Annotated in this window: 48 protein-coding genes (2 of these 48 only partly in view); 20 read left to right on the top strand and 28 right to left on the bottom strand. The window is 71.6% G+C overall.

Annotated elements, in window-relative coordinates:
• A protein-coding gene (locus tag ACZ7OY_RS16020; RefSeq protein ID WP_471911937.1) for a SpoIIE family protein phosphatase crosses the window boundary here: on the bottom strand, positions 1–1,057 show its 5' portion. Its footprint begins 899 nt before the window's first position; 1,057 of the gene's 1,956 nt are visible here — the first part of the coding sequence; its start codon is at positions 1,055–1,057; its stop codon lies beyond the left edge, outside the window.
• Between the two features lie 480 nt (positions 1,058–1,537).
• Positions 1,538–2,518, bottom strand: coding sequence for a GlxA family transcriptional regulator (locus ACZ7OY_RS16015; RefSeq protein ID WP_471911936.1), 981 nt, complete (start codon positions 2,516–2,518; stop codon positions 1,538–1,540).
• A 128-nt stretch (positions 2,519–2,646) separates the two neighbouring features.
• Between ACZ7OY_RS16015 and ACZ7OY_RS16010 the strand changes: the two genes are divergently transcribed.
• Entirely contained in the window at positions 2,647–3,612 is a 966-nt protein-coding gene (locus ACZ7OY_RS16010) for an NADP-dependent oxidoreductase (protein ID WP_471912097.1), read from the top strand.
• Between the two features lie 154 nt (positions 3,613–3,766).
• On the opposite strand, the gene ACZ7OY_RS16005 is transcribed toward ACZ7OY_RS16010, so the two are convergent.
• The 6 genes from ACZ7OY_RS16005 to ACZ7OY_RS15980 all read right to left on the bottom strand — a co-directional run bounded on the left by ACZ7OY_RS16005 (position 3,767) and on the right by ACZ7OY_RS15980 (position 11,580).
• The gene (locus ACZ7OY_RS16005) at positions 3,767–4,762 is read right to left on the bottom strand and encodes an acyl-CoA desaturase (protein WP_471911935.1); all 996 of its coding nucleotides are present in this window, start codon (positions 4,760–4,762) and stop codon (positions 3,767–3,769) included.
• 380 nt (positions 4,763–5,142) lie between these two features.
• Positions 5,143–5,727, bottom strand: a complete 585-nt coding sequence (locus ACZ7OY_RS16000) for a TerD family protein (RefSeq protein WP_471911934.1) — start codon at positions 5,725–5,727, stop codon at positions 5,143–5,145.
• A 291-nt stretch (positions 5,728–6,018) separates the two neighbouring features.
• A complete protein-coding gene (locus ACZ7OY_RS15995) occupies positions 6,019–7,491 on the bottom strand; it encodes a vanadium-dependent haloperoxidase (RefSeq protein WP_471911933.1) in 1,473 nt (490 codons plus the stop codon).
• A 110-nt stretch (positions 7,492–7,601) separates the two neighbouring features.
• A complete protein-coding gene (locus ACZ7OY_RS15990; RefSeq protein ID WP_471911932.1) occupies positions 7,602–8,870 on the bottom strand; it encodes an acyltransferase family protein in 1,269 nt (422 codons plus the stop codon).
• The gene (locus ACZ7OY_RS15985; protein WP_471911931.1) at positions 8,867–11,038 is read right to left on the bottom strand and encodes a bifunctional polysaccharide deacetylase/glycosyltransferase family 2 protein; all 2,172 of its coding nucleotides are present in this window, start codon (positions 11,036–11,038) and stop codon (positions 8,867–8,869) included. Before ACZ7OY_RS15985 ends, ACZ7OY_RS15990 begins: the two co-directional genes overlap by 4 nt.
• Before the next feature lie 26 nt (positions 11,039–11,064).
• Positions 11,065–11,580: a hypothetical protein gene (locus tag ACZ7OY_RS15980; protein ID WP_471911930.1), complete on the bottom strand. Its 516-nt coding sequence runs from the start codon at positions 11,578–11,580 to the stop codon at positions 11,065–11,067.
• A gap of 222 nt (positions 11,581–11,802) precedes the next feature.
• Between ACZ7OY_RS15980 and ACZ7OY_RS15975 the strand changes: the two genes are divergently transcribed.
• The 4 genes from ACZ7OY_RS15975 (at position 11,803) to ACZ7OY_RS15960 (ending at position 16,261) form a co-directional block, all read left to right on the top strand.
• Entirely contained in the window at positions 11,803–12,810 is a 1,008-nt protein-coding gene (locus ACZ7OY_RS15975; protein WP_471911929.1) for a glycoside hydrolase family 26 protein, read from the top strand.
• A gap of 114 nt (positions 12,811–12,924) precedes the next feature.
• Positions 12,925–14,631 (top strand): outer membrane protein assembly factor BamB family protein, encoded by a 1,707-nt coding sequence (locus tag ACZ7OY_RS15970; protein ID WP_471911928.1) that lies wholly within the window; start codon positions 12,925–12,927, stop codon positions 14,629–14,631.
• Between the two features lie 176 nt (positions 14,632–14,807).
• Complete coding sequence (locus tag ACZ7OY_RS15965) at positions 14,808–15,059, top strand: hypothetical protein (RefSeq protein ID WP_471911927.1); 252 nt, start codon at positions 14,808–14,810, stop codon at positions 15,057–15,059.
• A gap of 11 nt (positions 15,060–15,070) precedes the next feature.
• Positions 15,071–16,261: a flotillin family protein gene (locus tag ACZ7OY_RS15960; protein WP_385530249.1), complete on the top strand. Its 1,191-nt coding sequence runs from the start codon at positions 15,071–15,073 to the stop codon at positions 16,259–16,261.
• Positions 16,262–16,397: 136 nt separating this feature from the next.
• Here ACZ7OY_RS15960 and ACZ7OY_RS15955 read toward each other — a convergent pair whose 3' ends face one another.
• Together ACZ7OY_RS15955 and ACZ7OY_RS15950 are read right to left on the bottom strand one after the other, a co-directional pair.
• A complete protein-coding gene (locus tag ACZ7OY_RS15955) occupies positions 16,398–17,804 on the bottom strand; it encodes a phosphatase PAP2 family protein (protein ID WP_471911926.1) in 1,407 nt (468 codons plus the stop codon).
• A gap of 298 nt (positions 17,805–18,102) precedes the next feature.
• Complete coding sequence (locus tag ACZ7OY_RS15950; RefSeq protein ID WP_471911925.1) at positions 18,103–18,831, bottom strand: rhomboid family intramembrane serine protease; 729 nt, start codon at positions 18,829–18,831, stop codon at positions 18,103–18,105.
• A 196-nt stretch (positions 18,832–19,027) separates the two neighbouring features.
• Here ACZ7OY_RS15950 and ACZ7OY_RS15945 point away from each other — a divergent pair, with 196 nt between their 5' ends.
• Complete coding sequence (locus ACZ7OY_RS15945; RefSeq protein WP_152893252.1) at positions 19,028–19,345, top strand: GYD domain-containing protein; 318 nt, start codon at positions 19,028–19,030, stop codon at positions 19,343–19,345.
• A 42-nt stretch (positions 19,346–19,387) separates the two neighbouring features.
• On the opposite strand, the gene ACZ7OY_RS15940 is transcribed toward ACZ7OY_RS15945, so the two are convergent.
• Together ACZ7OY_RS15940 and ACZ7OY_RS15935 are read right to left on the bottom strand one after the other, a co-directional pair.
• Positions 19,388–19,837: a DUF7144 family membrane protein gene (locus ACZ7OY_RS15940; RefSeq protein ID WP_471911924.1), complete on the bottom strand. Its 450-nt coding sequence runs from the start codon at positions 19,835–19,837 to the stop codon at positions 19,388–19,390.
• A gap of 168 nt (positions 19,838–20,005) precedes the next feature.
• On the bottom strand, positions 20,006–20,194 hold the full coding sequence (locus ACZ7OY_RS15935) for a CAP domain-containing protein (protein ID WP_471911923.1): 189 nt from the start codon (positions 20,192–20,194) through the stop codon (positions 20,006–20,008).
• Between the two features lie 144 nt (positions 20,195–20,338).
• Between ACZ7OY_RS15935 and ACZ7OY_RS15930 the strand changes: the two genes are divergently transcribed.
• The 3 genes from ACZ7OY_RS15930 (at position 20,339) to ACZ7OY_RS15920 (ending at position 22,651) form a co-directional block, all read left to right on the top strand.
• The gene (locus ACZ7OY_RS15930; protein ID WP_471911922.1) at positions 20,339–20,605 is read left to right on the top strand and encodes a hypothetical protein; all 267 of its coding nucleotides are present in this window, start codon (positions 20,339–20,341) and stop codon (positions 20,603–20,605) included.
• 203 nt (positions 20,606–20,808) lie between these two features.
• A complete protein-coding gene (locus tag ACZ7OY_RS15925; RefSeq protein WP_471911921.1) occupies positions 20,809–21,450 on the top strand; it encodes a DUF4232 domain-containing protein in 642 nt (213 codons plus the stop codon).
• Positions 21,451–21,721: 271 nt separating this feature from the next.
• Positions 21,722–22,651, top strand: coding sequence for an N-acetylmuramoyl-L-alanine amidase (locus tag ACZ7OY_RS15920; RefSeq protein WP_471911920.1), 930 nt, complete (start codon positions 21,722–21,724; stop codon positions 22,649–22,651).
• 10 nt (positions 22,652–22,661) lie between these two features.
• Here ACZ7OY_RS15920 and ACZ7OY_RS15915 read toward each other — a convergent pair whose 3' ends face one another.
• Together ACZ7OY_RS15915 and ACZ7OY_RS15910 are read right to left on the bottom strand one after the other, a co-directional pair.
• On the bottom strand, positions 22,662–23,360 hold the full coding sequence (locus ACZ7OY_RS15915; RefSeq protein ID WP_471911919.1) for a hypothetical protein: 699 nt from the start codon (positions 23,358–23,360) through the stop codon (positions 22,662–22,664).
• Positions 23,361–23,394: 34 nt separating this feature from the next.
• On the bottom strand, positions 23,395–24,651 hold the full coding sequence (locus ACZ7OY_RS15910; protein WP_471911918.1) for an MFS transporter: 1,257 nt from the start codon (positions 24,649–24,651) through the stop codon (positions 23,395–23,397).
• Between the two features lie 110 nt (positions 24,652–24,761).
• On the opposite strand from ACZ7OY_RS15910, the gene ACZ7OY_RS15905 reads away from it, so the two are divergent.
• Positions 24,762–25,727, top strand: a complete 966-nt coding sequence (locus ACZ7OY_RS15905; protein WP_471911917.1) for an ArsR family transcriptional regulator — start codon at positions 24,762–24,764, stop codon at positions 25,725–25,727.
• Positions 25,728–25,798: 71 nt separating this feature from the next.
• Complete coding sequence (locus ACZ7OY_RS15900) at positions 25,799–26,332, top strand: glutathione peroxidase (RefSeq protein ID WP_471911916.1); 534 nt, start codon at positions 25,799–25,801, stop codon at positions 26,330–26,332.
• Positions 26,333–26,448: 116 nt separating this feature from the next.
• On the opposite strand, the gene ACZ7OY_RS15895 is transcribed toward ACZ7OY_RS15900, so the two are convergent.
• From ACZ7OY_RS15895 to ACZ7OY_RS15885, 3 genes are all read right to left on the bottom strand, one after another.
• The gene (locus ACZ7OY_RS15895) at positions 26,449–26,658 is read right to left on the bottom strand and encodes a DUF397 domain-containing protein (protein ID WP_469386719.1); all 210 of its coding nucleotides are present in this window, start codon (positions 26,656–26,658) and stop codon (positions 26,449–26,451) included.
• A 219-nt stretch (positions 26,659–26,877) separates the two neighbouring features.
• Positions 26,878–27,735, bottom strand: a complete 858-nt coding sequence (locus ACZ7OY_RS15890; RefSeq protein ID WP_162470114.1) for a Scr1 family TA system antitoxin-like transcriptional regulator — start codon at positions 27,733–27,735, stop codon at positions 26,878–26,880.
• A 231-nt stretch (positions 27,736–27,966) separates the two neighbouring features.
• On the bottom strand, positions 27,967–28,725 hold the full coding sequence (locus ACZ7OY_RS15885; protein ID WP_471911915.1) for a GOLPH3/VPS74 family protein: 759 nt from the start codon (positions 28,723–28,725) through the stop codon (positions 27,967–27,969).
• 238 nt (positions 28,726–28,963) lie between these two features.
• Here ACZ7OY_RS15885 and ACZ7OY_RS15880 point away from each other — a divergent pair, with 238 nt between their 5' ends.
• Both ACZ7OY_RS15880 and ACZ7OY_RS15875 read left to right on the top strand, forming a co-directional pair.
• Positions 28,964–31,714 (top strand): D-alanyl-D-alanine carboxypeptidase, encoded by a 2,751-nt coding sequence (locus tag ACZ7OY_RS15880; RefSeq protein ID WP_471911914.1) that lies wholly within the window; start codon positions 28,964–28,966, stop codon positions 31,712–31,714.
• A gap of 191 nt (positions 31,715–31,905) precedes the next feature.
• Positions 31,906–33,777, top strand: coding sequence for an MFS transporter (locus ACZ7OY_RS15875; protein ID WP_471911913.1), 1,872 nt, complete (start codon positions 31,906–31,908; stop codon positions 33,775–33,777).
• Positions 33,778–33,845: 68 nt separating this feature from the next.
• Here the strand turns inward: ACZ7OY_RS15875 and ACZ7OY_RS15870 are convergent, their stop codons facing one another.
• Positions 33,846–34,691, bottom strand: a complete 846-nt coding sequence (locus ACZ7OY_RS15870) for a hypothetical protein (protein WP_471911912.1) — start codon at positions 34,689–34,691, stop codon at positions 33,846–33,848.
• Between the two features lie 150 nt (positions 34,692–34,841).
• Between ACZ7OY_RS15870 and ACZ7OY_RS15865 the strand changes: the two genes are divergently transcribed.
• Both ACZ7OY_RS15865 and ACZ7OY_RS15860 read left to right on the top strand, forming a co-directional pair.
• Positions 34,842–35,642: an SDR family oxidoreductase gene (locus ACZ7OY_RS15865; RefSeq protein ID WP_351604262.1), complete on the top strand. Its 801-nt coding sequence runs from the start codon at positions 34,842–34,844 to the stop codon at positions 35,640–35,642.
• A gap of 216 nt (positions 35,643–35,858) precedes the next feature.
• A complete protein-coding gene (locus ACZ7OY_RS15860; protein ID WP_471911911.1) occupies positions 35,859–37,439 on the top strand; it encodes a sodium:solute symporter family protein in 1,581 nt (526 codons plus the stop codon).
• A 90-nt stretch (positions 37,440–37,529) separates the two neighbouring features.
• Here ACZ7OY_RS15860 and ACZ7OY_RS15855 read toward each other — a convergent pair whose 3' ends face one another.
• The 3 genes from ACZ7OY_RS15855 to ACZ7OY_RS15845 form a co-directional block, all read right to left on the bottom strand.
• Positions 37,530–38,648 (bottom strand): ADP-ribosylglycohydrolase family protein, encoded by a 1,119-nt coding sequence (locus tag ACZ7OY_RS15855; RefSeq protein WP_471911910.1) that lies wholly within the window; start codon positions 38,646–38,648, stop codon positions 37,530–37,532.
• Between the two features lie 156 nt (positions 38,649–38,804).
• Positions 38,805–39,392 carry a hypothetical protein gene (locus ACZ7OY_RS15850; protein ID WP_471911909.1) on the bottom strand — a complete coding sequence of 196 codons (588 nt, stop codon included), beginning with the start codon at positions 39,390–39,392 and terminating at the stop codon, positions 38,805–38,807.
• Positions 39,393–39,537: 145 nt separating this feature from the next.
• On the bottom strand, positions 39,538–42,132 hold the full coding sequence (locus ACZ7OY_RS15845) for a bifunctional FO biosynthesis protein CofGH (protein ID WP_471911908.1): 2,595 nt from the start codon (positions 42,130–42,132) through the stop codon (positions 39,538–39,540).
• A 288-nt stretch (positions 42,133–42,420) separates the two neighbouring features.
• Here ACZ7OY_RS15845 and ACZ7OY_RS15840 point away from each other — a divergent pair, with 288 nt between their 5' ends.
• Positions 42,421–43,926: a CehA/McbA family metallohydrolase gene (locus tag ACZ7OY_RS15840; protein ID WP_471911907.1), complete on the top strand. Its 1,506-nt coding sequence runs from the start codon at positions 42,421–42,423 to the stop codon at positions 43,924–43,926.
• On the opposite strand, the gene ACZ7OY_RS15835 is transcribed toward ACZ7OY_RS15840, so the two are convergent.
• Complete coding sequence (locus tag ACZ7OY_RS15835) at positions 43,923–44,768, bottom strand: endonuclease/exonuclease/phosphatase family protein (protein ID WP_471912096.1); 846 nt, start codon at positions 44,766–44,768, stop codon at positions 43,923–43,925. The two genes, ACZ7OY_RS15840 and ACZ7OY_RS15835, sit on opposite strands and share 4 nt — an antisense overlap.
• A gap of 92 nt (positions 44,769–44,860) precedes the next feature.
• On the opposite strand from ACZ7OY_RS15835, the gene ACZ7OY_RS15830 reads away from it, so the two are divergent.
• Positions 44,861–45,265, top strand: a complete 405-nt coding sequence (locus ACZ7OY_RS15830) for a nitroreductase/quinone reductase family protein (protein ID WP_351610849.1) — start codon at positions 44,861–44,863, stop codon at positions 45,263–45,265.
• Positions 45,266–45,278: 13 nt separating this feature from the next.
• Here the strand turns inward: ACZ7OY_RS15830 and ACZ7OY_RS15825 are convergent, their stop codons facing one another.
• From ACZ7OY_RS15825 to ACZ7OY_RS15800, 6 genes are all read right to left on the bottom strand, one after another.
• The gene (locus ACZ7OY_RS15825; protein WP_471911906.1) at positions 45,279–46,751 is read right to left on the bottom strand and encodes an aldehyde dehydrogenase family protein; all 1,473 of its coding nucleotides are present in this window, start codon (positions 46,749–46,751) and stop codon (positions 45,279–45,281) included.
• Complete coding sequence (locus ACZ7OY_RS15820) at positions 46,748–48,478, bottom strand: N-acyl-D-amino-acid deacylase family protein (protein ID WP_471911905.1); 1,731 nt, start codon at positions 48,476–48,478, stop codon at positions 46,748–46,750. The genes ACZ7OY_RS15825 and ACZ7OY_RS15820 overlap by 4 nt, the downstream gene beginning before the upstream one ends.
• Before the next feature lie 94 nt (positions 48,479–48,572).
• Positions 48,573–49,691, bottom strand: coding sequence for an LLM class flavin-dependent oxidoreductase (locus ACZ7OY_RS15815; protein ID WP_471911904.1), 1,119 nt, complete (start codon positions 49,689–49,691; stop codon positions 48,573–48,575).
• Positions 49,692–49,789: 98 nt separating this feature from the next.
• On the bottom strand, positions 49,790–50,560 hold the full coding sequence (locus tag ACZ7OY_RS15810; RefSeq protein ID WP_471911903.1) for an SDR family NAD(P)-dependent oxidoreductase: 771 nt from the start codon (positions 50,558–50,560) through the stop codon (positions 49,790–49,792).
• 12 nt (positions 50,561–50,572) lie between these two features.
• The gene (locus tag ACZ7OY_RS15805) at positions 50,573–51,517 is read right to left on the bottom strand and encodes a TIGR03619 family F420-dependent LLM class oxidoreductase (RefSeq protein ID WP_471911902.1); all 945 of its coding nucleotides are present in this window, start codon (positions 51,515–51,517) and stop codon (positions 50,573–50,575) included.
• Positions 51,514–52,758: an amidohydrolase family protein gene (locus ACZ7OY_RS15800; RefSeq protein ID WP_471911901.1), complete on the bottom strand. Its 1,245-nt coding sequence runs from the start codon at positions 52,756–52,758 to the stop codon at positions 51,514–51,516. Before ACZ7OY_RS15800 ends, ACZ7OY_RS15805 begins: the two co-directional genes overlap by 4 nt.
• 209 nt (positions 52,759–52,967) lie before the next feature.
• Between ACZ7OY_RS15800 and afsR the strand changes: the two genes are divergently transcribed.
• The 3 genes from afsR to ACZ7OY_RS15785 all read left to right on the top strand — a co-directional run.
• Positions 52,968–55,919, top strand: coding sequence for an SARP-family global regulator AfsR (gene afsR, locus ACZ7OY_RS15795; RefSeq protein WP_471911900.1), 2,952 nt, complete (start codon positions 52,968–52,970; stop codon positions 55,917–55,919).
• 210 nt (positions 55,920–56,129) lie between these two features.
• A complete protein-coding gene (gene afsS / locus ACZ7OY_RS15790; RefSeq protein WP_471911899.1) occupies positions 56,130–56,324 on the top strand; it encodes a regulatory protein AfsS in 195 nt (64 codons plus the stop codon).
• 301 nt (positions 56,325–56,625) lie between these two features.
• On the top strand, positions 56,626–56,804 hold the 5' portion of the coding sequence (locus ACZ7OY_RS15785) for a DUF6247 family protein (RefSeq protein ID WP_471911898.1). 181 nt of this gene lie beyond the right edge of the window; only the first 179 of its 360 coding nucleotides appear in the window; it begins with the start codon at positions 56,626–56,628; its stop codon lies off the right edge, out of view.

Here is a 56,804-nt window from a genome sequence, read left to right as displayed (position 1 = left end):
CGAGCTTCGGAAGTACGGCCCCGTCCGGCCAGCGGCGGATGTATTCCTCTCGGTCGAGGACGAAATGTGGCTTGCCGGTGCGGATCGCCTCGGACAGCGGGCTCGGATCGCCCAGCGGGAGGCCGTGCAGGGCCTCGACCTCCCACGTGGCTATCCCGGCGTCGGTGGACACGCACAGGTGGCCGTTGTCGACGAGCGCGAGCAGGGCGCCGGTGGCGGAGAAGGTTGCGGCGAGCCGGGTCAGGGCGACCTGCTGCAGTTCCTGTTCCGTGGCTGCGGTGATCAAGGCGGCGGAGAAGTCCGCGATCTCCTTGGCGCGCTGTCGCTCGGCAGTCAGTTCAGCCTGCGCCTCCTTCGCCTGCTTGGTGTCGTCGCGAACCACCCCCAGGATCCGCTCGGGGCCGCCGTACCCCAACTGGATCCGACGGGTCTGAACGGCCAGCTGATGCCAGCCGTCGTGCGGGGTGAGGTACCGCAACCTCACCCAGGAGGACTCGGCGGAGGTCGCGCGCAGGAGCTGCCGCAAGGCCTCCTCGTCGTCAGGGTGCACCGCCGAGATCAGGCTGGAAAGCGGCGTGGTCGGATCCGGCAGGAGCACGGCCAGAACGGGTGCGCCACCGAGCCACTCCAGCTGGCGTCCCTCGGGGGAATACATCCACAGGCCTAGCTCGGCGGCCGTGGTGGCCAGCCGGAACGGGATCAGCAGGCTGGCCAGGTCGTTCCGCGCATCCAGCGCGTGCACCAGGACCAGCTGTTCGTCATCGGTGGGATCCTTCACCGGCCGCGCCTCGATCAAGCAGGCAACGGGCGCTCTGCACGGCCCGGGGAACTCCAGCACCCGCATGGCGGTCGCCCCCGTCCTGGCGGCGACCACGAGACTCTCGGCCTGCATCCTCTGGCTCGCAGGCGACAGAGCACCGAAGTCGCGTCCCAGGCACTGCTCCGACGGCCTGCCCAGCGCCGTGGCCATCGCAGGGTTGAGGCTGCGGATGGCGCCGTCCAGCGTCAGAAGAGCCGCCGGGTCGGCCCTGCGAAGGAGTGCGTCCACAGCGTCCATCTGTGACTCCCTGGCAAATATCAAAAACAGCCTATTCAGTAATATTCGCGCGTTTCGCCACGATGTCTCGGCGAAGGCCGTGTCCGACTGGCTACGTCGAGCAACGACGGGCGAAGACCCGCTGAAAGCGGTGGACGGCGGCCCGTGAGGAGGCGTCGACAGAACTCGGTCGCGGTACAGCAACGGCTACAGGATTACGTGCCGTGCCGGAACCGTGCCAGATTCCGCGGGGACGACGGGGAACAGTGGGCAACGCTCCAGCCCTGCGACCAAGCACAGGTGGGGCTCCGCCGCAGGTCGGTCCGGCAACCGCGCCCAGATCGCCCGAGCTTCCCAGGCTGATGCCTTCACGGCGCGATGGGGTCTGCGATCGAGAGAGGGAAACCTTGTCCTTCCTGTGCCGCGGAGGCCGGCGGACTCGGCGACGCCGGTGAAGGAGCGTCGGACGTTGCGCGGAGCGGGCGGCGCCCGGCCGGGTGGTCACTGTCCTGTCGTGGGCTCCGGTGCGTTGTGGGCGCGACGGTAGGCCAGTGGTGACAGGCCCAGGTGCGTGTGGAAGTGCTTGCGCAATGCGACGGGGTCGCCGAAGCCGCAGACGGTGGCGATCCGCGCGACGGTGAGGTCGGTGGACTCCAGCAGCAGGCGCGCGTGGGCCAGCCGCCGCTGTGCCAGCCACTTCAGCGGGCTGCTGCCCACCTCGCCGCGGAACCGCCGGGTGAAGGTGCGCACGCTCATGTGCGCGTGCCGGGCCATGTCCTCCAGGGTGATCGGCTCGGCGAGCCGGTCCAGCGCCCACTGCCGGGTCGCCGAGGTGGAACGGTCGGTGTCCTGCGGAACCGGGTGCTCGATGAACTGCGCCTGCCCGCCCTCGCGCCACGGCGCCACCACGCAGCGGCGTGCGGCGGCCGAGGCCACCGCCGCCCCGTGGTCCAGACGGACCAGATGCAGGCACAGGTCGATGCCGGCTGCTCCGCCCGCGGACGTCAGGATGCGTCCGTTGTCGACGAACAGGACGTCCGGATCGACGTCGACGTCGGGGAACAGCCGCGCCAGCGCGTCACACAGCGCCCAGTGCGTCGTGGCCCGCCGGCCGTCCAGCAGACCGGCCGCCGCGAGCAGGAACGCCGACGTGCACAGGCTGACGATGCGGGTCCCCGGCCCGATCCGGTCCAGCGCCGCGGCGAGTTCCCCGGAGAGCGTGCCGGTCGCGAGCAGACGCTCGCTGGGCTCCTGCGTGGCCAGAACGACGGTGTCCGCGCTCTCCAGCGCCGACTCGTCGTGGTCGACGACGATCCGGTAGTCCTCGTGCGTGCGTACCGGCCTGCCGCCGAGGGAGCAGGTGACGACGGAGTACAGACGGGTCCCGTCCGGTTCGCAGGCCTCGTTGAACACCCGCGCCGGGATGCCCAGGTCCAGCGGCAGGACTCCATCGAGGGCGAGAACGGCGACACGATGCGGCATGGCTGGAATGGTACGACAGGTGACCCTCCGGCCACTCACTCGTCTCCGCGAGCACACGCCACTGTTTCTTCTGCCGGGATCGCGGTCCCGGCAGAAGGAACAGCGATACGGACATGAGCGAGGACAAGATGAGTGAACACACCATGCGGGCGGTCACCGTCACGGAGTTCGGCGGGCCGCAGGTGCTGACCGCCGAGGAGGTCGCGCGCCCCGAGCCGCTGCCGACCGAGGTGCTGGTACGCGTGCACGCCGCCGGCGTCAACCCGGTGGACTGGAAGACCCGCGAAGGCCAGGGCATGGCGGGACTGCAGACGTTCCCGCTGATCCTGGGCTGGGACGTCTCCGGTGTCGTCGAGGAGGTCGGCTTCGGCGTCACCACGCTCGCGCCCGGCGACGAGGTGTACGGCATGCCGTGGTTCCCGCGCGCCGCCGGCGGCTACGCCGAGTACGTGACCGCCCCGGCCCGCCAGTGGGCCCGCAAGCCGGCCACCCTGGACCACGTGCACGCGGCCGCCGTGCCGCTGGCCGCGCTGACCGCCTGGCAGACCGTGGTCGACACCGCCCATGTGCAGGCCGGCCAGCGCGTCCTGATCACGGCCGCCGCCGGCGGGGTGGGCCACTTCGCGGTCCAGTTCGCGCGGCACCTGGGCGCCCACGTGATCGCCACCGCCAGCGCCGCACGCCACCCCTGGCTCAAGCAGCTCGGCGCCGACGAGACCATCGACTACACCACCACCCGCTTCGAGGACGCCGTCAAGGACGTCGACGTCGTCATCGACCTGGTGGGCGACGCCCACGACCGGACCGGCACCCGCTCGCTCGCGGTCCTGCGCCCGGGCGGCCTGCTGGTCGCCGTCCCGGCCGGTGTCTCCCCGGAACTGGCCGCGGCCGCCGAGGCGGCGGGCGTGCGGGTCACCCCGTACCTGGTCGAGCCGGACGGCGCGGGGCTGACCACGATCGCAGGCCTGATCGACGCCGGCGAGGTCGCCGTCGAGGTGGCGGAGACCTTCCCGCTGGAGCAGGCCGGCGCGGCCCACGCCCGCGTCGAGGCCGGCCGCACCCGCGGCAAGGTCGTCCTCACCGTCGCCGGCTGACCACCCCGGCCTCACCCTGCGGTGACCGGTGCGATCCTGCTGTTCGGCGCTGTCCCTGCCGGCTCGGGAGCATCGAGAGGGCCTGCGAGCGCTGAGCCACCGTCCCTGTGGAGATCGACCTCGGCCAGGGCTGATCTGCGCGGTGCGAGGGTCGTCAGCCCGAGGAGCCGTGCGGGGTGCGCGGGTCGGGCAGCAGGCGGGCGCCGAGACGGTCCTGGCTCGGCCAGCGCACGTCGTGGGCCCAGCGGAGCTTCTCGAAGACCCAGATGAGGCGGGCCGCCGGGTCGAGCTGGCCCGGCAGCACGCCGTGGCGCGCGGCCGTGGGGTCGGCGTGATGCGAGTTGTGCCAGCTCTCGCCGAAGGACAACAGCGCCAGTGGCCAGAAGTTGGTGGCCTTGTCCCGGCTGGCGAAGGGGCGCCTGCCCGCGACATGGCAGATCGAGTTCACCGACCAGGTGACATGGTGCAGCAGCGCCATCCGGATCACGCCGGCCCAGAAGAACCCGGTCAGCGCGCCCGTCCAGGTGCCGGTGGCGAACCCGCCGACCAACGCCGGGGTCAGGAGCGAGACGGCGGTCAGCGGCCCGAACAGTCGGCCGATGAGCCGCAGATCGGGATCGGCGGCGATGTCGGGTGCGAATCTGGCCCGGTTGCTCAGTTCACGCTTCAGCATCCACCCGATGTGCGCGTGGAGAAGTCCCTTGAGCAGCGCGCGTGTGTCGGTGCCGTAGCGCCACGGCGAGTGCGGGTCACCCTCGCGGTCGGCGAAGGCGTGGTGACGCCGGTGGTTCGCCACCCACTGGACCGGCGAGCCCTCGACTCCCAGCGAACCCGCGACGGCCAGGGCGATCCGCAGGCCTCGCCGTGCCTTGAACGAGCGGTGCGTGAAGAGACGGTGGTAGCCGACCGTCAGGCCGGCCAGGGAGACGAGGTAGGACACCACGGCCATGCCGAGGTCCAGCATGGACAGGCCCCGTCCCCACGCGAACGGCAGCACGGCGATCAGGGAGACCGGCGGGGCGACGACGAAGATCCACATCGTCACCCCCGCCGCGGCCGTCTGGGGAACATCGAGCAGCGGCTTGGCCCCGGCGTCGGCCTGCTGTTCGGCGGTGGTGCGGTCGGTACGGTCGACGTCACTCGGGTCCATCGGTTCCTCACCATCGCTCAGCCTTCTCGGAGCCGGTGCCGGACCGGCCCGGATCACGCGCCCGCGTGCTTCCCACCATCGCACCGGGGGGCATCCGTGCAGGTCGTCGCCGATGTCCAGGGCGTGAACGTTTCCGTGCCGGAGCCACGGACGGCGGAGGAAGAGCACCTGTCGGCTCGGGCCGGGCAGCATGCGGTCGACGAACGTGCGCAGACCGGCGACCGGGCCGAACCGTCCGGGGCGGGTCGAAGGCGGCTTCAGCCCGCCCCGGACGGTTCACTTCGCCGGATCCCGGAACATGCGCCGGCTCCCGGAACATGCGGAGGGCGTCGACCGAGTCGTACCGCGACGACGTACTAGATGAAGTACTCGATGAAGTACTACTTGTTGACCGCGAAACGCAGCAGGGCGTGCTCGTCGCCCTGTTTGATCTGGCCCGTCGAGTTGATCACTTCGAGCTTCCAACTGTCGCCGACCCGGATCGCCTTGGCCACGGCACAGCCGTTGTCCCGGCTGAGCAGGCTCGGCCAGATGTCGGCGACCTGCTGGGAACTGCCCCCGGACGCGTCGTAGACCTTGAAGCTGATGTTGCGTGCCTTCTGGAAGGAGCTGCCCTTCTTGTACGCGGCGGCCACGAACACGATCGACGTGATGTGGGGCGGGATCCGGGCGAACTCGACGGTCACCGTCTCGTCGTCACCGTCCCCGTGCCCGGTCTGGTTGTCGCCGCTGTGGATCAGCGAGCCGTTGCCCATCGGGTCGAGCGAGTCGAGGCCCGCCAGGCGCACCGGGTCCCGTCCCTGCATGGCTATGGCGATGAGGTCGAGGTCGGTGCCGCTCTTTCGGCGCAGGGTGCCCAGCACTCCGCCGCTGCTGCCGGCGGTGGGGTCCCAGGAGACACCGAGGGACAGATGAGTCACCCCGTCCAGGTCTGCCGGGCCGTCTTCCTTCGTGAGCGTGATCATTTTGTGGGTCATCCTTGTCTCAAAGGGACTACACCGCAGAGTCTGCCCGACACGTTCACGGTTCCATTCTTGTTTCCGGGCAGGTCCCGGCCCGGATCGTCTCCGACATGCCGCCCTCAGGCCGGCGCGGGCATGCAGCCACCGCGGGCGGACAGCAGGGCGCACGCCGAAGGCCCCGGACCGATCGTGGTCCGGGGCCTTCGGCGTGCGGGTTCGGCGTCGGCGAGCGCAGTGAGCCGGTCCTCACCCGGCGGTCTCAGGTTTCTCCCGTGACCGGGGCACGGTGCCGGCTCACTGGTGGTGCGGACGGCCCGGCCGGATCGGCAGCAGCGCGTGGGTGGAGACGTAGTCGCCGACCTTGGTGCCGATCCGCCTTCCGTCCTCGGCGTCCCAGCGGAAGTGCACGCCCAGGTAGAGGCGGCTGAACTCGCCCTCCTGGGCGACCTGGCTGAAGTTCCGCATCAGACGGAACCTCTGGAGCGTGTGCGGGTCCTCGGAGTGCGCGATGAACGGGACGTCGTCGCGGTTGAAGAAGTTCCGCATCGCGCCTGCCCACGCACCCGTGAAGTTGGCGTGCCCGGAGGTCCAGGCGGGGAAGCACGGGGTGAACGGCCGCCCTGCGCGGTCCGCGCTGAGCGGCTCCCAGCTCAGGTCCCCCGCCGCGTGGATCGCGGAGACCGGACGCCACAGCTTGATCGGGGTGTCGAACTTGCTGTCCCAGGCCGTGATCCCGGCGTCCGCCAGCGACAGCGCCGACTGCGCGAACAGCCGGGTGGTGTTGTACGTGTCGAGCCGGAACTTCTTGGCGACGATCCCGGTCAGTTCGAGGAGCTGCCCCGGGGGGTGGAAGGTGCCGTCCAGGTCGTGGTCCCAGAACCAGCCGATGACGGTCTGCTCGTAGGTGCGCACGGTGGAGTCGACGGCACCGATCCTGCGCACCTCCTCGCGCTGGCGTGCGTACTCCGGGCTGGCCACCAGATCGGCGTAGTCGGTGAAGCCGCGCAGGGTGGGAGGCCGGAACTGCGAGCCGGAGCGGAGCACGAACGGCCGCACCTTGCCCCAGTTCGGGGTCACGGCGTCGGTCTTCTTCGTGCAGTCCGCCTCACCCGTCGGCCGCCAGGCTCCGGGCGTGGTGGTGTTGCCGTGGTATTTCGCCGGGTTGTTCGAACCGTCGCCCACCCGGGACTTGTTGATCTGCCGCAGCACCCGGTCGACGATCTGACGGTCGAGGGGGTCGTAGGCGTAGGGGGAACGACCGGTCCGGGCTCTGTACTTGGCGTCGATGTAGGCCCGATCGCCCGGGTACAGCTGCGAGATCATCCGGTACGCCGTCCGGTCGATCACCCGTTCCTGCGCGTCCGGACCCGGCCGTGCGGGTCCGCCGGCGTACTTCAGCGGCCGATTCAGGTAGGGCTCGTACTTCAAGGTCGCGTACGTGTTCTGATAGGCGCTCTCGGCGTTGTAGACCGCCGCGAAGACCATCGCCCCGGACCTGCTGAGCTTGCCGGGCGCGGCGTCCAGGCCCCGCGCGTTGCGGAACGTCTGGAGCAGAACCCTGTTCCAGTACTGCGTCGGATCGTCGTTGTACCGCGTCGCGGCGGCGGTCGGTGCCCCACCGGCCACCGCCGAAGTCACTCCGGCGAGCAGGGCGCCGGCCATGACGGCGGCCCTCAGCCGTCCCCGGCGTCCGCCGGCCCGGACCTTCAGGTGGGAGAGCACGGACTTCGGGGCCGGCGGACGGCCGTGATCGAGCGCGGGAGCCATCGCATTCCTTTCGACGTCGCTGATCGACAGCGGCAGCGTAAGATCGGATATGCGCAAATGGTGATCAACCACGCCGGTATGCCATATGTCTGACCGGTATGTCAGATTTATCAAGAAATGCGGCGACGCCCCTTGGCGCGGCGCGGGTAGGGGAAGAGCCGCGGGCGGCGCTTGGCGGCCACGTCCTCGATCCAGCCGAAGAGCAGGATCGCCAGGCAGATCAGGGGAACGGCGACCACCAGCGGGGTCCACTGGCTGACCAGCAGCCAGTGCGCGTGGTCGTAGAAGAAGGTGCTGTTCCACAACAGGTCGATCAGCGGCTCGGTCAGCACCAGCGCGAAGGAGTGCCACAGATAGACGCTGACGGCGCGCGAGTTGAGCAGGCTGATCACGCCGTTGAACCGCTCCAGCGGCTTGGGCCACTGCTCCCAGGAGGGGCTCAGATGGAGCAGCAGCATCACCGCGCCGAACGACCAGACCGCCTGGGCGACCGGTACCGCTTCCAGGTCGTGCCCGAGCCGCGGGTTGTCCAGCGGCGCCCGCATCAGCCACCAGTAGCCGAACATGAGCACCAGCGGCGCGAGGGACGGCACGACGTACTGCGGGATCCGGCGCAGCAGCCCCTCCCCGTGGGCCATGCCGAGCAGCCAGCAGGAGCCGAAGGTGGTGAAGTCGGTGGCGGCTTCCATCAGTCGGCCGGTCTGGTCGACCAGGCCGGAGTTGATGACGAACGCGAGCGCCAGCGGCACCAGCAGGGTGACCCAGGGCAGCCTCCGCAGCGCCTTGAGCATCAGCGGTGACAGCAGGACGTACCAGAGGTAGGCGCGCAGGTACCACAGGGGGACACAGATCTGTTCGGCCCAGGAGGCCGGCAGGTGCCCGCCGAAGGTGTGCAGCGAGGGCCCGAACGGCGGCTCGCTGAACGGCAGGATCCAGTAGGCCAGGTCGCCCCACCACCAGTTGGGGTGGAGGTGGTCGGGCCGCCAGCCCTGGAGGATCATCAGCGGCACCACGACCGCGCCGAACAGCCACATCGGCGGCAGCAGACGGCGCAGCCGACCGCGGATCACGCTCAGCGCAGGCCGGTTGAGGGAGCGCACCATCAGCGACCCGGCCAGCGCGAACATCACGCCCATGGAGGGAAAGACGATCGGCAGCCAGGTCCAGCCGAAGTTGTGGTAGACCACCACGCGGACCAGGGCGAGCGCCCGCAGCAGGTCGAGGTAGCGGTCCCGGCCGGGCTTGCGCGCGGGCGCCGGAGCCGCCTCCTCGGGCTCCTCGTCGCGCTGCACGGCGAACGCGCCGGGGTCCAGGACCCGCAGCGCCATGGTCTCGGAGGAGTCCCGGGTGCCGTAGGCACCTCGTTCCGCGGTACTCATGAAGACATCGCCCCCGTCGTGACGTCGAGCCCCACCTCACCGGTGCGCTTCAGCTTCTGCCAGCGCAACCGGCCTCCGGTCAGAGCGGTGATGGCGGACTGCATCAGCACCATGTACATGAGCACCCGGTAGACCACCTGCTGGGCCGGCAGCGTGATCAGATGCCAGGCCTTCTCCTTGTCCAGGTGGAAGGACCACCAGGCACAGACGGCCTGGAGGGCCATCACCGCGAACCAGGCGGCCAGGGTCTTGTACGCGTCGACGAAGACGACGCCGTAGACCATGCCGATGTCGAACGCGGGCGCGAGCAGCGGGGTGATCACCATGAACAGGGTGACGAACGGCAGCCCCACCCGGCCGAAGTGGCCGGCCGCGCCGCGCTCCAGCAGTGCGTGCCGGTGCTTCCACATCGCCTGCATGGTGCCGTAACTCCAGCGGTACCGCTGCGACCACAGCTGCTTCATGCTGACGGGCGCCTCGGTCCAGGCGCGGGCGTTCTCGGTGTAGACGATCTTCCAGCCGGCCCGGTGCAGGGCCATGGTCACGTCGGTGTCCTCGGCGAGCGTGTCGTCGCTCATGCCGCCCGCCTGGTCGAGCGCGGTGCGGCGGAAGGCGCCGATGGCGCCGGGGATGGTCGGCATGCAGTTGAGCACGTCGTACATCCGGCGGTCGAGGTTGAAGCCCATCACGTACTCGATGTGCTGCCAGGCGCCGATGAGCGTGTCGCGGTTGCCGACCTTCGCGTTGCCCGCCACCGCGCCGACCCGCGGTTCGGCGAAGGGCTGCACCAACTCGCGTACGGTGGAAGGCTCGAAGACCGTGTCGCCGTCCATCATCACGATCAGGTCGTACGAGGCGGCGGCCACACCGGTGTTGAGGGCGGTCGGCTTGCCGCTGTTCTGCTGCCGGATCAACCGGACGTTCGGCAGGGCGAGTTCCTCCACGATGGCGGACGTGTCGTCGGTCGACCCGTCGTCGACCACGATCACCTCGATGGGATGGTCGCTCGTGGCCAGGGAGAGCAGGGTGTTGGCGATGCACTCCTGCTCGTTGTACGCGGGTACTACCACGGTGACCGGTTCGGTGACCGGGTCGCCCCAGGAGAAGCCGCGTCTGCGCACCCGCCGCACATGGACGGCCGAGAGCACCAGCATCAGCGCGAACCGCGCCATGACCAGCACGCCGACGACCGCGAGCAGGCCGACCAGCCACGGCATCAGCCTCACCGAGAAGGAGGTGCACCACACGAACGCCTTGCCGACCCACAGGTCGTAGCCGGTGACCTCGGTGTTGGCGGTGCCGGTGCCGAGTGCCTCGGCGGTGGTCCTGAAGGTGTAGCCCTGGGCCTTGAGCTTCTCGATGATGATGGGCAGCGCGGCCAGCGTCTGCGCCCGGTTGCCGCCCGCGTCGTGCATCAGGACCATCTCGCCCTGGCCGGGGAGGTCGGGCATGGCGGACCTGACGATGGCGTCGACGCCGGGGCGCTTCCAGTCGTCGGTGTCCTTGTCGATGAAGGCGGTCAGGTACCCCTCCGACCCGGCCTGCTTGGTCACCGGCCACGACCAGTCGTCCAGCGCGTCCACGGTGGAGGAGTAGGGCGGGCGGAACAGGCTGGAGTGGACGCCTGCGACACCGGCCAGCGCGAGCTGGGTCTCGCCCAGCTCCCAGGTGAGCCGGGTGCCGGAGTGCAGCGCGAGGTCGGGGTGGGTGAAGGTGTGCAGCCCGATCTCATGGCCCTCGGCCACGATCTGCCGGATCAGCGACGGGTTGCGGGTGACCATCGAGCCGGTGACGAAGAAGTCGGCGCGGACGTTCTGCTCCTTCAGCACCTTGAGGATCTTCGGCGTCCACTGGGGGGACGGTCCGTCGTCGAAGGAGAGGACGACGGTCTTGTCCGGGATCGTGTAGTTGACCGGCTTGTCCTGCTTGTCGCCACGTGCGTCGACGACCGGGCCGCCCTCCAGCACACTGGTCGGGACGGTGACCTTGTCCACCGAGGTGGCGATCTTCTCGTCGTGGAAGACCTCGTTGTTCGCCATGCCGCGCAGCACCATCAGCGCCAGCAGGGTCGCCAGTACGGTCACCGGCAGGAAGAAGCGCAGGGGAGGTGCGGCGAGTCGGCGCGGCCGCGCGATGGACTGCCGGGAGTGACGGCGGGAGCGGGACATGGACTTCCTGGTCGGTCGCGTCTGAACTACTGCGCGGTGACAGTCGTGGAGTTTGCCGCCGCCGTACCGTCCGTCGTGGTCGCGGTACCGGACGTGGCGTCGGACGCGGTGGCGTCGGATGCCGCCGTACCGTCCGTCGTCGACGTGGTGCCGGACGTGTCGCCGGCTGCGGTGTCGGACGCGGTGTCGGACGTGGTGCCGGACGCGGTGTCGCCGGACGCCGTGTCGCCGGACGCCGTGTCGCCGGATCCGGCCGCCGTGGCGGTGGCGCCCTCCGCGGGCTCGGCGGGCCCTGCGGCGCCGGGAGCCGCGGGCAGCGGCGCGTCGAGGTACTGGCCGGGGGGCGTGGTGTTCGCGGTGCCGGGGACCTTGAGCGCGGGTGCCTGCGACTGGGTTCCGATCAGACCGGAGATCATCGCCACCACGCATCCGGTGCAGACGATGCCGACCAGCCAGCCGAAACCACGCAGCCTGCGGCCACGCTGACCGGTCTGGTCCACGAAGACGGGAGCAGGCTCGACCTCCGTGGAGGTACTGGTCATCGACGGCCCCCGAGCCTTCCTACGTCGCGTCACATCTGTCGGTTCGGCGCCACCGAAAGCAGTAAGTAGTGCGGAAAAAGCGATGAATGCATGAGGAGAGGGAGATTATCCGACCGCTCCTGATCGCGTCGCTAGACTAATATGAAGATTCCGTAAAAGCCACGCGGGTCTCGTAAAGTTCCGGCGACGCCGCTCGCCCCTCTGCTCGAACGGACCTGACGCATGGCCATAGCCCGCCGCCGCACCCGCCTGACGGTCGCTGCCATCCTCGTGGCCGCCGTATCGCTGCTGGTGGACGCCTGCGGCACGGGAGGCGCGGGCGGCGCCGAGACGGGCAGGACCACCGCCCCGGCCGCGCACTACGAGGTCTCGTCGATGCTCAAGCCGTCCGGCCGGGCGCTCGGCGTCGTCGACGACAAGACGCCCTGGCAGTACGGCATCGTCACGACCTTCGCCGAAGAGGCCGGGCGGACCCCTGACATCCGCGAGTACTACAGCCCCTGGGGCGAGGACTTCGACGGGGAGGGCAACGCCTTCCTGTGGAAGCACGGCCAGCTGCCCATGATGGCGCTGGTGCCCTCCGACACCCCGCTCGCCGACATCGCCAAGGGTGAGGACGACGCCTACATCCGCCGTCTGGCGGACCAGATCGCCGCCTACGAGGGCCCGCTGGCCCTCTCCTTCGCCGGCGAGATGAACGGGCCGTGGAACTCCTGGGGCCCCGAGCACACCAAGCCCGCCGACTTCGTCGCGTCCTGGAAGCACGTGCACGACATCTTCGCCGAGCGGGGCGTCACCAACGTGATCTGGGTGTGGACCCCGCACGTGGTCGACTCGGGCACGACCGCCGCGCTGCGTCCCTACTACCCGGGGAACGCCTACGTCGACTGGGTCGGCCTCATCGGCTACTACGGGCCGATCGACGGAGTCGCCTTCTCCAGCCTGTTCACCCCCACCATGCGTCAGATCGCGGACTTCTCCGACAAACCGGTGCTGATCGCGGAGACCGGGGTGGCGCAGGGCGACCAGAAGGAAGCGCACATCCGTGACCTGTTCCGGGGCGCCGCGAAGGCCGGTGTCATCGGGCTCGTCTGGTACGACCAGCGCAAGGACTGGCCGGGCGGCAAGCAGTTGATGGACTGGCGGGTCAGCACCTCGGTGAGTGCCCGCGCCGCGTTCCAGGTGGAGTCGGGCCGCAGCGGCTTCGGTCATTCGTTCAAGACCGGCTGATCCGGGACGAGCCGACGAAGCCGGGCGCAAGCCCGCAAGAAACGACCTTTATCATCGCGCATCAGTGCGGTCGCCACATGCGGATGCGTGCCCGAGCAGGGGGAGAACACGGAGATGACGACGGAATCGTCGCCGGGCCAGGGGACTCCGCAGGACGACGGCTGGGCCTTCCGGCCCCGCCGCCCGGCCGGCGCCTCGCAGCCGCACCGGGAACAGCGGCAGCCGCAGCCGTACCGCCGGGAGCAACGGCAGACGCAGCCGTACCGGGAGCAGCGGCAGACGCAGCCGTCCGTGCCATGGGACGACCGGTCGCAGGCCGAGTGGGACGACCCGTCGCAGGCCGAGCCGTACGGCTCCTCCGGCACGCGGTGGGACGCCACCATGCCGCTGCGGGTCCCCGAGCCCCGCACGGACGACCGGGCGCCGCGTGAGCCGGGTCACCGGACACCCCCGCAGCCCCGGCGCGGCGGCGAACCGGCGGTCCAGGGGTACGGATACCCGCCCGCAGCGACCGCCGTCCTCGACCCGGAGTTCCTCCACCGCCCCGAGCCCGCCACCGCGCAGCCGCAGCCCCCTGCGGGCGCGGACGGCAGCGGGTCCGGCAGGACCAGGTGGGGCAGGATCGTGCTCACCCTTGCCGTCCTCGCCGCCGCCGGCGGGACCGCCTCCGTCCTGGTCAAGCAGGAGGACGCCGCCGCCGTCGCCTCGAAGCAGCTGACGCAGGAGTGGCAGATACCGGCGCCCGCCTCCGACGACGCGCTGATCGGCAGCTGGCTCACCGACAAGCTGCTCGTGCGGGCCGGCAGCCAGGGCGGCCTGCGGGCCTACGACCTCACCGACGGCAAGCAGGTGTGGAAGGCCGCGCGCCTCCCCGCCGCCGCCAAGCACGCCACCGTGCCCTGCGCGATGTCGCCGACGCTCGGTGCGCAGGGCATCGGCACGGTCGCCTTCGGCCCGGACAGCAGCGCCTGCACCTGGCTGGCCGGGGTCGACGCGTCCACCGGCAAGATCCTCTGGTCCCTGCCGCTGACCAGCGCCAAGCACCCCACGGCCGCGACCGCCACGACCCATGTCCAGGGCGATGTCGCCATCGTCGTCAGCGAGAACTTCCTCGGTGGTGTGGACCTGCGCACCGGCAGCCGCGTCTGGGGCTACAAGGCCCGCGGCCACTACTGCAACGCCTACGACTGGGGCGTCGCCGGCACCGTGCTGGTGGACGACTTCTGCCTCGACAAGAAGACCCGGTTCACCCTCACCGCGTACGACGGCGAGACCGGGAAGGTGATCTGGCGGAAGTCCGAGCGCGCCCACTCGGAGGTGACGCACATCCTCTCCGGCTCTCCGCTGGTCGCCACCGTCCACACCACGCGCGAGGACGCCGTGCGGGTCTTCGACGCCGACGGGACCGGCCGCAAACTGGCCGTCGGCAACGACGAGCTCACCTCCGGCAACGAATCCGGCGCCGACCACTCCGCCCGGCTCTACGGCAAGGTGCTGGTCACCCCCGCCCTGGCCGCCGGCCGCCCGGTGCTCGACGGCTTCGACACCACCACCGGCGCCAAGCTCTGGACCGTGCGCTCCGCCGCGCTCGCCGTCCCCGCGTCCGGCGCGGACGACACGGTGTACGCCGTCACCACGTCGGGCGCCCCGCAGCTCGTCACCGTCGACCCGCGCACGGGCCGCACCACCCCGGTCGCGGGCCTGCCGGTGGGGACCGGCAAGTGGAACTTCACCTCCGGCACGGTGTACGTCACCGCGGACGGCGGTGTGCTGGAACTCAACGCCCTCGGGTCGAACGGCGGTGTGCGGCTCTACCGGTGACGCCGGACACCGGACACCGGGCACCCCGGCGGCGCAGGCTCCGGCCCGCGCCGCCGGACGGACGCCGGAGCCCTCGTCGCCGGGTCTCCCCAGCAGGTCTGTCCCGCCCGTTGGGTCCCGGCCGCACTGGGTCTATCGTCGGAATCATGGGGCCAGCAGGAGGAGGACGGCCGGTGATGCCGCAGGACGAGGCCGTGATCGGCTGCACGGGGAAGCTGCTCATCGGAACTCGCGGTTCCACCGGCCCGGGCGAGGTGCTCGTACGCGTCCGCGGCGGTTCCGAGACCTTCCTCGCCTGGTCGGAGACCCCCCTGCCGATGGGTACGAGTGTGCTCGTGATCGAATCGCGTGGATGCCGTGAGGTCGGCGTCATCGAGTGGATGGATCCATTGGACGCGCTCGACGGGGGAACCGCCGGCGCAAGCTGAGGAGTACAGGCATGTTCGGATATCGCGTTCCCGCTCCCGACGAGGCGATGCTGATCTCGGGCGGCAGGCGGGGACTGGGGGGTGCGCCGTTCCGAGTGGTCACGGGGCACGGAAAGTTCGTGCTGCCGGTGTTCCGAAAGGTCCGGTTCCTCACCCTCTCCATGTGCGAGTCGGAGGTCACCGAGACCTGTGTGACCAGGCAGGGCATCGCGCTGCACGTCCGCGCGGTCATCGCCTTCAAGGTCGGCAACGACCACGAGAGCATCATCAACGCCGGCCAGCGGTTCCTGTCCGACCAGGAGCAGATGTCGGTGCTCACCGGCCGGATCTTCGCCGGTCACCTGCGGGCCATCATCGGCTCGATGACCGTCGAGGAGATCGTCACCGAGCGGCAGAAGCTCGCCGCGGAGGTCCTGGACACCTCCAAGACCGAGATGGCGAAGATCGGGCTGACCGTCGACTCGCTCCAGATCCAGTCGATCGACGACGGCGACACCGGTTACATCGACGCGATGTCCGCGCCGCACAAGGCGGCCATCCAGCGGCAGGCGCAGATCGCCCAGGCACAGGCCACCCAGGCAGCGGTCGAGGCGGAGCAGGCGGCGGCCCGCAAGCAGGCCGAGTACGCCCGGCAGACCGCCATCGTCAAGGCCGAGTACTCGGCCGAGGTGGACCGCGCCGAGGCGCAGGCCGGGCAGGCCGGACCGCTGGCGCAGGCGCACGCCCAGCAGGAGGTGCTCGCCGCCCAGACGGAGCTGGCCCAGCGCCAGGCCAAGCTGCGCCAGCAGCAGCTGGTGGCCGAGGTCGTGAAGCCCGCCGAGGCCGAGGCAGAGCGGGTCAGGATCCTCGCGGCGGCCGAGGCGCAGCGGATGAAGATCCAGGCGGAGGCGGCTGCCTCGTACGACCGGGTCGCGCTCGACCGGATGCTGATCGACCAGCTCCCGCAGATCGTCAAGGAGGCCGCCGGCGGCCTCGCGGGCGCCAACGTCAACGTCCTCAACGGTGCGGACGGCCTCGGCGAGATCGCCGCCGGGCTGGTGTCCCAGGGCCTGACGATCCTCGACTCGGTCCGCCAGAACCTGAACGGGAACGACAAGGATTCCGACGGCGACCGCTCCGCGAAGAGCACGGCCGACCGTCTGCTCCAACTGCCCACCAGCAAGCGGACCGGCTCGAACGACGGTCCGGTGGACGTCGACTAGGGCCTTGCCCGACGATCACTGACGAACCGGAGTGCTCGTCTTCCCGAAGCCCCGGACCCCGCACGGGTCCGGGGCTTCGGCCGTCCGGACCCGGTACGGCCACGACCCGTGTGCCGCGGCACGACCGCGGCACGGTTCAGACGAGTTCGGGCTGCGGTCGCGGCTGCCGCGCCGGCGTGACGCCCGGTTCCCACTGTGCCGTCGTGCGGACATAGCCGTAGATCACCGTGAACAGCGCCAGCAGGAGCAGCGGTCCGGCCTGCCACGGATGCCTGGCCATCTCCAGCGGCAGGAAGCGGTACGACAGCAGGAGCGCGGTGAAGACCGTCGCGCCGTACGCGGCCAGCCGGATCCCCGACCGGTCCCAGCCGCGGTCGTAGGCGCGCAGGGCCGCCTCGATCGTGAGGGTGAACACCACGCCGGCGATGAGGTCTACGCCGTAGTGGTAGCCGAATCCGAGAGTGGCGCAGAGCGTGGCCGCCAGCCAGAACGTGCCGGCCCAGCGCACGCCCCGTGGGCCCTTCCGGGAGTGGATGAAGATCGCGACGGCCCAGGCCGTGTGCAGGCTGGGCATGCAGTTGCGCGGGGTGAGGCCGTCGAACGGCATGTGGTGCGGTGCGGCGATCTGCGTCGTGGTGCGCGGCCACAGATCGGCCACCGCCCAGTGCGCGTCGGGCTCTATGTGCCACCACAGGCTGAGGTGCGTCCAGTGCCCGGCGCCGGTGCCGTAGGCGAAGACGGGTCCGACCACCGGGAAGATCATGTAGAAGGCGGGGCCGAGCAGGCCGATCACCAGGAAGGTGCGCACCAGGTGATGGCGCGGGAAGCGGCGCTCGACCGCGACGTGGCGCAGCTGGTAGAGCGCGACGAGGACGGCGGCGACCGCGAGCTGGCCGTAGACGAAGTCGAGAACGGTGAAGCCGATCGGGCCGCTGGCCGTGACGATCCGGCCCATGAGCCACGACGGATTGCCCAGCGCGTGATCGGCGGTCGCCACGTACTGGTCGAGCACCATCGGGCGGGTCTTCGCGGTGATGTGCAGCCAGATGTCGCCGGTCTTCCGGCCGGCCACCAGCAGCACTCCCAGCCCGACGCCCTTCAGCAGCAGGGTGCGTTCCCGGCCGGTGCGGCGGGTGACGGCGACGACCGCGCAGCCCGTGAGCGCCCACAGCGCGCCGTTGCCGAAGGGGTGTCCCTCGGTCACCTGGACACCGGCCGCCCAGCGGACCGCCGCGATGACGAGGTCGAGACCGATCGCGGCGCCGAACGCGATGAACCGCTGCCGCCAGGTGAGCACCAGCGCCGTCAGCGCCAGTCCCGCGTACAGCAGGGCTCCCGACTTGGGGGGGAACACGAACTCCCGCACCCCGGTGGTGATCGGCCCCGGCAGGTCGTAGTGGTGTGCGGCGATCTCCAGCGCGACGAGGAACCCGAGGGTCACGGCACCCGCCGTGGCCCAGAGTCCCGCCCGCGGATGACGCCACACGGAGCAAATGATTCTGAGGTCTGTTCGCGAAAAAGCCTGCGATATCTTATGTCTCAATTTTGGCCGATTTGTTAGATTCCGGTTGGGGTCAGGGCGGGTTTTGTTCATCACCTCCCGATCTGGGCGCATTCTCCGGCGCGGAGAGTGGCCTGCTCGACGGGGGAAGACGAGAAGCCCACCGCCGGGGTTCCGGCCTCCTTTCCGGCGCGGCCCGGGGGATTCGCCGAAGCAGCATGTCAGGGCGTGAAAGGGCCGTGAAGATAGATGGCCATTGAATGAACGTTTGTCACATTATTGTGATCACGGCCGCCCGGCCCGAATGCACCGGGGGGCAGGTCCCAGGGGGGCGCGGGCCCTAGAGGAGGCCCAAGTCGCCGAGCTCCTTGTGCAGATCGGCACGAGCCGGCAGGCCGGCCCGGTGAGCCGCGTCAGGAGCACCGGGAGCACCGCCGGGCCGGCGGGCCGGGCGGCTGCGTGATCGCCGGTCCCGGAAGAGCCAGGCACCGGCCAGGCCGCCGGCCAGCCCGCCGAGATGGGCGAGCCAGCTCACCCCGGGCGTCCCGGGCACGGCGACGGTGAGCAGATAGGCGAAGGAGGCGGCCATGACGAGACCGATCAGTGTGTCGACCAGGTGCCGGTCGAAGAGCCCGCGGACCACGACATAGCCGAAGTACCCGAAGATCAGACCGCTGGCGCCCACCGTCTCCGCGCCCCCTCCTTCGAGGAACCACACCGCGAGCCCGCTGGTCACCGCCACCAGCAGACTCAGCCCGAGGAACCGGACCACGCCCCGGTAGGCGGCGAGGAACCCGAAGACGAACAGCGGCCCCGAGTTGCTCTCGATGTGCGCCCAGCTCCAGTGCAGGAAAGGCGCGGTGAGGATGCCGGGCAGGGTGCCCAGGTCACCGGAGATCACCCCGTACTCCCGCGAGAGGGCGTAGTGGTCGGCGTAGTTGGCCAGTTGCAGCAGCCAGACGGCCGCGAGGAACCCGAACATCACGAAGAACGCCTTCCGCGCCTCCGCGATCATCTCCTCGGGTCCGGCCGGCCCGCCGTCCGCCCGGTCCCGGTCCGCTCCACCCACGACCGTTCCCCCTCCCCTGCGGATCTTTTCCCGCACCCGGTGAACTCTAGGCATTCCCGCCCGATTCGCCCAGGGCAGGGGTACGCCGGCCGCCGGCTGCCAACGAGTGAATCCGGCCGTCCACCGGGAGGCGGTCCCCACCGCAGCGGGAAGGTCCTTGTCCGTACCGGACCGACGATCAGCAGGGAGCGCCCCGATGGCGAAGTTCCTCATCCAGGCCAGCTACACGTCCGAGGGCACGAAGGGCCTGCTCAAGGAAGGGGGAAGCGGCCGCCGAGCCGCCGTGGACCAGGTCGTCACCGACCTCGGCGGAGAGGTCGAGGCGATGTACTTCGCCTTTGGGGACGACGACATCGTGCTCGTCGTCGACCTTCCCGACCCGGTCTCGATGGCCGCCATCAGTCTCGCCGTCAAGGCCAGCGGGGCCCTGCACACCCGGGCCACTCCCCTCCTCACCCTCGACGAGATCGACGAGGCGGCCCGTCGGCAGGTGGCCTTCCGCGCCCCGGCGTGAGCGCCGGAGCGCGGTCGAGGCGCGGTGCCCGGACTCCCGCCGTCAGAGGGTCCGGGCCGGGCCGGCCTCCTTGTGCATACCGGTGCACAGCGCCCAGACGACGAGGATGTTGACGGCGATCAGGATCGTCGCCCACAGGGGGTAGTACGGCACCCAGAGGAAGTTGGCGATGGCGCCCAGGCTGGCCACGAAGACGCCGAAATAACGCGCCCACAGCGCACCGCTGAGGAACAGGCTGCTTCCCGCGGCGACGAGGGCGACGCCCAGGACCAGGTGGACCCAGCCCCAGCCGCGCAGGCTGAACTCGAACGCGTAGTGCCGCGTCACGACGAACACGCTGTTGCGGGCGATGGCGGCGATCCCTTCGAGGGCCGCCATCACCCCGCCGAACAGCATCAGCACAGCCCCGAAGAGGGAGGTGCCGGACAAAGGCCCGTGATGGGCGGAGGGGGTGGTTCCGGCCGATCCCGGCCGGGCGGAGTGCGTGGTCATGTGGGTCTCCGTCCTGCCGGAGTATGACGCTTTGATCAGTTTATCGCCCGGTTTGTCGGGCGGCATCTCGTCCGGCGACGACCGAAGGGCACCCCACGCCGGAGGCACCCCTTCGTCCGAGGTCCGAGGACGGCCGTCGGCCGTACGGGGGCTTGGGTGCGGGCCCGGTCAGCTCGGGGTGCCGAAGACCTGGACCACCCGGTCGCCGGCCACGCCGACGCCGGTGTCGACGAACGAGCACCTCAGCATGTCCGCCTTGTGCGGGGCACTGTTCAGCCAGCCCTGCACATGGGCCTGCGCGGTCCCCTGGCCCGGTCCGGAGATGTTCTCGGCCCCGGCACTGTACTTGTAGCCCACCGCGTCGAACCGGCTCCGCACGCTGGGCCCGAAGCCCCCGGGAGGCCTGCCCGACGGGCCCCCGGAAGCCGGGAGTGCATGCCCCCGAAGAGTGTTCTAGCGTCGAAATACGCGCGACCCGACCGAGAGAGCAGGTGTATCCCCATGCGTCCGTCGGCTCGTATCCCCGGTATTCTCGCCGCTCTGGCCCTCGCCCTGGGCGGTGCCGCCCTGGCCGCTCCGGCGGCCCACGCCGACATCCTGGCCTGCGAGAACCACGTCCAGGATCAGGGCTCCGCGGTCACGGACGCGGTCCGGATGGCCTGCTACCACGGCCTGGTGGGAGACCGGAGCGGCTGCCTCAGCGGACTGACCGAGGCGGGCACGACGGACGCCACGGCGGTCGAGGCCTGCCGCCAGGCCCCCGGCTGAGCGCCCCGCCCGACGCCGCTACGCCGGTTGCGGTACCCGCCCCCGGTACGTCCCGGGGGCCCCGCCACCGCGACGGGGGACGTCCCGGCGTGTCTGCCGACCGCCCGGTCGGCGTCGCGGCAGGGTGATAGCCCCAGGCCGGGCGGCCCCCGGCGACGGTCGGCGCGACCGGCGCCCGGTGCGCTCCGACTTCGGGGGACGACATGCAGTACAGGAACGGCATCCGTACGACGATGATGGTGCTGGCCGCGGCCTCGACAGCTTTGCTGGCGACCGCGTGCCAGTCGGCCCACGACTCCGGCGCCACCAAGTCGTCCTCGATCCCGCCGAGTTCCTCGACCTCCGCCGCGAACAGGCCGTCGCTGCCACCGGTGGCGAGCGAATCCGCGCCCTCCCGCCCGGCGAAGGCGTGTGCGGCCGACGAAGTGAAGGTGACCGCACGTCAGGCGGCCCAGCGCTCCGCCGGCACCGGAACCGGAGCGGTGGTCGTCGAGTTCACCAACATCTCCGACCGGTCCTGCGAACTCAAGGGCCATCCGACGGTGGCGGGCGCGGCCAACGGCTCCCCGCAGCACAACTCCCCCTTGAAGACGGTGCCCTTCGGGACGGAGACCGCGGTCCTGATGGCTCCGGGCAACAGCGCCTGGGCGAAGCTGAACTTCGTCCAGGTGCAGGGCGAGGGCGACGGCTACTGCCCGTCCGGCTCGGACCCCGTCGTCTACCCCACGCTCGTGATCGGGCTGCCGGGGGCGGGGAGCCACCAGGTCGCCCTGGACAACGGCGAGATCGCCGAGTGCGACAACCAGGTGACGGTCACCGCGGTGTCGAAGACGAAGCTCTCCTGACCGGCCCGGACGCTCCGGCGCACGGCGGAGGACGCACGCGCGAGGGCGGCGCCGGTGGTACCGGCGCCGCCCGTTTGCGCGGTCAATATGGCGATTTCGCCCTACGTGGCAGACGGTTCCGGGATTCTCGGTTGAACGGACGACCGCCCGATGCGGCGGCGACCGCCCCGCCACCGGGTCGGCCGCGCCGGGACGGGAGCGGCCGCTCCGCCTCCCCTGTCTCGTCAGGCGTGCTCGCCCACCGCGCCGGGCCGACGAAAGGACCGCAGCCATGGCCATCCCGCTGTCCGCCGCCCAGACCCTCGCCGCGCTGAAGGCCGAGGGCCTCACCGTGCACGAGCACGCCGGCTGGGCGACCCACAACCGTGACGCGGCCACCGGCAGGCAGTTCGGTCCCGTGATCGGTGTGCTGATCCACCACACCGCCGGGCACGGCGACAAGGAGCTCTGCTTCAGGGGCAGAGCGGATCTCCCCGGGCCGCTCTGCCATGCCTGGCTCGGCAGGACCGAGGGGCTGTGGATGATCGGCCACGGCCGCGCCAACCACGCGGGGGCCGTCGACCTCGACGTCCTGCACGCGCTGCGCGCCGAGACCCGGCTCCCGCACGACGACGAGGCCGACGCCGACGGCAACGACTGTCTGTACGGCCTGGAGATCGAGAACCTCGGCAACGGCCACGACCCCTACCCGGACGCTCAGTACCGGCAGGCCGTGCTGTGGGCCGCGGCCCTGTGCCGGGCGCACGGCTGGTCGGAGAGGTCCGTCGCCGGGCACAAGGAGGTCCAGCCCGGCAAGATCGACCCGAGTTTCGACATGGACGACTTCCGGGCCGACGTGAAGAAGCAGCTCGCGGCGGTCCGGACGCAGCCCGCTCCGGCCGCGCCCGGCACGGGCACGGCGTCCAAACCGCGCGTCGACCTGTCCCGCCTGGTACGCGCCGCGAAGACCGATCCCGGTGCCAGGCAGGGCCATGTCACCTATATGGCGGGGACGAACCTCGTCGAGGCGGCCCTGGTCGAACTGGGCTACCTTGACCGGGCCTTCGCGGGCGACGGCTCCTTCGGCTCCACGACCGTCGCCGCCTACGCCAAGTGGCAGCGCCACCTCGGCTACACCGGAGCCGACGCCAACGGTGTCCCCGGCAAGGTCTCGCTCACCCGGCTCGGCGACTCCGTCGGCCTGTTCACCGTCGTCGTCTGACGGGCCGGGGTCAGCCGAACGCGGCCGCGGAGACGTCCCGTTCCAGTTCCGCCCGGTGGTGTCCGTACGTACCGATGTCGGAGACCTTGATCAGGAGGCAGAAGCGTCCGGCGGAGGGCAGCCGCCTGGCCACCTGGCCGAACTCGCGGCGCAGGAAGTGGACCGCGGCCAGGTTGCCCGTCGCGGACTGCCCGCACACCAGGAACACCGGTCTGCCGGACTCCCCCGGCGTGAACTTCGCGACGAGGGCGTACTCCTGGTCGCGGCGGCTGTAGGGGAACTTCTCGCCGCCGACCTCGATGGCGACCGACTCCGGGTCCCCGGCCCGGTACGGGTGGACGGTCACCCCGGGCAGATGCGCGGCGAGGTGGCCGCCCGTACGGACGTTGGAGCCCAGCGGCCCGCCGACACAGAACTCGGTGCGGTCGCCGTTGCTCCCCCGGAAGTCGCCCGACTCCAGCTCCGCCTCACACCCCAGCTCCCCCACGAGCAGGGAGAACTCCACGACCGCCCGTACATCCGCGTAGTGCGCGCTGCCGGGCGCGTCGTGCTTGCCGCCCAGCACGACCAGGCAAGTCTCACCGGGGCGGACACCGAAGAACTCGGCCCGCCGGTTCAGCTCCCGGGCGCGCTTGGCCCGCTCCCCCAGCCATACGAAGCCTCCGCCGAGCAGGCTGGTCACCAGCCCGAGCGCGATGTTCACCAGCACCGACTGAATCGTGTCCCCCACTCCACGACGACGTTCACCCCGACCATTGTCGGCGAGCCCCGGGCCTTTTCGCGCCCTCGCGGCGAAGGTGACGCTCCGCATCCGTCGGGGTCGTCGGGGCCGTCGGGGCTGCCCGGGACGCCAGGGCCAGGGTCACGGTCACCGCGACCGACGCCGTCGCCATCACGGTCATCGCCGTTGCGGGCGAGGCGAGTTGGGCGACCGCGCCCGCCAGGGTGGCGCTCAGGCCCTGGAGGGTGAGCATTCCGGCGGAGTGCAACCCCAGTGCGTGTCCGCTCAGTTCGTCCGGGACGAGGTTCATCAGCCGTTCCTGCTGGAGCAGGCTCGCGCCGAAGCCCACCGAGGCCACGGCCACGAGCGCCGCCGCCACGGGCAGGGCCGGGCGCAGCACGAAGAGCACGTACGGCGTGGCCAGCAGGAGCAGCAGCGGGGTGATCAGCCGGGCGCGGACGGCGGGCGGCAGCAGCCGGCCGGCCGTCACGTCGCCCGCCAGCATGCCCAGCGCCGCGCAGGCGAACAGCGGTCCCGCCGCGTCCGGGGCGTACGACACGAACAGGGACTCGCAGCCCACGACCAGGCCGTTGGGGAGCCACAGGCCCAGGTAGAGCAGACGGCGGGGGCGGGAGGACCACAGCAGGGCGTTGGTTTGCCAGGTCGCGGCGACGGAGGGACGGCCGGTGCCGCGGGGTGGGCGGTGGGTCAGTCCCAGGCGCAGGCCCGCGGCGGACGCGGCGAACAGCGCCGCCGCGAGCAGGAGCGCGGGGCGCGGGGAGAGGGCGGCGATCAGGAGGCCGCCCGCGCCGTAGCCGGCGATCTGGGTGATCCCGGCCATCATGTTGAACACCGAACGCCCCGGCAGATAGCCGCCCTCGGGAAGGATCTCGTTCAGCAGTCCCCAGCGGACCCCGCCGCCGAGCGAGGCGATCAGCCCCTCGGCGAGGAGGACGGCGAGGACGGCCCACATCGGCAGGCCGGGCACGGCCAGCAGCGCCGTCGCCACCGCGAAGGCCAGGGCGACGCCCGCCAGCGTGGTGCGCGGGGGCAGCCGGTCGGCGCCGGAGAGCAGCAAGGTGGCGCCGAGCACCTGGGCGAGGGTGGGGCCGAACATGCTCACGCCCGACAGCAGCGGGGAGCCCGTCGCCCGGTACACCAGGGTGCCCAGCGCCAGGCCGCCCACCGTCTGCGCCGCGATGCCCGCGGCGGACGCGAGGAAGAGGGGGGTGAACTCCGGGGTGCGGAAGAGGGCCCGATAGCCGCCGTCTGTGGTCATGGCCGGAGTCTCGGACAGGCCCCGGGCGGCCGGTACTGTTTCGCGCGGGTGCGAAAGGTGGGACGCGCGCCGGGAGCAGGGGGTGGCGTGGGCTGGGGGTGGCGTGGGCCGTGGGCTGGTGGCAGGTCGACGCCGACACCCTTGCGCGCAGCCGGTTCGTCCTCTCCCCGCTCGCCGAGACCTTCGCGAGCCTGAAGCTGCTGCACGCGGGCACGGGCCAGCATCCGGGTGAGCGGGCCTGGCTGCGGGCGCATCTGCCCGCGTACCGGGAACTGCTCGCGGCCGACCCGGTCACCGCGCTGCTGGTGCGGGCCGGGCTCGGGCGGCACTGGATCGCCGACTTCCTCACGCCGGCCCCGCGGGACGGGGAGACCTTCGAGGCGGGGGTCGACCGGGTGCGGGCGGTTCCGTCCGCCGCCGCCCGTGCGCATCTGCGGCTCTCCCTCGCGGGCCCGCTGCCCGCCGCCCTGGAGCGCGACGATCTGCCCGAGCGGGCGGCGAAGCTGCTGGAACAGGTCTGGGAGGAGTCCGTACGGCCGTACTGGGCGCGGCGCAGACAGGTCCTGGAGGCCGATGTCGTGGCGCGCACCGCGCAGGTCGCCCAGGGCGGCTGGGCGGCCGTGCTGGACGGGCTGCGGCCCGGGACCCGCTGGCTCGGCGAGAGCCGGCTCCAGATCAACCTGCACGCCTACCCGCCGCGCGCGGTCTCCGGGGCGGAGCTGGTATTCGTCCCGGTCACCCCGCAGGCCGGCTGGGTGGCGTGGGAGGCGGCCCGGTACGCGGTGGTCTACCCGTGCACGGGCGTCCTCGCCGACGGCCCCGGCCGCCCGCCCGTGCCCGCGAGCCTGGGCGCGCTGCTGGGGGCCGGCCGGGCGGGGGTGCTGGTGCTGCTCGGCGATCCGATGAGCACCACCCAGCTGGTCGCCGTGACCGGGCAGGGGCTCGGGTCGGTCGGCCGGCATCTGCGGGTGCTGCTGGACGCCGGGCTGGTCCGGCGGCGGCGGGCCGGGCGGTCGGTGCTGTACTCGCGGACGGCGGCCGGCGAGGCCCTGCTGGAGGCGGCCCGGACGGGGTGACCCGGATGCGGGCGGCGGCGTCCGGGAGGCCTTCCTCGAACACCCGCTCCACTCTGGTTAGCATCACAGTCATGACTGCTGACTCTCACAACTCCCCCGAAACCCCCGAATCCCCCGTCGCCTTCCACGACGTCGACATCGACGCCCTCAAGGGTGGTCCGGCGAACCTCGCGCAGTACGCCGGCCAGGCGGTGCTCGTGGTGAACGTGGCCTCCAAGTGCGGACTCACCCCGCAGTACACCGGCCTGGAGCGACTGCACGCCCGCTACGCGGAGCAGGGCTTCACCGTGCTGGGCGTGCCCTGCAACCAGTTCCTCGGGCAGGAGCCCGGCTCCGCCGAGGACATCGCCGAGTTCTGCTCGGCGACGTACGGCGTGACCTTCCCGATGACCGAGAAGGTCGAGGTGAACGGGGAGGCCCGGCACCCGCTGTACGCGGGCCTGGTCGGCTTCGCCGACGCCGAGGGGCACACCGGGGACATCCGCTGGAACTTCGAGAAGTTCCTGATCGGGCGGGACGGCAAGGTCGCCGCCCGGTTCTCGCCGCAGACCGAGCCGGAGGCCGCCGAGGTCGTCGCGGCGGTCGAGGCCCAGCTCGCCGGCTGACTCCCGGCCCCCGGTACCGGCGGGGGCGGGAATAAGCCGAGCCCTCTCGGCTAGGACGGCGATCTGGTCGAGAGGGCCCTGTTCGTGCTTATGAAGTTTTGAGTGGTGTCCCTGCATCAGCCGAGGCCGAGGACTCCCTTGCCGACCTCGGTGACGAAGGCGTTCCACGACTGTGCGGGGAACGCCAGCACGGGACCCTCGAGGACCTTGGAGTCACGTACGGACATGGCCGCGACGACCGGTGACTTGACCTCGACGCATGCGCCGTTCCCCGTGGAGTAGGAGGACTTGGTCCACGTGTCCGTGACGCCCTGACGAATTGCCATTTCTGCTCCGGATTGCCAGTTGTTGAGTTGCTGTCACCGCACGACGCGTCCGACTCCGGACCCACAGCGCGGTTTGCGCCAACCTTGTTGCTTGATGGCGTGATCGACGCTACTCGCCAACATCGGCTTGCGAAGCGACTATTCACTCGACTGGATGGCATATTCCATTGGGGCCTTCCATCCCGGACGGTGGAAGGTGTACCGTGCGCCACTTTCTCCTCAGCGTGCGTACTCCTTCGCAATGTCCGCGATGAACTGGCGCGACTGTTCGACGTTCAGGGCCTGCGCCCGCAGGTGCTCGTACATCACGCTGTACTTCTGGACGTCGTTCGCCTTCTCCAGGTAGAGGTCGCTGGTGACGCCCTCGATGTAGACCACGCTGGAGTCCGCCGCGTCGGGGAACTCCAGGATCGCGTACTGGCCGTTCAGACCCGGGTGCGCGCCCATGTCGAAGGGGATCACCTGCACGGTGACGTGCGGGTGCTGGGACTGCTCGACGAGGTGCTCCAGCTGGTCGCGCATCACGGACTTGTTGCCGACCACCCGCTTCAGCGCCGCCTCGTCCAGGACCGTCCACAGCCGCAGCGGGTTGTCGGGGGTGGAGATTCGTTCCTGTCGGCGCAGTCTCACCTGCACCCGCTTCTCGATGTCCGCCGCCGCGGTCTCGGGCAGCGCGCCCGCGATGAGCGACTCGGCGTACTGCCGGGTCTGGAGCAGCCCCGGGACCACCTGCGGGTCGTACACGCGCAGGCTCGCCGCGTCCGTCTCCAGACCGATGTAGACGCTGTACGGGATGTCCCCGAACGAGTGCCACCAGCCCTGCTGGCGGGAGTCCTTGGCCATCTGCATCAGCGAGTCCACGATCCGGTGGTCCTCCACCTCGTAGACCCCGCACAGGTCGCGGACGTCGCGCTGGCTGATGCTGCGCCGGCCGTTCTCCAGCCGGCTGATCTTCGACTGCGACACCAGCAGTCGCTCGGCGACCTCCTCGGCCGTCATGCCCTTGAGCTCCCGCAGCCGCCGCAGCTCCTGGCCCAACCGGCGTCGCCTGACAGTGGGATTGACGTTGGACACCACGGGACGTGCACCTCCGGCTGCATACCTCTACTTGCCACTTTGCGTATCTGCTGTTGAGCAGATTGCCACCAAGATGCTTCTTACCGCTGGCAAACGGTGGATATGCGGCAGGTAAGCGCCAGTTGCGCTCGGTTCCGGATGAGACGAAGCGGGGTGGTGCGACCGTGAGGTCTCACCACCCCGCTTCGTCAGCGGCTCCCGAACGGGTCTGAAGTGCCGTGGAACTGCGGCTCAGTGGGCCACGGCGCGCGCCATCGAGCCATGACGCGGTTGCGACGGAACGCCACGAGCAGGTTCCGGCGCGGACCTGGCTCCCGCTCCGGCCTGGCGGCCGGCCGGGGCAGGGCTGTTCCGGCGCGGCTGCGCTCCCACGCCGTTCTGGACGTCCATCACGGCGTGCGCCACGAGACCGCCCATGGGGTCGTGCCTGATCAGGTCCCGCAGCCGGGAGCGGGACGACCGTCCCTCGTTGCCCGGATACAGGTGCTTGCCGAGGCCGACCGCGTGCGCCAGGGCGGCGAGCGCCGCGGTCCGCGGGTCCGGCGGCACGCCGGTGCGGATCGCGGAGTCCAGCCGGGCCCTGATCTCCCGGCTGATGTCGGTGTCCGTCGCCTGGTAGCGAGTCGTCGGCAGCACCCCGCACATCTGACCGGCCACGGCATGCACCATGCCGCACCGCTCCAGATGCGAGAGGTAGGTCTGACGGAGCCCCAGCCGTGGCCCGCCAATCCAGTTGACCGCCCGCACGGGAGCGCCGCGCCTGCGCAGCAGCTCCAACGCACAGTCCAAAGTTGGATCTCCAGTCGGCCGTGGTACCACCACGGCGATACGATCCCCGTCTGGGGCTATCCGTCCGGCCAGCGCCAGCTCCACTAGCTGTGCTCCGGCCAGGCCGAGGTCGAGCGACTGCGGCTGTGCAGTGGTACCCGTGGCCGGGTCCAGTGCCAGCAGCAGAAGCTCCTCCGGAATTGTTCTGCGGCTCCTGCCCATCCATGCCTCCCCGCGTGGATGAATGACAGGGTGACCCCTCTCACATTGGTCTGTCGAGGGTGCGTGACCGGTTCGTGAGGGAACCGGCAGGTATGTCGTTCTCGTCTACCGCAGGAGCCGAGCCCGCACACAGGACACTGGTACATGGTTCCGGCAGCGCGTCGAGCGCTGGCCCGGACGGCGGTTCACATGGTTCGGCAGCCGCGCGACGGGCGCGCAACTTATGGAGGAGGCATCGGTGGCGGGCGAGTCCCCCGACAGGTCGAAGCAGCGCGAGTCGTCGGCAGAACCGACGTCGGGGAGCGCGGGTGCGGTTCCCGAGGCCCGGGGCGCGGTGCGCGATCCCCGGCTCGCGGTGGCGCGGGAGTCGTCGTCCCGCGGTGGGGTCGACACCGCGACGAGGGTCTTCTCCGTACGGAAGCCGGCCGCCGACGCCGAGGAGACGGGCGCGGCGGAACCGTCCGACGAGGTGACCGAGGACACGTCCGCCGAGGACACGTCCGCCGAGGCGACCGGGAAGACGGCTGCCGAGGGTGACGCGGCCGAGGAGAGCGCCGGGGACGACGCGGCGGCCGACAGCACCTCTTCCGACGCGGACGGCGGCACCTCTTCCGACGCGGCCGACGACGCGGACGGCGACCTGGACGGCGACTTGGGCGCGGACGGCGACGCGGACGCTGACGACGACGCGGACACGACCGACGACGCGGACGCTGACGGCGACGAGGACGCTGACGAGGACGCGGACGCGGAGACGGCCGGGACGGCCGACGGCGCCGCTGACGACGAGCCGGCCGGTCGCGCGGCCGGGAAGGCCGACGGGTCGGGCTCCGAGGGGGCCGGAGAGGCCGCTGACGCGGCCGTGGACGCCGAGGAGGCGAGCGCCGGGGACGACCCCGCCCCGGAGGGTGACGCGCGCCTGCGGGCCGCCGTGGCCGCCTGGGTGGGCTCCGCCGACCGGACGGCCGCGTCCGGGACCGGCGCGGGCCCGGACGCGGCCGCGGACACCGAGGACGCGGAAGGCGCCGACGAGGGCGCCGAGAGCCCCGAGGACGCCGCCCGGGACGCCGCCGAGGACTCCGGGGACGCCGAGGACTCCGGCACCGACGGTGCGGCCGCGCAGGCCGCGCAGGCCGCCGACACCGAGACCGAGACCGACGCCGAAACCGACGCGGCCGACGTGGCCGACGCGGAGTCCGACGAACGGACCCCGGACGCCGGGCCGGACGCCGACAGCGACACCGACACCGAGCCCGAGGCCGGGGCGGACGCCGACGCCGGTCCGGAGGCCGGTGACGGGTCCGGCGCCGCCGCCGAGCGCTTCGTCGACCAGCCCACCGCGGTCTTCAAGGCCGTGCGCCCCGCCCGGCCCGCCGTCGACCAGCCCACGACCATGCTGAAGCTGGGCGGCGCCACCAAGCGCCCCGAGCCCGGCACGGCCCCGGAGAAGCCGGCCGCGAAGGCCCCCGCGAAGCCGGCCGCGAGCGCCCCGGGGAAGGCCGAGGAGAAGGCTCCGGAGGGGGCCGCCGAGAAGCCCGCCGCCAAGGCCGCCGAGAAGGCTCCCGCAGCCGACCCCGAGCGCACCAGCAGGTTCGTCGCGCTCAAGCCGCTGGACGACGCGGAGACCCGTAGGCCCAGGCCCGCGGACGTGACCACCGTCGTGCCGCAGGTCGGGCCGGAGCGCACCACGCAGCAGCCGCTGCCGCCGAAGCCGCCGCTGGATCTGCTGGCCGAGCTGACGAACACTCCGCCGCCGCCCGCGACGGCCCTGCGGACGACCTTCCGCCGGGTGAAGATCTGGACCCCGCTGGTCATCCTGCTGGTGATCGTGTTTGCGATCGCGCAGGCCGTACGTCCGCTGCCGGCCGCGTCCCTGACGCTCACCGCCAAGGACTCGTACAGCTTCGACGGCGACCAGGTCGACCTGCCGTGGCCGAGCGAGGGCCAGGGCTGGATGGACGTCAACGGCATCGGCTCGATGGACGACTTCGGCAAGCAGACGCCGGTCGCCATCGGCTCGGTCGCCAAGGCGATGACGGCGTACATCGTGCTCAAGGACCACCCGATGAAGCCGGGCGAGGAGGGCGCGAGCATCCCTGTCGACGCCACCGCCGAGAAGGAGGGCGGCTACGACAAGGACGGCGAGTCCACGCTCAACACCGTCAAGGAAGGCGACAAGCTCACTCAGAAGCAGGCGCTTTCGGCTGTCATGATCCCGTCGGCGAACAACATCGCGCGGCTGCTGGCCCGCTGGGACGCGGGCAGCGAGGCGGAGTTCATCAAGAAGATGAACGACACCGCCAAGCAGCTCGGGATGACGAACACCACGTACACCGACGCCTCCGGTCTGAAGGAGACCACCGTCTCCACCGCACACGACCAGGTGAAGCTGGGCCACGAGCTGGTGAAGATCCAGGCCCTCATGGACATCACCAAGCTGCCGAGCTGGACCGACCCGTCGGGCCAGAAGCACCGCAACTACAACACGCTCGTCCCCTACAACAACGCCCTCGGCATCAAGACCGGCTCCACCAGCGCGGCCGGCGGCAACCTGCTCTTCGCCGCCACCCAGGACGTCGACGGCGAGACCGTCACCCTGGTCGGCGCGGTCCTCGGCCAGCACAAGGCGCCGATCATCGACACGGTCAACGCGGTCAGCAAGACCGCACTGCTGGCCGCGCAGGGCGCGATGACCTCGGCGAAGATCCTGAAGAAGGGCGATGTCGTCGGGTACGTCGACGACCGGCTCGGCAACCACACCCCGGTCGTCGTCACCAAGGACGTCTCGGCGGTCGGCTGGGCCGGACTGAAGGTGAAGCTGACCTTCGACTCCGATGACGTGCCGCACTCGGCGAAGGCCGGCACCAAGGTCGGTTCGCTCACCGTCGGCGACGGCTCCGGCGACTCGGTCGGGGTGCAGGTTCCGGTGGCTCTGCAGACGGATCTGGCCGAACCGGGCTTCATGGACAAGTTGACACGTATCGGCTGATCGCGTGCGGCCGACCGGCCGCCCGCACGCCCGCGCACCCCGTCGCACGGCCCCACCCGGGAGCCCGTCGGCGGGGTGCGTGCTAGCGTCGCGAAACAGGACAGGTCGCCTGTCGTGGAAACGCCGCCGTGAAGCCGAGGAGAACGGCCAGCGGACGGGAACGGAAGACAGGACACGGGGAGCGCCTTCAGGTGGCCACAGCGGAGCCGACACGCGCCGACGAGACCGGTCCGGGAGCGGACGACGCCCCGGGCTCGGACACCGACCCGCGAATACCGCTGCCGAAGCCCGGTAGGCCAGGCCCCGGCGCCGGGCACGTCGCCGGGAGCGGCCGGCTGCGGGCCGCCTTCTTCCTTCTGCGGCAGCGTCTGCTCCAGCACCCCGTCCTGTACGTCACCGCGCTGGCCGGAATCCTGCACGTCGTCTGGTTCTTCACGTTCGCGAACAGTGGCGGGGACCTCGCGGCGCAGGACGCCTGGGCCGAGTTCGTCGGCCGGCACCCGGACTCGGCGTACAACCTCGCCTGGTACGGCGGTATGCACGCGGTGTCCTACAGCGTGGTGTCGCCGTATCTGATGTCGGTGCTCGGCGTCCGTACGACGATGATGATCGCCGGGACGGTGTCGGCCGGGCTGCTGACGCTGGTCCTGCTGCGCAGCCGGTCGGTGCGAAACCCCCTGTGGGCCTCGCTGGCCGGTGTCCTCGCCTTCCTGTGCAACGCCATCTCGGGCCGGGTGACCTTCGGGCTCGGCACGATGTTCGCGCTGGCCGCGGTCGCCTCCGTGTTCTGCTGGCCGTACCGCTGGCGCCACAAACGGTGGGCGAAGGCCTGCTGCGCGGCCCCGCTGGCCGCGCTGGCCACCATGTCGTCGCCGGTCGCGGGTCTGTTCGTGGGGCTGGTGGCGGCCGCGCTGTTCCTCCAGAAGCGGCGCCCCGGCGCCTGGGCGCTGGGCCTCGGCCCGACCGCCGTGGTCGCGGTGTCGGCCTGGCTGTTCCCGTTCTCCGGCACCCAACCGATGTCGTTCGGGTCGGTGATCCTGCCGCTGCTGTGCGCGGGGGTCGCCTTCGCCGTCGTACCGACCGAGTGGAAGACCGTCCGGATCACGGCCGCGGTGTACGGACTCGCGGTGCTGCTGGCGTGGCTGATCAGCTCGCAGATCGGCTCCAACATCACCCGGCTGGCGATGCTGTTCGCGGGGGTCGTCCTGGTGGCCGCGCTGCCGTTCACGGTCCGGCGCTCACGCAAGTGGTACGCGCTCGTGCTGGCCCTCGCCTCCTTCACCGGCTGGATCGGCTTCAAGACGGTCGACGACATCATCCACACCACCCCGGCCGCCTCCTGGGCGCGCGAGCTGGCCCCGCTGGTCAACCAGCTCCAGGTGGCCGGTGCCGAGAAGGGCCGCGTGGAGGTCGTGCCGGCCCGCTCGCACCGCGAGGCCTCCGCCCTCGCCCCGTACGTCAACCTGGCCCGCGGCTGGAACCGCCAGGCCGACATGGAGCGCAACCCCGTCTTCTACGACGACACGCTCAACTCCGCCAACTATCACGAGTGGCTCCAGCGGTGGGCCGTGCACTACGTCGTGCTGCCCAAGGACGAGCCCGACGGGGACGGCGGGCAGCGGGAGCGGCAGCTGCTGCGGCGCGGCCTGCCCTATCTGAAGCAGGTGTGGGGCGACGACAACTGGCAGCTGTTCCAGGTGACCGACCCGGCGTCGCTCGCCGAGCCGAACGCGGTCGTGGACCGGGCCGAGCAGGGCGAGCTGACCATGGAGGTGAGCAGGCCGGGCCGCATCACCGTCCGGATCCCGTACTCGCCGTGGCTGAGCATCGTCGACGCCGACGGCAAGAAGCTGCAGCCACCGCAGGAGACCAAGGCGTCCAAGCACCGGGCCGAGGGCGAGCCCAGGTCGTACCACAACGTCAACGGCTGTCTGATGGAGACGGAGGAGGACGCCCAGGGCGACCGGTGGACGGTGCTGCTGGCACCGAAGGCGGGGACCTACCGGCTGGCGGCGCCGTACACGGTGCCGCGCGGGACGCCCTGCCCGGACGAGTGGAAGTGACCCCGGTCCGGACGGGTTGAGGCGACCCCGGTCCGCCCCCGGTCCGGGCCGCTCGGGGTTCGGAGCTCTCAGCGCAGCCGGTCGACGTACCGGTCGGTGCCCGGCACCGTGGGGACGAACGGCGCCACCAGCTCCACCCGGCCCAGACCCGACTCGGCGAGGGCCGTGTCGAGTCCGGTGAAGTGCTCCTCCCAGCACTCCCGCGGGTCCGTCTCCAGGAACCACAGCAGGGTCAGCCGGGTGTCGACGCCCTCGACCTGGCGTACGTAGGTCATGCGGTCGCCGGGCAGCGGGGTCGGGCGGAAGACGGTCACCAGGGCGGCCGGGGAGCCCGCGACCCGCCGGGGCAGATGGCGGGAGCGGAGCCAGTCGAGGAGTTCGGCGCGCCGGGCGCCGGACTCCGCGTCGACGACCTCCAGCACCAGGCCCGGGTAGGGGTGGTCGAGGGCGTGCTGGTCCCTCGGGCCGGCCGCGCCGTCGCGGTAGACGGTCGTCGCGTGGTCCTGGAACGCGGTGAAGACGTGGGTGCGGTCGTGGTAGACGCGGGCGTCCCGGTTGAGCCGTTTGTTGATCGCGACGGTCCACTTCATGTGCTCGTCGTAGCGGCCCTCGGTGATCCAGTACGTCGACAGGTAGCAGCCCTCGGTCACCGGCTGGGCGATCGCCGACTTCTCCGGGTAGCGCAGGAGTTGCAGGTCCCTGGTGGCGACCCAGCGGCGGCCCGCGTACATCCAGGGCATGGCCATCGCGCCGGCGTAGTAGTGGTCGTCCTCGTACCAGCGGTTGTAGGCGTACTCGTGGCCCGGGTGCGGCTCGACCATGGTGATCAGGGCGTGGCCGGGGCGGACGCCGTAGGGGCCGGTGGCGGCCAGTTCGGCGTACGCGTCCACGTCACGGCGGGTCTCCTCGCTCATGCCGTTCCCCTTCCTCGCTCCTGCGGCCCCTTCCGGAGCCCTGCGGCCGCTTCCGGCCCCTTCGGGCGCCCTCCGGCCTCTTCCGTCCGCTCCCGGACGCCCATACTCTGACGCTCCGTCAGACAATGCGCCATACCCGGGAGGTACGCGATGTCACTGCTGGACGGCAAGACCGTCGTCGTCTCGGGGGTCGGGGCCGGGCTCGGTCATCAGGTGGCGGCGGCGGTGGTACGGGACGGCGGCAACGCCGTGCTGGGGGCGCGCACGGAGGCGAACCTCGCCAAGAGCGCCGCCGAGATCGACCCGGACGGCGCGCACACCGCGTACCGGGCGACCGACATCACCGACGAGGGGCAGTGCGCGGCGCTGGCGGGGCTGGCCTCGGAGCGGTTCGGGCGGATCGACGCGGTGGTGCACGTGGCGGCCTGGGACTCCTACTTCGGCGGCCTGGAGGACGCGGACTTCACGACCTGGCGTTCGGTGCTCGACGTGAACCTGCTGGGCTCGCTGCGGATGACGCGGGCCTGTCTGCCGGGGCTGAAGGCGGGCGGCGGGGGCAGGGGCGGCGGGTCGGTCGTGTTCATCGGGACCCAGTCGGCGGTGGCCGCCCCCTCGCAGGTGCGGCAGGCGGCGTACGCGGCGTCGAAGGGGGCGCTGACGAGCGCGATGTACTCGCTGGCGCGGGAGCTGGGCCCGTACCGGATCCGGGTCAACACCGTGCTGCCGGGCTGGATGTGGGGGCCGCCGGTGCAGGCGTACGTGCAGTTCACCGCGCACACCGAGGGGGTGCCGGAGGGTGAGGTGCTGTCCCGGCTGACCGATCGGATGGCGCTGCCCGAGCTGGCGACGGACGGGGACGTGGCGGACGCGGCGGTGTTCCTGGCGTCCGACCGGGCGCGGGCGATCACGGGACAGTCGCTGCTGGTCAACGCCGGGGAGCTGATGCGCTGAGCCCTTCCCACGCCCTTACAGACTGTTCATATAGGTGAACCAAGGTCAGTGAGCAGAACTATTTTACCTGCTCTTGACCTACCGCTCGCTTGTCGTGCCCACGCACAGCCACCCACGATGAGCGGGCACTTCGCGGCCTGAGGAGCCCATTCCCCGCTCAGGCGAAGTGCCCACCAGCTGAGCGGAGTTCACAAGGCGGACCCTGGAAGGGGGCTCATGAACAGTCTCGACTGGGCCGTGCTCATCGGGTATTTCGGCGTGATGGTCGCGATCGGCATCTGGTCGCACAAGCGGGTGGACGACGTCAGCGACTTCTTCACCGCCGGCGGGAAGATGCCGTGGTGGCTGTCCGGCATCTCGCACCACATGTCGGGCTACAGCGCGGTGATGTTCACCGGGTACGCGGGCATCGCCTACACCTACGGCGTGACGTCGTTCGTGACCTGGTCCTTCCCCATCGCGCTCGGCATCGCCATCGGGTCGAAGCTGTTCGCGCCGCGGATCAACCGGCTGCGCTCCCGGCTGCACGTGGCCTCGCCGCTGGAGTACCTGAAGAACCGCTACAACCTCCCCACCCAGCAGGCGCTGGCCTGGTCCGGCATGCTGCTGAAGATCGTGGACGTCGGCGCGAAGTGGGCCGCGATCGCGACCCTGCTGTCCGTGTTCACCGGGGTCTCGCTGAACCAGGGCATCCTGATCACCGGCGGTATCACCGCCGTGTACTGCACCATCGGCGGGCTGTGGGCCGACGCGCTGACCGAACTCGGTCAGTTCGTCATCCAGTTGCTGGCGGGCGTCTCGATGTTCGTCGCGGTGGTGCTGAAGCTCGGCGACAAGGGGATCGGGTTCTTCGACGCGTGGGACGAGCCCGCGCTGCACGGCCACGGCGACGGGCTGGCCGGCCCGTACGGCACGGTGTTCCTGCTCGCCTTCCTGTTCATCAAGCTCTTCGAGTACAACGGCGGAATGCTCAACCAGGCCCAGCGCTACATGGCCACGGCCGGACCGCGCGAGGCCGAGCGCTCGGCCCGGCTGTCCGCCGCGCTGTGGCTGGTGTGGCCGGTGGTCCTGTTCTTCCCCATGTGGATGTCACCGCTGCTGGTGCACGCCCAGAAGCCGGACGGCTCCGACTCCTACGGCCTGATGACCGAACAGCTGCTGCCGCACGGTCTGCTGGGTCTGGTCATCGTCGGCTTCTTCTCGCACACCATGGCCATGTGCTCCTCCGACGCCAACGCGATCGCGGCGGTGTTCACCCGGGACGTGGCTCCGGTCCTGTCGGAGCGGGCCCGGTCCTGGAACGCGCGGTCGGGGCTGGTCGCGGCCCGGATCACCACGGTCGTGTTCCTCGCCCTGTCGATGTCGGTGGCGACCCAGGTCAACTCGCCGGCGTTCAAGGACATCATCACCGTCGTCATCAAGTGGGTGGCCGGTCTGATGGGACCGATCGCGATCCCGATGATGCTCGGCCTGCTGCGGCCCTTCCGCCGGTCGGGGCCGACGGCCGCGCTCACCAGCTGGGCGATGGGCCTGCTGGCCTTCTGGCTGGTCAACTACCCGATCAACTGGAACGTCGACGGCGGGGTGCCGTTGCAGTACCAGGTGTCGGTCCCGCTGGCGGTCTCCCTGGTCCTCTACGTCCTGATCGGCTTCCTGCGGCCCGAGGACACCCCGGAGCGGCTGGCCGTCATCGAGCGGATCAACTCCGACGGGGACGGGGCGGCGGCCACGGCGGCCGTACCGGCTCCGGCGGCCGGGGGTGCCGGGGCGGCGGTGACGGACGACGTCGGCCGCTGAGCCCGGCGACCCGGGGGGGGCGGCGGCGGGGGGCGGCCGGCCGGGGAGCCGGCCGGCCGCGCTGCTCGGTGCCGGGCGGCGGGACGGGGCTCAGGTTCCCCGCGGGTAGCGGGCCAGCCATCCCGGGGACGCCGCCGTCGGACCGTGCAGCGCGGCCCCCTGGGTCATCTCCATCGCGAAGTCGTCGGCGAGTTCCAGGATCGTGGGACGGCCCTCCAGCTCGGCCAGCCAGGCCGGGGGCAGGGCCGTCTCTCCGTACAGCGCGCCCAGGAGCCCGCCCGCCATGGCACCCGTGGGAGCGGACGGGCCTCCGTGGTTCACGGCGAGACGCAGTCCGTGCCGCACGTCCTCGCCGACCAGCGCACAGTAGACGGCGGCGGCCAGCAGGCCCTCCGCCGTGCCGGACGCGGACATCTCCGCCACCCGCTCCGGCGTCGGCGACCCCGGCCGCGCCGCGGCCAGCGCGTACTGCAACGCGTCGGAGACCGCCTGGTGCCCCGGGCGTGAGGCGAGCAGCGCGAGCGCGTACTGCACGGCTCCTTCGAGGCTCTCGCCCCGGGCGAGTCCGTGCACGATCACCGCGTACGCGCCGGCCGCGAGACAGGCGTTGGGGTGCCCGTGGGTCTGCGCCGCGCACTCCACGGCCAGCTGCACGACCAGCAGCGGCTCCCAGCCCACCAGCAGTCCGAAGGGCGCCGAGCGGGCGGCCGCCTGCGGACCGGACTCGCCGGGGTTCTTCGGCGCCTCCAGCGTGCCCATGTTCTCGTCGGCGAGGCCGAGCAGCAGGGCCCCGGTGGGGTCCCGGCGCGCGTACAGCCACTCCTCGCGGGCGAGCCACCCGTCGTCCTTGCGGCGCTCGTCGGGCCCCCAGTCGCGCTGGGTGGCGGCCCAGCGCAGATAGGCCCGGTGCAGATCGGTCGGCGGGTGCCAGGCGCCCGTGTCGCGCCGTACCTGCGCCCGTATCAGGCCGTCCACCGTGAACAGCGTCAGCTGGGTGAGATGGGTGACGGCACCGCGCCGCCCGTACGCGGGCACCGGGTCGACGACGCCGTCCGGCCCGTGGGCCTCACGGATCGCGTCGATCCCGAGCCCGTCGACGGGGGCGCCCAGCGCGTCCCCGAGCGCCACGCCGAGCAGCGTGCCGCGCACCCGCCCGCGGAAGTCCTGCTGCTCGGCGCGGCCCCAGACAGCGCCGGTCGTCGCACCCACCAAGACCTCCCGTGGCACCGTCCGTCGTACGACAGGGCAGCACTGTAATGGACCCGGAACGTGCGCTTCAGGCAGTGGATCGGTATGCGTCGAGTAACCCGAGTGGTCGCTTGTGGTCAGTTTTCGGCCAGAAACAGCGAACCGGGGAGCGGGCGGTCAGTCGACGACGGTCACCTTGGTGCCGGTCGACCCGAAGGCCCACAGCGCCGTGCCGTCCGCCTTGGGCATCCGGATGCCGCCGGTGCGGCTGCCCGCGGCGGGCGGCGGCGAGGCGCCGTTCACCGCGTTGGAGAAGGCGATGTTCACACCGGAGGCGGTGGCGAAGTACATGATGTGCTCGATCGCGACGCCGTCGGAGCCGGTGGTGGCGTCCTTGCGTAGCGAGACCGTGTACTTGCCCGCGGCCGGACTCACGGTGCCCGGCCAGACCGTGAAGGTGCGGCTCGTGGCGTCGCTCGCGTCGACCAGCCAGACGCGGTGCTGCCCGAGGGAGTAGACGATCCGGCGCCCGACGCCCGAGCCGTCGGGCACCGCGGCGGTCTTCTTCGGGGCGGGCGCGGGGCGGGGGCTGGCCGAGGCCGAGGCCGAGGCCGACGCCGTGGGGGCCGGCCGGCCGGTGGCCGAGGCCACGGGGCGCACGCCCTGGTCCGCCTGCACGGCCAGGGTGGTGACCACGGCGATGGCCCCGACCGTCAGGCCGGTGACCCAGGCCCACGAGGGAAGCCGTCTGGCAGGCACGGACACGCGTCTCCTCCGCTCCAGGCCCCATCGAACATGGGGTCGGGTCATCGTACTGCGAGCCCTCGACCACCCGGCCCCGCGGTCCGGCCGCCCGGCAGGCCGCCCTCGGCCCGCCCGGCGCCCGCCTCGTGGCTGCCCCCGCGCCGGCTCAGTCCAGTACCGGCAGCAGCTCCGGCAGATGCCCGTCCGACGCCTGCGCCGCCCGCTGCCGCTCCTCCGGCACCTCGCCGTACAGGGTGGTGCGCGGCTTCGCCGGCCGCCCGGCCGCCTCCGCCACCGCGACCAGGTCCTTGACCGACTTGTAGGAGCCGTAGGACGAGCCCGCCATGCGCGAGATCGTCTCCTCCATCAGCGTGCCGCCCAGGTCGTTCGCCCCGGAGCGGAGCATCTCCGCCGCGCCCTGTGTGCCCAGCTTCACCCAGCTGGTCTGGATGTTCGGGATGTACGGGTGCAGCAGCAGCCGCGCCATCGCCGTCACCGCGCGGTTGTCCCGCGTCGAGGGGCCCGGGCGCGCGATGCCCGCCAGGTAGACCGGCGCGTTGGTGTGGATGAACGGCAGCGTCACGAACTCCGTGAAACCGCCCGTCCGCTGCTGGATCCCGGCCAGCGTGCGCAGATGGCCCAGCCAGTGGCGGGGCTGGTCCACATGGCCGTACATCATCGTCGAGGACGAGCGGATGCCCAGCTCGTGCGCCGTGGTCACCACCTCGATCCAGGTCGCGGCCGGCAGCTTGCCCTTGGTCAGGACCCAGCGGACCTCGTCGTCGAGGATCTCCGCCGCCGTGCCGGGGATCGAGTCGAGCCCCGCCTCCTTCGCCGCCGTCAGCCACTCGCGGATCGACAGCCCGGTACGGGTCGCGCCGTTGACGACCTCCATGGGCGAGAAGGCGTGCACATGCATGCCGGGGACGCGTTCCTTGACCGCCCTCGCGATGTCGAAGTACGCCGTACCGGGCAGGTCCGGGTGGATGCCGCCCTGCATGCAGACCTCCACCGCGCCCACCTCCCACGCCTGCTGGGCCCGGTCGGCGACCTGGTCCAGGGAGAGCGTGTAGGCGTCCGCGTCGGTGCGGCGCTGGGCGAAGGCGCAGAAGCGGCAGCCGGTGTAGCAGACGTTGGTGAAGTTGATGTTGCGGGTGACGATGTACGTCACCTCGTCGCCGACCACGGATCTGCGGACGTCGTCCGCGACCGCGCACAGCGCGTCCAGCGCCGGTCCGTCGGCGTGCAGCAGGGCCAGCGCCTCGTCGTCGGTCAGCTTCGTCGGGTCGTCGGCCGCCGTGGCCAGGGCCGCGCGGACGTCCGTGTCGATGCGCTCCGGCGCCATGCCGGGCGCGGCCGCCTCGCGCAGGGCGCCCCAGTCGCCGTACACCTCGTCGAAGTCGTCGCGCCGGTCGGACGTGCGGCCGTCGGTGTCGATGGTGCGGTGCAGATCGGTGCGGCCGGTGGCGGTGAACGCCTCCTCCGGCTCCTGCCACGGCCGGCCCTCGACCACCGCGTCCGGCAGGGCCAGGCCGGTCTCCGGGTCCGCGAGCGCCCGTACGTGCGGCAGCAGCCGCGGGTCCAGCCAGGGTTCGCCGCGGCGGACGAACTCCGGGTAGACGCAGAGGCGTTCGCGCAGTTCGAAGCCCGCCGCCGCGGAGCGCGCCGCGAGTTCCTCGATCTGCGGCCAGGGGCGCTCGGGGTTGACGTGGTCGATGGTGAGCGGGGAGACCCCGCCCCAGTCGTCGATGCCGGCGCCGATGAGCCGCTCGTACTCCGAGTCCACGAGGTTGGGCGGGGCCTGGAGGCAGGCCGAGGGGCCCATGATGAGCCGGGCCACGGCCACGGTGGCGACGAGCTCGTCCAGCTCGGCGTCCGGCATACCGCGCATCGCCGTGTCCGGCTTGGCGCGGAAGTTCTGGATGATCAGTTCCTGGATGCCGTGGTAGGACCGGGCGGTGCGGCGCAGCGCGAACAGGGAGTCCGCGCGCTCCTCGTAGGTCTCGCCGATCCCGATCAGGATGCCGGACGTGAACGGGACCGAGGAGCGGCCCGCGTCCTGAAGAACCCTCAGCCGGACGGCCGGCTCCTTGTCCGGGGAGCCGTGGTGCGGGCCGCCGGGCTCGGACCACAGCCGGGTGGCGGTGGTCTCCAGCATCATGCCCATGCTGGGCGCGACCGGCTTCAGGCGCTGGAAGTCCGTCCACGTCACGACGCCCGGGTTGAGGTGCGGGAGCAGACCCGTCTCCTCCAGGATGCGGATGGAGATCGCCCGGACGTAGGCGATGGTGTCGTCGTAGCCGTGCGCGTCGAGCCATTCGCGGGCCTCGGGCCAGCGGTCCTCGGGCTTGTCGCCGAGGGTGATGAGGGCTTCCTTGCAGCCGAGGGCGGCGCCCTTGCGGGCGACGTCGAGGACCTCGTCGGGCGACATGAACATCCCGTGCCCGGCGCGGCGCAGCTTGCCGGGGACGGTGACGAAGGTGCAGTAGTGGCACTTGTCCCGGCACAGCCGGGTGAGCGGGATGAAGACGCTCTTGGAGTAGGTGATGACACCGGCGCGGCCGGCCGCTTCGAGGCCCGCGTCCCGCACCCGGGCGGCGGACGCGGCGAGGTCGTCGAGGGCCTCGCCGCGCGCCTGGAGCAGCACCGCCGCCTCGCCGGCGTCGAGGGCGACGCCGTCCCGGGCACGTCTGAGGGCGCGACGCATGGAGTTCTCGGTGGGGCCGGTGGGGCCGGTTCCGGAGGTCGCGGGAGTCGTCATCCTTCGAGCATACGATCGCGCTGATCAGGTCTGACGAGTCATGTCCGAAACGCTCCGCACCGCGGACGGTGACACAGCGTCACCTCGGACGGCGCTTCGGCGCCGGGCGTCCCGCGCGCGCGGGGCCGGGCGTCCGCACGGCCCGTGCCTCTCCGCCTCTCCGAAAGCCGGCGCTCCCCTTCCCTTGCACGGGAGTTCACGTCCGGGCAGGAAGCTGGCGGACACCACCCCGCACCACCTCCTGCACCACCCGTGCCATGTCACCGACGACACCTGGGGAGCCGCAGCATGTGCGAGGAACACGCCGGAATCGCAAGACGCGCCCTGTTCGTGACGGGAGCGGCCGCCGCCCTTACGTTGGGAAGCGTGAGCTTCGCCGCGGCGGACGGCCAGGACCAGGAGACGAGGACGGTGCGCGGCACGCTGCCCACCGGCTCGCCGGACTTCGTGTACGTCCCGCTCGAAGTGCCCTCCGGGGTGCGGGAGCTCAGGGTCGCGTACACCTACGACAAGCCGTCCGTCCCGGCCGGCACCGCGGGCAACGCCCTCGACATCGGCATCTTCGACGAGCACGGCACCGAGCTCGGCGGCCGGGGCTTTCGCGGCTGGTCGGGCGGGGCACGCTCGGAGTTCTTCATCCGGGCCGACGACGCGACGCCCGGCTACCTTCCGGGTCCGGTCCGCAAGGGCACCTGGCACATCGCCCTCGGCCCCTACACGGTGGCGCCGCAGGGACTGAACTACGAGATCACCGTCACGCTGTCGTACGGGGAGCCGGGCGTCACACCGGAGCCGGTCTACCCGCCCGCCCGGGCCAAGGGGCGGGGGCGGGCCTGGTACCGGGGCGACTGCCATCTGCACTCCTGGTACTCCGACGGCCGCCGCACCCCGGCGGAGATCGCGGCGCTGGCGCGCGCGGCGGGCCTGGACTTCATCAACTCCTCGGACCACAACACCCACTCGGCGCACGCGCACTGGGCGGACGCGGCCGGCGACGACCTGCTGGTCATGCTGGGCGAGGAGGTCACCACGCGGAACGGCCACGTCCTGGCGCTCGGCACGGAACCGGGCACCTTCGTCGACTGGCGCTACCGGGCCCGGGACAACCGCTTCGGCCGGTTCGCCCGCCGGATCCGTGGCGCGGGGGGCCTGGTCGTCCCCGCCCACCCGCACGCCACCTGTGTCGGCTGCGGCTGGAAGTTCGGCTTCGGGGACGCGGACGCGGTGGAGGTGTGGAACGGCCCGTACACCCCGGACGACGAGGTGACGCTGGCCGACTGGGACAACATGCTCGTCGCGTCGGTGCGGGAGGGCGGCCGGGGCTGGATCCCGGCGATGGGCAACAGCGACGCCCACCGGGACCCGGACGTGGTGGGCTCCCCGCAGACGGTGGTGCTGGCCGACGACCTGACCCGGGAGGCGATCCAGGACGGCATCCGGGCGGGCCGCTCCTACGTGGCCGAGTCGAACCGGCTCTCGCTGTCCTTCACGGCGAGCGGACCGCGGGGTGAGCACGCGGGCATCGGCGGGCGTCTGGAGGTGTCCCGGGACGCCCCGGTCACGGTCCGGCTGGAGGTGACGGGCGCCCCGCGCTGCACGGTCCGCCTCGTCACCGACCAGGGGGTGCTGTTCACCTCCGACCCGCTGCCGGTGTCCGGCTCGGGCACGGTCGAGTGGCACACCACCGCCTCGTACGCGGCCTACGTACGGGCGGAACTGCGGCACGAGGCGGCGGCGGGACCGCTGCCGGGGGCGCTGGCGGCGTTCACCAACCCGATCTTCCTGGGCCGCTAGCCCGCCTGGGCCGCCCCCTCTTGAACGGGTCCCAGGGCCAGGTCGGCGACGACCGCCGCGTGGTCCGAGGGCCACATCCCGTCGACCGGCCCGTCCCCGGCCCGCCGTACGGCCCGCACATGGCCGAGGCCGCCGGGGCCGGGCGGTCCGACGTGGATGTAGTCGATGCGCGCGGGCGGGCTCTGCGGGCCGACGAAGCCGTTGGCCGGGTCCCAGGTGGCCGAGGGGGCCGCCGGGTCGGCGTACTCCCAGGCGTCGAGGAACACCTGTCCGGGGGCGGCGGGAGCCGTCCTGTAGCCCCCGAAGCGCCGGATCTCGTCGGAGTCCGGCCAGGCGTTGAAGTCGCCCGTGACGACCGGGGGGAAGTCGGTGCCGTCCCGGTGCGCGGCGACGAACTCCGCGAGCGCGGTGACCTGTTCGACGCGTACGGCCGAGGCGTCGATGGCCGAGGTGAGATGGACGGTGAAGAAGGGCACCTCGTGGGTGGGGGTGGCGATCCGGGTGTACAGGGCGAGCCGTCCGTCGTACAGCTCCTCGGGGGCCGGCAGCCGCAGCACCTCCTGGGCCGCCACCGGCCAGCGGCTGAGCACGGCGTTGCCGATCTCGACCGTCGGGTCCCCTATCCGCCGCTGCCAGCGGTCCGACGCGTCGGACGGGGCCCAGGCCCAGTGCATCCCGAGGTCGGCCGCCAGCCACCGGGCGAGGTTCTCACCGCCGCACTCCCACACCTCCTGGAGCCCGACGACATCGGGCCGCAGCTCTCTGAGCACGGCCAGGATCGCCTTCTGGCGCTCCTGCCAGGGACCGAAGCGCCACCAGAGGTTCCAGGTCACGACCCGCATCCGCAGCCACCAGCTCTCGTCGTGCGACATCGGGGACCATTGAAGCAACTCCCTTGTGCCGCACACCAGACCCGACAGGAGCCTCACAGGCAATGCCCCGTCACACCGACCTCAGATTCCGCGCGACGACAGCCTTCCAGCGGCACGTCGCCAACCCGCTCGTACGCCGGCTGCCGTTCCAGACGCTCCTGGAGACCACCGGCCGTGTCTCCGGCCGGCCCCGGCGCACCCCGCTCGGGGGCCGCCGGGTCGGCGACTCCTTCTGGCTGGTCTCGGAGTTCGGGGACCGCTCGCAGTACGTCCGCAACATCCAGGCGGACCCCCGGGTGCGGGTGCGCATCCGGGGCCGCTGGCACGAGGGCACGGCGCATCTCCTGCCCGACGACGACCCGGTGGCCCGGCTGCGCACCCTGCCCCGCGGCAACAGCGCGGCGGTACGCCTGCTCGGCACGCGGCTGCTGACGGTACGGGTCGATCTGGGCGGGGGCCGGCCCTGACGGGCGGGCCCGGTCACCCCGGCCAGACGATCGACTGCACCTCGCTGTAGGCGTGCAGGGCGTAGGAGCCGACGTCGCGGCCGACGCCGCTCTTCCTGAACCCGCCGAAGGGGGCCTCCATGTTGCGGCCGACGGTGTTGACGCCGACCCCGCCGGTGCGCAGCCGCCGCGCCACCCGGAAGGCGCGGGCCACGTCCGCGGACCAGACGTAGTCGATCAGGCCGTAGTCGCAGTCGTTGGCCAGGGCCACCCCCTCGTCCTCCTCGTCGAAGGGGATGACCACGACCACCGGGCCGAAGATCTCCTCGCGGGCCACCCGCAGGTCGTTGGTGCAGTCGGCGAGGAGGGTCGGGGCGACGTAGAACCCCCGCTCCGGCGGGGGGCGTTCGCCGCCGGTCACGACCACCGCGCCCTCCTTGCGGCCGAGTTCGACGTACGACTCGACCCGGTCGCGGTGCGCCGCCGAGATCACCGGCCCGACGACCGTGTCCGGCTCCCGCGGGTCGCCGACCTTCAGCCGGCGTGCGTACCCGGCCAGTCGCTCCACCAGACGGTCGTACACCCCCCGCTGGGCCAGCACCCGGGTCGGGGCCGTGCAGATCTGGCCGCTGTAGAAGGAGAAGGTGGTGCCGATGCCGGCCACCGCCGAGTCGAGGTCCGCGTCGTCGAGGACGAGCGCGGCGCCCTTGCCGCCCAGCTCCATCAGCTGGCGCTTCATGTGCCGCCCGCACACCTCGGCGATGCGCTGCCCGACCGCCGTGGAGCCGGTGAAGCTGACCATGTCGACGTCCGGTGACTCCACGGCCGCCTCGCCGACCGCGACCGAGCGGCCGGAGACGACGTTCACCACCCCGCGCGGCACCCCCGCCTCCTCCAGCGCCCGCGCCATCCGGTAGACGGACAGCGGGTCCTGCGGGGCCGGTTTGACCACCACCGTGTTGCCCATGGCCAGAGCGGGGGCGATCTTCCCGGCCGGGTTCGCCCAGGGGTTGTTGTACGACGTGACGCACGCGACCACCCCGACCGGCCGGCGGGCGGCGAGCGCGCCCATGACCGCCGCCTTCCCCATCGGCCCGGCCTCGTTGATCTGCGGCTGCACCGGCCACTCGACGGGCTCCACGCGCGCGTAGCGGCGGAACCGGGCCGCGGCCACGCCCACCTGCATCGCCCGCGCGGTGGCCGTGGTGGCGCCGGTCTCCGCCTGCGCCAGCTCCGCGTACGGCACCAGCCGGGCGCGGATCAGGTCCGCCGCGCGGGCCAGGATCGCCGCCCGCTCCTCGGGCGCGGTGCGCGACCAGGGTCCGAACGCCTCGCGGGCCGCCGCGCAGGCCGCGCGCACCTGCTCCGGCGAGGCCTCCGGCGCCCGGCCGACGGTGTCCTCGGTCGCCGGGTCGGTCACCTCGTAGCAGCCGCCGTCCGGCTCCACCCAGGCGCCGCCGAGGAACAGCTTCCCGCCGTCGCCCACCTGCTTCGCGTCGTCGCTCACCTCGTGCCCACCGTCCGTGTGTCCCGCCCCGAACGCAGGACGCGGCCCGGCACGGCGCCGGTGACCACGTCGTCCCGGATCACCGCGGTCCCGTTGACCCAGACCGCCCGCACCCCGATCGCCCTGGAGTCCAGCCGTGGACTGTCTCCCGGCAGGTCGTGCACCAGGGTGGCCTTGCCCGCGTCGATCCGCTCCGGGTCGAAGAGCACCAGGTCCGCATGCCAGCCCTCCCGCACCCGGCCCCGCTCGCGCAGTCCGAACAGCCGCGCCGGGTCGTCGGTCAGCATCTTCACCGCCTGCTCCAGGCCCGTCAGCCTCCGGCCGCGCAGGCAGTCCCCGAGGAAGCGGGTGGTGTACGGGGCTCCGCACATGCGGTCCAGGTGCGCGCCCGCGTCGGACCCGCCGAGCAGGACGTCCTCGTGCTGCCAGGTCTCGGCCCGCAGGGCCCAGGAGGCGGGGTCGTTGTCGGTGGGCATGGGCCACAGGACGGTACGGAGCCCGTCGGCGGAGCAGATCTCCACCAGGCAGGCGAAGGGGTCCTGGCCGCGTTCGGCGGCGATGTCCCGCACCACCCGGCCGGTCAGGCCCTCGTTCGCCGGGCTGTAGGTGTCGCCGATGACGTACCGGCCGAAGTTCACCAGCCGCCGGAAGACGCCGGCCTCCGGGGAGTTCGCGTGCCGCAGCAGTTCGGCCCGCACCCCGGGGTCCCCGAGCCGCGCGATCCGCTCGGGCACGGGCAGGCCCAGGACCGGGCCCCAGCCGGGGATCAGGTTCAGCGCGCAGAACGTGCCCAGCGACATGTTCATCGGCGTCAGGATCGGCATGGTCAGGGCGACCACCCGGCCGCCCGCCTTGCGGGCCCGCTCGCTCGCCGTCAGCTGCCGCGGCACCCGCTCCGGGACGGCCGCGTCGACGGTGAGGACGTTCCAGTTCAGGGGGCGTCCGGCGGCCGCGCTCAGCTCCACCAGCAGGTCGATCTCGGCGTCGCTGAACCGGTCCAGGCAGCCCGCGACGATCGCCTCGATCTGGGTGCCCTCGTGCTCGCCGACCGCCTTCGCCAGCGCCAGCAGCTCCTCGGGCCGGGCGTGCCGGGAGGCGACCGGCCGGCCGTCGCCGTCGGAGTGGGTCGAGGACTGGGTGGTGGAGAAGCCCCAGGCACCGGCGTCCATGGCGTCGTGGAAGAGACGCAGCATGGCCGTCAGCTGCTCCGGCGCGGGCTGTCCGCCGACCGCGTCCGGCCCCATCACATGGCGGCGCAGCGCGCAGTGCCCGACCATGAACCCCGCGTTGACGGCGATCCGCCCTTCGAGCGCGTCCAGATACTCCCCGAAGGTGTGCCAGTTCCAGGGCGCCCCCTCCTCCAGGGCGACCAGGGACATGCCCTCGACCTTGGACATCATGCGACGGGTGTAGTCGGCGTCCTCGGGGCGGGCCGGGTTCAGCGGCGCCAGGGTGAAGCCGCAGTTGCCGGCCGCGACCGTGGTCACCCCGTGGTTGAGGGAGGGGGTGGCGTAGGGGTCCCAGAACAGCTGGGCGTCGTAGTGGGTGTGGGGGTCGACGAAGCCGGGGGCGAGGACGAGCCCCGTGGCGTCCTCGCCGGTGCGGGACTCCTCGGTGACCGTGCCGATGACGGCGATCCGCCCGTCGCGGATACCGACGTCGGCGGTGAAGGCGGGCGCGCCGGTTCCGTCCACGACGGTCGCACCCTTGATGACGTGATCAAGCATGGGGCTCCCTTTCCGAGGCGGGCACCTGCCCTACCTGAAGGGGCGCGGGGAACTGCGCGACCAGCCACAACGCACCCGCACCCCGCAACGGCGATTACGCGGCATCCCGGAATCGGGTCGTCCGGTGTACGGGATCCGTGTCGATCTTCGGAATGACGTGCTCCCCGATCAGCCGGATCGTCTGCAACGTCTCCTCCTTCGGCACCCCCACCGGCAGCCCGAAGCTCAGCTGATCCGCCCCCGCCTGCTCCCACCGCTTGCACTGCCGCAGCACCTCGTCCGGATCGCCGCAGATCAGCAGCTCCTCCTCGATGAGGAGCTCGACGAACTCGGGGGTGTACTCGGGCAGGGTCTCCGGCCAGACGGGGAACCCCTCGGGCCGCGGGAAGGTGTCGTGGTACCGGAACACCAGGGACGGCAGGTAGTGCAGCCCGCCGGACGTGGCGATCCGGATCGCCTCGTCGTGCGTGGGCGCGCAGATCGCCGTCGTCGTCACCATCACGTTGTCGTTGACGAAGTCGCCGATCGGCTCGGCGTTCACGATCGCCGTCTTGTACTGCTCCAGCACCCATTCCATGTCGGCGACCTTCTGGATGCTGAAGCCGAGGACGCCGAGCCCCTTGCGGGCGGCCATGGCGTACGACGGCGGGGAGCCGGCCGCGTACCACATCGCCGGGTGCGACTTCCCGTACGGCTTCGGCAGCACCTTGCGCGGCGGCAGTTGCCAGTGTTTGCCCTGGAAACCGGCGTACTCGTCCTGGAGCCACATCTTGGGGAACTCGGCGATGGTCTCCTCCCAGATCTCCTTGGTGTAGTTCATGTCGGTCACACCAGGGATGAACCCGAGGATCTCGTGCGAACCGGCGCCGCGTCCGCTGCCGAACTCGAAGCGGTTGCCGCTGAGATGGTCGAGCATGGCGACCTTCTCGGCGACCTTGACCGGGTGGTTGACCTGGGCGAGCGGGTTGAAGATGCCCGAGCCGAGGTGGATGCGGTCGGTGGCGTGCGCGAGGTAGCCGAGGAAGACGTCGTTGGCGGACAGGTGCGAGTACTCCTCCAGGAAGTGGTGCTCCGAGGCCCAGGCGTACTTGAAGCCGGAGCGGTCCGCCTGGATGACGTACTCGGTCTCCTCCATCAGCGCCTTGTGCTCGGCGAGCGGGTCGGTCTCGGCGCGCTTGCCCACGTATCCCTGTACAAAGAGCCCGAATTCCACAGCGGTTCACCGTCCCATGTTTTCTGACGCTTCGTCAGCTACCGTTCGTTGGCCGACTGTCGCACCGGCCGCTTCCACCGTCAATAGCTGATGGACCGTCAGATGATGCTGACCCCGGCCAGCCAGCCGCCGTCGATCACGAACGGCTGTCCGGTGATGTACGAGGAGTCGTCCGAGGTCAGGAACAGCGCCAGCCGGGCCACCTCCTCGGCCCGCCCGATCCGCCCGAGCGGCACGAGCTTGCGGTACAGCTCGTCCAGGGCGCGGCTCATCTCCGCCGGATCCGCGCCCGGGTCCAGCCGCGCCGGGTTGGACATCGCGGTGTCGATGGCGCCGGGGCAGATCGCGTTGACCCGGATCCCCCGGCCGGCGAGCTCCAGCGCGGCGACCCGGGTGAGTCCGAGCACGGCGTGCTTGGTCGCGGAGTACGTCCCCACCGCGGCCATGCCGGTCAGCGCCGTGTAGGACGCCGTGTTGACGATGGTCCCGCCGTCGGCCAGCTCCGGCGCCACCGTCTTCATGCCCAGGAAGCAGCCGACCTGGTTGACCTGCACGACCTGCATGAACTCGTCGAGGGGCGTGTCCACGAGGGCGTTGAAGCGCAGGATGCCGGCGTTGTTCACCAGCCCGTCGAGGCGGCCGTACGCCCGCTTCGCGGCGGCGACGGCGGCCTGCCACTCCTGCTCCACGCCCACGTCGAGGTGGACGTAGCGCGCCCCTATCTCCTTGGCGAGCGCCTCGCCCAGGTCGTCCAGCACATCCGCCACGACCACGTTCGCGCCCTCCGCCACGAAGAGCCGCGCCTCCTGCTCGCCCTGCCCGCGGGCCGCCCCGGTGACGATGACGACCCGCCCGTCCAGCTTGCCCATGCCACGCACTCCTCAGGTCAGGTGGGGCGCGACCTCGGCCCCGAACGCCTTTATCTGGTCGACGAGTTCGGTGCGGCTCCGGCTGCGGAACCGCACCTGGATCTGGTGCACGCCCATCGCCCCGTAGGCCCGCAGCGACTCGGCGAGAGTCTCGGGGCGGCCGGTGAGGGTGCGGCGGCCGACCTCCCAGCCGGGCGTGCCGACGTACAGCGGCTCGGTGATCGCGCCGACGGTGAGCGGCTGCGCGATCCCCGCCTCCTCGCGCAGCCGCCACAGCCGGTCGATCTGGGCCGGGAGCCGGTCCCTCGGGTCGCCCTGCGGCAGCCAGCCGTCGCCCTTGAGCGCGGCCCGGCGCACGGCCGCGGGCGACGAACCGCCGACCCACACCGGCACCCGCTCCTGGACTGGCCGGGGGCGCTGGCCGAGCCCCTCGAAGTCGTGGAACTTCCCGTGGTGGGAGGGGAACTCGTCCGGCCCCAGGGCCGCCCGCAGCGCGTCGATCGCCTCGTCGAGCACCGCTCCGCGCTGCCCGAAGTCCACCCCGAGCGCCTCGAACTCCTCCCGTACGTGTCCGGCGCCCACCCCGAGGACCAGGCGGCCGCCCGAGAGGTGGTCGAGGGTGGCGTACTGCTTGGCGGTCAGCAGCGGGTGGCGCAGGCCGACGATCGCGACATGGCTGAGCAGCCGAATCCGTTCGGTGGCGGCGGCCAGGTAGGCGAGGGTGGCGACCGGGTCGTACCAGACCGTGCCCATGGAGGCGGCGAGGCGGCGCGGGACGGCGACATGGTCGCAGGTCGCGAGGTAGGCGAAGCCGGCGTGCTCGGCGGCGCGGGCGAGGGCGAGCAGGTCGCCGGGGCCCGCGCCGGCCTCCCAGGGCTCGGCGTACAGGGTGCTCTGGGACTGGATGGGCAGCTGGATGCCGTACTCCAGACCCCCGCCGCCGTCCGGGGGCGTCATACGGCGCCGCCCGGACCCGGCCACAGCCCCTCGTCCGTCAGCCCGAGCAGCTCGATCGCGTTGCGCCGGACGATCCGCTCGACGACGTCCGCCGCCAGGTGCCCCATCTGGGCCTCGCCGACCTGCCTCGACTTCGGCCAGGTGGAGTCGGAGTGCGGGTAGTCCGTCTCGTACAGGACGTTCCCGACCCCGATCGCGTCCAGGTTCCTGAGCCCGAAGGCGTCGTCGAAGAAGCAGCCGTACACGTGCTCGGCGAACAGCTCGGACGGCGGACGGTGGACCTTGTCGGCGACCCCGCCCCAGCCGCGGTTCTCCTCCCAGACGACGTCGGCGCGCTCCAGGATGTAGGGGATCCAGCCGATCTGGCCCTCGGCGTACATCACCTTCAGGTTCGGGAAGCGCTCGAACTTGCCGCTCAGCAGCCAGTCGACCATCGAGAAACAGCAGTTGGCGAAGGTGATGGTGGAGCCGACGGCGGGCGGGGCGTCGGCGGAGGTGGACGGCATCCGGCTGGAGGAGCCGATGTGCATCGCGACGACCGTGCCGGTCTCGTCGCAGGCCGCCAGGAACGGGTCCCAGTCGTCGGCGTGCACGGAGGGCAGGCCGAGGTGCGGGGGTATCTCGGAGAAGGCGACGGCCCGCACCCCGCGGGCGGCGTTGCGCCGTACCTCCGCGGCGGCGAGCTCTGCGTCCCACAGCGGGATGAGGGTGAGCGGGATCAGCCGGCCGCGGGCCTGCGGGCCGCACCACTCCTCCACCATCCAGTCGTTGTAGGCGCGCACGCACAGCAGCCCCAGCTCGCGGTCCGGGGCCTCGGTGAAGGTCTGGCCGCAGAAGCGCGGGAAGGTGGGGAAGCACAGCGCGGACTGGACGTGGTTGACGTCCATGTCGGCCAGCCGCAGCGGGACGTCGTACGAGCCGGGCCGCATCTGCTCGTAGGTGATCACCTCCAGCTTGATCTCGTCCCTGCTGTAGCCGACGGCCGTGTCCAGGCGGGTCAGCGGGCGGTGCAGGTCCTCGTAGATCCACCAGTCGCCGAGCGGGCCGTCGTCGCCCGGTTCGCCCATGACGGGCTTGAAGCGGCCGCCGAGGAAGGACATCTCCTTCAGCGGCGCGCGCACGATCCTCGGCCCGGTGTCCAGGAACTTCTTCGGGAGCCGGTCCTGCCAGACGTCGGCGGGCTCCACGGTGTGGTCGTCCACGGAGATGATCAGCGGAAACGTGCTGTCGTGGGTGTCCATGGCGCCCACGGTAGCGCTGATCTGACGGTCCGTCAGCTATGTGGTACGGGGCCCTGGGTGCCGCGACCGTGCGGAGAGGCTGTGAGGGCCTTGTGGGAACCCGCGCGCACAACGGTCGCGTCTCTGTGATCGGCGTCTCGCCCGGCTGACGCATCCACCATGAACAAGGCAAACTGGCGGGGTTGTTGAGGCTGCCTAGGGGGACTCCGATGGACGACGGCGTACCGCGCGTGCCGGAGCAGCGGCACCCGGGCTCCGGTACACAACCGGCGGCGCTGCGCTTCGGCCTGCTCGGACCGGTGCGCGCCTGGCGCGGCGAGGAAGCGCTCGCCACCGGCTCCCCCCAGCAGCGCGCGCTGCTGGCCGCCCTGCTGCTGCGCGAGGGCCGTACGGCGACGGCGGCCGAGCTGATCGACGCGCTGTGGGGCGAGGAGTCCCCCTCGCAGGCGCTGGCGGCGGTACGGACGTACGCCTCCCGGCTACGCAAGGCGCTCGACCCCGGCGTCCTGGTCAGCGAGTCCGGCGGCTACGCGATCCGCTCGCTGGGCGAAGGGACGCTCGACCTGGCGGTGGCGCAGGACCTGGCGGCCCGGGCCGAGAAGGCGCGGGGCGCCGGGGACCTGGGCCGCGCGCGCAAGACGCTGGACCGGGCGCTGGCCCTGTGGGACGGGGAGACACTGGCGGGGGTGCCGGGTCCGTACGCGGAGGCACAGCGGGTCCGCCTGGAGGAATGGCGGCTGCAACTCCTCGAGTCCCGGCTCGACATGGACCTGGAGCAGGGCTGCCACGCGGAGGCGGTCTCGGAACTGACCGCGCTGACCGCGGCCCACCCGCTGCGCGAACGCCTGCGCGAGCTGCTGATGCTGGCGCTGTACCGCAGCGGGCGGCAGGCGGAGGCGCTGGCCGTGTACGCGGACACCCGCCGGCTGCTCGCCGAGGAACTGGGCGTCGATCCCCGGCCCGGCCTGCGCGACCTCCAGCAGCGGATCCTGCAGGCCGACCCCGGCCTCGCCGAGCCGTCGGCCCCGATGGCGGACCCCGCCTCGGCGGTGGTGCGTCCCGCCCAGCTCCCGGCGACCGTGCCCGACTTCACCGGCCGCGCCTCATTCGTCGCGGAGCTCGGCGAGGTGCTCGCCTCCTCCGAGGGCCGGGTGATGGCGGTGTCGGCGCTGGCCGGGATCGGTGGTGTCGGCAAGACGACGCTGGCGGTGCACGTGGCACACCGGGCCCGGCACGCCTTCCCGGACGGGCAGCTCTACGTCGATCTCCAGGGCGCGGGGGCGCGGGCGGCCGAGCCGGAGACGGTCCTGGGCTTCTTCCTGCGGGCCCTGGGCACCGCCGACTCGGCGATCCCGGACTCCCTGGAGGAACGCGCGGCCCTGTACCGCTCGGTGCTGGACGGCCGCCGGGTCCTGGTGCTGCTGGACAACGCCCGCGACGCGGCCCAGGTACGGCCGCTGCTGCCGGGCACGGAGGGCTGCGCTGCGCTGGTGACCTCCCGGGTGCGCATGGTGGACCTGGCCGGCGCGCACCTGGTCGACCTGGACGTCATGTCCCCCGACGAGGCGCTGTCCCTGTTCACGAAGATCGTGGGCGAGGAGCGGGTCGCGGCGGAACGCGAGGCCGCCCTGGACGTCGTCGCGGCCTGCGGCTTCCTGCCCCTGGCGATCCGCATCGCGGCGTCCCGGCTGGCGGCCCGCCGCACCTGGACGGTGTCCGTCCTGGCGGCCAAGCTGGCCGACGAGCGACGCCGCCTGGACGAACTCCAGGCGGGCGACCTGGCGGTCAAGGCGACGTTCGAGCTGGGGTACGGCGCGCTGGAGCCGGCCCAGGCGCGGGCGTTCCGTCTGCTGGGGCTGGCCGACGGGCCGGACATGTCATTGGCGGCTGCCGCGCCGCTCCTGGACCTGCCGGTGGACGAGACCGAGGACCTGTTGGAGGCCTTGGTCGACACCTCCCTGCTGGAATCGGCGGCGCCCGGTCGCTACCGGTTCCACGATCTGGTCCGGCTCTACGCGCGTGCTTGCGCGGAAAGGGACGAACAGCCCCCGAGCGAACGCGATGCGGCGATGTCCCGGTTGCTGGACTTCTACCTGGCCAATGCGGCGGAGGTCTACGCACTTGAGCGTCCCGGTGATCGGACGATCGCGCACCTTGAGAAGAGCCGCTATCCAGGGCAGGAGTTCACCGATGCCGCGGACGCACTGGACTGGCTCCATGCGGAGGCCGAGCCTCTCCTCGCCTGCGTCCAACAGTCCCTGAAGCCCGCGACGTTGCGACGGGCCGTCGACCTCCTCCTGGCCACCATCGACCTGGCCGAGTCCGGGGCCGGTTCACTCCGGTACGAGAGGACGGCTGTGGCGGCCCGCGACGCCGCTACCGCCCAGGATGACGCGCACGCCGAGATGCGGGCGCGTATCACGCTGGCCCAAGTCCTCAGCCAGGGGGGTCGGTTCGAGGAGGCTGAGCGAGAGGCCAAGCGCGCCGATCTCCTCAACGAGGCCGCCAACGATCCTTGGACCAGCAGCACCGCTCCCAACCAGCTTGGCATCATCGCCATTTGCAGGTCGCTCTACGCCGACGCCGAGGGCTATTTCATCCGGGCGATCGACGCCTTCCGCGCCGACGAGAACAAGCCGGGCGAGGCAAGCGCAGTCTGCAATCTGTCACGGGCGCTGGCCTCCATGGGACGCAGTGCGCGCGCTGTAGACCTTGCTCAGCAGGGCATCAAAATCTACGACGACTTGGGTCTGTCGGTGCGTCTGGCGAATGCGCGGTACGCCTCAGGAATCGTCCTCACCCAGGCCGGCCGGCTGCCGGAGGCGCTGGAGCAGCTCGAAAAGGCACTTCACATCTTCACAGACAGCCGTCAGCGCCTCTGGGAAGGCACCACCCACTTCCGCATCGCCCAGGTGCACCTCGCGGCTCGTCGCCCTGCCCAGGCCGCCCAGCATGCCGAACAGGCGCTGGGGATCGGCTGCATCGGGGGTGACTGGATGAGGGCCAATGCCCTGACTCTTCTGGGCAAGGCCCTGGAGACACTCGGCCAGCCGGACCGGGCCCGTGCTTGCTGGCGTGACGCTCTCGGTATCTACGACACGGCCGGTTCGTCCGAGGCCACCGAGGTACGCGGCCTGCTGTCTCCAGTCAGGGCCGCCTGAAAGCCCCGCACCGGCGCGTTCATCGAACGTTTATGGACCGCTGCCAGTCTCTACTCCTGGATCCGTCGCGTCGGGGGGCAGGCGGAGCAAAGGGGCCTGACGACTACGCTGAGGCCTCCGAAACGCCCGTTCGGCGACCCTCGGGGGAGTTGCCGAACGGGCGCTTTCTTTCACAACACATCTTTAGCTGATCAATGGGGAGTTCCTGCCATGAGCGAAGCCAAGAAGGCCGAGGAGATCACCACGCTGGACCAGCACGCACCGGTCCCGCCCGCCCTGAAGGCCGAGGAGGTCACCACGCTGGACCAGCACGCACCGGCCCCGCCCGCCCTGAAGGCCGAGGAGGTCACCACGCTGGACCAGCACGCACCGGCCCCGCCCGCCCTGGACCTGGGCAACAAGTAGGCCTCATTCCCGACGGGGATCGGCCGCGGCGGCAGGGAGGGGAGCCGCCGCGGCCGAGGTGTGTTCGGGGTCGAAGGATGATCCAAGCCGTTTTTCGGGGGTTATCCACAGGCGGCACGGTCAGCGGCCTCAGCGCCGCTGGTCTCCACGCCGGCCGAGCCGAGCCCTCCGGGCGGACGGGTGGGTCCCCGGATCCCGGCCGGCTTCCCCTCCCCTCACCAGCACGTCGTCTCCGGATACCCTGCGTAATCACCAGCCCCTGTCGTACCGTAGCCATGGCACGGCCCACGGAGGGAGCAGGATGACCGCACAGCACATCGAACCCGGCGGCCCGGTCGTCCCTAGACCCGAGCGGACGCCCGTCGCCCTGCGCGTCGCGCTCGCGCAAGTGGCCCCTCACCGACTGCCCGCCATGGAACGGCAGAAGGACGAGGCCATCGCCCTTGCGGCGCGGACCGGCAGCCTCGGACCGATCACCCA

This window comes from Streptomyces sp. NPDC107559 (assembly GCF_055657365.1).
Note: the sequence above shows the minus strand (reverse complement) of the source record. Positions and strands in the feature narration are given on the sequence as shown.

Excerpts from the sequence above, each read along its gene's own strand:
- ACZ7OY_RS15930 (WP_471911922.1), top strand. The coding sequence starts at position 20,339 with ATGCGTCCGTCGGCTCGTATCCCCGGTATTCTCGCCGCTCTGGCCCTC.
- ACZ7OY_RS15975 (WP_471911929.1), top strand. The coding sequence starts at position 11,803 with ATGGCCATAGCCCGCCGCCGCACCCGCCTGACGGTCGCTGCCATCCTC.
- ACZ7OY_RS15980 (WP_471911930.1), bottom strand. The coding sequence starts at position 11,580 with ATGACCAGTACCTCCACGGAGGTCGAGCCTGCTCCCGTCTTCGTGGAC.
- ACZ7OY_RS15865 (WP_351604262.1), top strand. The coding sequence starts at position 34,842 with ATGTCACTGCTGGACGGCAAGACCGTCGTCGTCTCGGGGGTCGGGGCC.
- ACZ7OY_RS15800 (WP_471911901.1), bottom strand. The coding sequence starts at position 52,758 with ATGGACACCCACGACAGCACGTTTCCGCTGATCATCTCCGTGGACGAC.
- ACZ7OY_RS16010 (WP_471912097.1), top strand. The coding sequence starts at position 2,647 with ATGAGTGAACACACCATGCGGGCGGTCACCGTCACGGAGTTCGGCGGG.
- ACZ7OY_RS15860 (WP_471911911.1), top strand. The coding sequence starts at position 35,859 with ATGAACAGTCTCGACTGGGCCGTGCTCATCGGGTATTTCGGCGTGATG.
- ACZ7OY_RS15970 (WP_471911928.1), top strand. The coding sequence starts at position 12,925 with ATGACGACGGAATCGTCGCCGGGCCAGGGGACTCCGCAGGACGACGGC.
- ACZ7OY_RS15985 (WP_471911931.1), bottom strand. The coding sequence starts at position 11,038 with ATGTCCCGCTCCCGCCGTCACTCCCGGCAGTCCATCGCGCGGCCGCGC.
- ACZ7OY_RS15940 (WP_471911924.1), bottom strand. The coding sequence starts at position 19,837 with ATGACCACGCACTCCGCCCGGCCGGGATCGGCCGGAACCACCCCCTCC.
- ACZ7OY_RS16005 (WP_471911935.1), bottom strand. The coding sequence starts at position 4,762 with ATGGACCCGAGTGACGTCGACCGTACCGACCGCACCACCGCCGAACAG.
- ACZ7OY_RS15990 (WP_471911932.1), bottom strand. The coding sequence starts at position 8,870 with ATGAGTACCGCGGAACGAGGTGCCTACGGCACCCGGGACTCCTCCGAG.
- ACZ7OY_RS15805 (WP_471911902.1), bottom strand. The coding sequence starts at position 51,517 with ATGACGCCCCCGGACGGCGGCGGGGGTCTGGAGTACGGCATCCAGCTG.
- ACZ7OY_RS15870 (WP_471911912.1), bottom strand. The coding sequence starts at position 34,691 with ATGAGCGAGGAGACCCGCCGTGACGTGGACGCGTACGCCGAACTGGCC.
- ACZ7OY_RS16015 (WP_471911936.1), bottom strand. The coding sequence starts at position 2,518 with ATGCCGCATCGTGTCGCCGTTCTCGCCCTCGATGGAGTCCTGCCGCTG.
- ACZ7OY_RS15895 (WP_469386719.1), bottom strand. The coding sequence starts at position 26,658 with ATGGCAATTCGTCAGGGCGTCACGGACACGTGGACCAAGTCCTCCTAC.
- ACZ7OY_RS15960 (WP_385530249.1), top strand. The coding sequence starts at position 15,071 with ATGTTCGGATATCGCGTTCCCGCTCCCGACGAGGCGATGCTGATCTCG.
- ACZ7OY_RS15830 (WP_351610849.1), top strand. The coding sequence starts at position 44,861 with ATGCCCCGTCACACCGACCTCAGATTCCGCGCGACGACAGCCTTCCAG.
- ACZ7OY_RS15845 (WP_471911908.1), bottom strand. The coding sequence starts at position 42,132 with ATGACGACTCCCGCGACCTCCGGAACCGGCCCCACCGGCCCCACCGAG.
- ACZ7OY_RS15840 (WP_471911907.1), top strand. The coding sequence starts at position 42,421 with ATGTGCGAGGAACACGCCGGAATCGCAAGACGCGCCCTGTTCGTGACG.
- ACZ7OY_RS15945 (WP_152893252.1), top strand. The coding sequence starts at position 19,028 with ATGGCGAAGTTCCTCATCCAGGCCAGCTACACGTCCGAGGGCACGAAG.
- afsS (WP_471911899.1), top strand. The coding sequence starts at position 56,130 with ATGAGCGAAGCCAAGAAGGCCGAGGAGATCACCACGCTGGACCAGCAC.
- ACZ7OY_RS15925 (WP_471911921.1), top strand. The coding sequence starts at position 20,809 with ATGCAGTACAGGAACGGCATCCGTACGACGATGATGGTGCTGGCCGCG.
- ACZ7OY_RS15900 (WP_471911916.1), top strand. The coding sequence starts at position 25,799 with ATGACTGCTGACTCTCACAACTCCCCCGAAACCCCCGAATCCCCCGTC.
- ACZ7OY_RS15885 (WP_471911915.1), bottom strand. The coding sequence starts at position 28,725 with ATGGGCAGGAGCCGCAGAACAATTCCGGAGGAGCTTCTGCTGCTGGCA.
- ACZ7OY_RS15820 (WP_471911905.1), bottom strand. The coding sequence starts at position 48,478 with ATGCTTGATCACGTCATCAAGGGTGCGACCGTCGTGGACGGAACCGGC.
- afsR (WP_471911900.1), top strand. The coding sequence starts at position 52,968 with ATGGACGACGGCGTACCGCGCGTGCCGGAGCAGCGGCACCCGGGCTCC.
- ACZ7OY_RS15965 (WP_471911927.1), top strand. The coding sequence starts at position 14,808 with ATGCCGCAGGACGAGGCCGTGATCGGCTGCACGGGGAAGCTGCTCATC.
- ACZ7OY_RS16000 (WP_471911934.1), bottom strand. The coding sequence starts at position 5,727 with ATGATCACGCTCACGAAGGAAGACGGCCCGGCAGACCTGGACGGGGTG.
- ACZ7OY_RS15995 (WP_471911933.1), bottom strand. The coding sequence starts at position 7,491 with ATGGCTCCCGCGCTCGATCACGGCCGTCCGCCGGCCCCGAAGTCCGTG.
- ACZ7OY_RS15910 (WP_471911918.1), bottom strand. The coding sequence starts at position 24,651 with ATGACCACAGACGGCGGCTATCGGGCCCTCTTCCGCACCCCGGAGTTC.
- ACZ7OY_RS15810 (WP_471911903.1), bottom strand. The coding sequence starts at position 50,560 with ATGGGCAAGCTGGACGGGCGGGTCGTCATCGTCACCGGGGCGGCCCGC.
- ACZ7OY_RS15920 (WP_471911920.1), top strand. The coding sequence starts at position 21,722 with ATGGCCATCCCGCTGTCCGCCGCCCAGACCCTCGCCGCGCTGAAGGCC.
- ACZ7OY_RS15835 (WP_471912096.1), bottom strand. The coding sequence starts at position 44,768 with ATGCGGGTCGTGACCTGGAACCTCTGGTGGCGCTTCGGTCCCTGGCAG.